This window comes from Actinomycetota bacterium, from assembly GCA_018334075.1.
Lineage (GTDB): Bacteria > Actinomycetota > Coriobacteriia > Anaerosomatales > UBA912 > JAGXSC01.
Map to the genome: position 1 here is coordinate 1 of JAGXSC010000053.1, position 57,671 is coordinate 57,671.

At 59.4% G+C, this 57,671-nt stretch carries 54 protein-coding genes, 1 pseudogene and 1 riboswitch (1 of these 56 running past the window's edge); of the genes and pseudogenes, 12 read left to right on the forward strand and 43 right to left on the reverse strand.

The genetic code is table 11. The annotated features are described in order from the left end of the window. From ccsA to KGZ89_06905, 5 genes are all read right to left on the reverse strand, one after another. Positions 1 to 1,351 (reverse strand): cytochrome c biogenesis protein CcsA (gene ccsA / locus KGZ89_06885; protein MBS3974571.1); only part of this gene is annotated, 1,351 nt, incomplete at its 3' end. Between the two features lie 100 nt (positions 1,352 to 1,451). Beyond that, a complete protein-coding gene (locus tag KGZ89_06890; GenBank protein ID MBS3974572.1) occupies positions 1,452 to 2,126 on the reverse strand; it encodes a cytochrome c maturation protein CcmE in 675 nt (224 codons plus the stop codon). A gap of 181 nt (positions 2,127 to 2,307) precedes the next feature. Further along, the gene (locus KGZ89_06895; GenBank protein ID MBS3974573.1) at positions 2,308 to 3,219 is read right to left on the reverse strand and encodes a quinate 5-dehydrogenase; all 912 of its coding nucleotides are present in this window, start codon (positions 3,217 to 3,219) and stop codon (positions 2,308 to 2,310) included. Further along, the gene (locus KGZ89_06900) at positions 3,204 to 3,818 is read right to left on the reverse strand and encodes a transcriptional regulator (protein ID MBS3974574.1); all 615 of its coding nucleotides are present in this window, start codon (positions 3,816 to 3,818) and stop codon (positions 3,204 to 3,206) included. The genes KGZ89_06895 and KGZ89_06900 overlap by 16 nt, the downstream gene beginning before the upstream one ends. After that, positions 3,815 to 4,618 carry a type III pantothenate kinase gene (locus KGZ89_06905; GenBank protein ID MBS3974575.1) on the reverse strand — a complete coding sequence of 268 codons (804 nt, stop codon included), beginning with the start codon at positions 4,616 to 4,618 and terminating at the stop codon, positions 3,815 to 3,817. The genes KGZ89_06900 and KGZ89_06905 overlap by 4 nt, the downstream gene beginning before the upstream one ends. A 131-nt stretch (positions 4,619 to 4,749) precedes the next feature. Between KGZ89_06905 and KGZ89_06910 the strand changes: the two genes are divergently transcribed. Together KGZ89_06910 and KGZ89_06915 are read left to right on the forward strand one after the other, a co-directional pair. Next, a complete protein-coding gene (locus KGZ89_06910) occupies positions 4,750 to 5,457 on the forward strand; it encodes a response regulator transcription factor (GenBank protein ID MBS3974576.1) in 708 nt (235 codons plus the stop codon). A gap of 50 nt (positions 5,458 to 5,507) precedes the next feature. After that, on the forward strand, positions 5,508 to 6,899 hold the full coding sequence (locus KGZ89_06915; GenBank protein MBS3974577.1) for a HAMP domain-containing protein: 1,392 nt from the start codon (positions 5,508 to 5,510) through the stop codon (positions 6,897 to 6,899). On the opposite strand, the gene KGZ89_06920 is transcribed toward KGZ89_06915, so the two are convergent. The 26 genes from KGZ89_06920 to KGZ89_07045 form a co-directional block, all read right to left on the reverse strand. Beyond that, on the reverse strand, positions 6,889 to 9,372 hold the full coding sequence (locus KGZ89_06920) for an AAA family ATPase (GenBank protein ID MBS3974578.1): 2,484 nt from the start codon (positions 9,370 to 9,372) through the stop codon (positions 6,889 to 6,891). The genes KGZ89_06915 and KGZ89_06920 overlap by 11 nt on opposite strands. Then, a complete protein-coding gene (locus KGZ89_06925; GenBank protein MBS3974579.1) occupies positions 9,369 to 10,619 on the reverse strand; it encodes a DNA repair exonuclease in 1,251 nt (416 codons plus the stop codon). Before KGZ89_06925 ends, KGZ89_06920 begins: the two co-directional genes overlap by 4 nt. 83 nt (positions 10,620 to 10,702) lie before the next feature. Further along, entirely contained in the window at positions 10,703 to 11,284 is a 582-nt protein-coding gene (locus tag KGZ89_06930; protein ID MBS3974580.1) for a biotin transporter BioY, read from the reverse strand. Positions 11,285 to 11,349: 65 nt separating this feature from the next. Beyond that, positions 11,350 to 12,321 carry a biotin--[acetyl-CoA-carboxylase] ligase gene (locus tag KGZ89_06935; GenBank protein ID MBS3974581.1) on the reverse strand — a complete coding sequence of 324 codons (972 nt, stop codon included), beginning with the start codon at positions 12,319 to 12,321 and terminating at the stop codon, positions 11,350 to 11,352. Beyond that, positions 12,318 to 13,058 (reverse strand): DedA family protein, encoded by a 741-nt coding sequence (locus tag KGZ89_06940; GenBank protein ID MBS3974582.1) that lies wholly within the window; start codon positions 13,056 to 13,058, stop codon positions 12,318 to 12,320. The genes KGZ89_06935 and KGZ89_06940 overlap by 4 nt, the downstream gene beginning before the upstream one ends. 1 nt (position 13,059) lies before the next feature. Continuing rightward, a complete protein-coding gene (nadC, locus tag KGZ89_06945; protein MBS3974583.1) occupies positions 13,060 to 13,989 on the reverse strand; it encodes a carboxylating nicotinate-nucleotide diphosphorylase in 930 nt (309 codons plus the stop codon). Next, complete coding sequence (gene nadB, locus KGZ89_06950; protein ID MBS3974584.1) at positions 13,986 to 15,698, reverse strand: L-aspartate oxidase; 1,713 nt, start codon at positions 15,696 to 15,698, stop codon at positions 13,986 to 13,988. The genes nadC and nadB overlap by 4 nt, the downstream gene beginning before the upstream one ends. Before the next feature lie 46 nt (positions 15,699 to 15,744). Beyond that, positions 15,745 to 16,659, reverse strand: coding sequence for a quinolinate synthase NadA (gene nadA, locus KGZ89_06955; protein MBS3974585.1), 915 nt, complete (start codon positions 16,657 to 16,659; stop codon positions 15,745 to 15,747). Then, positions 16,656 to 17,531: a pantoate--beta-alanine ligase gene (panC, locus tag KGZ89_06960; GenBank protein MBS3974586.1), complete on the reverse strand. Its 876-nt coding sequence runs from the start codon at positions 17,529 to 17,531 to the stop codon at positions 16,656 to 16,658. Before panC ends, nadA begins: the two co-directional genes overlap by 4 nt. A 67-nt stretch (positions 17,532 to 17,598) precedes the next feature. Beyond that, the gene (gene panB / locus KGZ89_06965; GenBank protein ID MBS3974587.1) at positions 17,599 to 18,462 is read right to left on the reverse strand and encodes a 3-methyl-2-oxobutanoate hydroxymethyltransferase; all 864 of its coding nucleotides are present in this window, start codon (positions 18,460 to 18,462) and stop codon (positions 17,599 to 17,601) included. An 88-nt stretch (positions 18,463 to 18,550) separates the two neighbouring features. Further along, on the reverse strand, positions 18,551 to 19,405 hold the full coding sequence (gene folK, locus KGZ89_06970) for a 2-amino-4-hydroxy-6-hydroxymethyldihydropteridine diphosphokinase (GenBank protein ID MBS3974588.1): 855 nt from the start codon (positions 19,403 to 19,405) through the stop codon (positions 18,551 to 18,553). 5 nt (positions 19,406 to 19,410) lie between these two features. Further along, a complete protein-coding gene (gene folP / locus KGZ89_06975; GenBank protein MBS3974589.1) occupies positions 19,411 to 20,250 on the reverse strand; it encodes a dihydropteroate synthase in 840 nt (279 codons plus the stop codon). A 27-nt stretch (positions 20,251 to 20,277) separates the two neighbouring features. Further along, the gene (gene folE, locus KGZ89_06980; GenBank protein MBS3974590.1) at positions 20,278 to 20,841 is read right to left on the reverse strand and encodes a GTP cyclohydrolase I FolE; all 564 of its coding nucleotides are present in this window, start codon (positions 20,839 to 20,841) and stop codon (positions 20,278 to 20,280) included. Further along, on the reverse strand, positions 20,838 to 22,823 hold the full coding sequence (gene ftsH / locus KGZ89_06985; GenBank protein MBS3974591.1) for an ATP-dependent zinc metalloprotease FtsH: 1,986 nt from the start codon (positions 22,821 to 22,823) through the stop codon (positions 20,838 to 20,840). Before ftsH ends, folE begins: the two co-directional genes overlap by 4 nt. A 47-nt stretch (positions 22,824 to 22,870) precedes the next feature. Beyond that, positions 22,871 to 23,410, reverse strand: coding sequence for a hypoxanthine phosphoribosyltransferase (gene hpt / locus KGZ89_06990; GenBank protein MBS3974592.1), 540 nt, complete (start codon positions 23,408 to 23,410; stop codon positions 22,871 to 22,873). A 45-nt stretch (positions 23,411 to 23,455) separates the two neighbouring features. Further along, complete coding sequence (gene tilS, locus KGZ89_06995; GenBank protein MBS3974593.1) at positions 23,456 to 24,862, reverse strand: tRNA lysidine(34) synthetase TilS; 1,407 nt, start codon at positions 24,860 to 24,862, stop codon at positions 23,456 to 23,458. A 57-nt stretch (positions 24,863 to 24,919) separates the two neighbouring features. Beyond that, on the reverse strand, positions 24,920 to 25,375 hold the full coding sequence (locus KGZ89_07000) for a C_GCAxxG_C_C family protein (GenBank protein ID MBS3974594.1): 456 nt from the start codon (positions 25,373 to 25,375) through the stop codon (positions 24,920 to 24,922). A gap of 87 nt (positions 25,376 to 25,462) precedes the next feature. Next, the gene (locus KGZ89_07005; GenBank protein MBS3974595.1) at positions 25,463 to 25,741 is read right to left on the reverse strand and encodes a hypothetical protein; all 279 of its coding nucleotides are present in this window, start codon (positions 25,739 to 25,741) and stop codon (positions 25,463 to 25,465) included. A 192-nt stretch (positions 25,742 to 25,933) separates the two neighbouring features. Beyond that, complete coding sequence (locus KGZ89_07010) at positions 25,934 to 26,140, reverse strand: hypothetical protein (protein ID MBS3974596.1); 207 nt, start codon at positions 26,138 to 26,140, stop codon at positions 25,934 to 25,936. Continuing rightward, entirely contained in the window at positions 26,133 to 26,708 is a 576-nt protein-coding gene (locus KGZ89_07015; GenBank protein MBS3974597.1) for a hypothetical protein, read from the reverse strand. Before KGZ89_07015 ends, KGZ89_07010 begins: the two co-directional genes overlap by 8 nt. Positions 26,709 to 26,728: 20 nt before the next feature. Further along, on the reverse strand, positions 26,729 to 27,256 hold the full coding sequence (locus tag KGZ89_07020; protein ID MBS3974598.1) for a hypothetical protein: 528 nt from the start codon (positions 27,254 to 27,256) through the stop codon (positions 26,729 to 26,731). Further along, positions 27,253 to 33,789, reverse strand: coding sequence for an RHS repeat-associated core domain-containing protein (locus tag KGZ89_07025; GenBank protein MBS3974599.1), 6,537 nt, complete (start codon positions 33,787 to 33,789; stop codon positions 27,253 to 27,255). The genes KGZ89_07020 and KGZ89_07025 overlap by 4 nt, the downstream gene beginning before the upstream one ends. Before the next feature lie 64 nt (positions 33,790 to 33,853). After that, positions 33,854 to 34,567 carry an ABC transporter permease gene (locus KGZ89_07030; GenBank protein MBS3974600.1) on the reverse strand — a complete coding sequence of 238 codons (714 nt, stop codon included), beginning with the start codon at positions 34,565 to 34,567 and terminating at the stop codon, positions 33,854 to 33,856. After that, on the reverse strand, positions 34,560 to 35,504 hold the full coding sequence (locus KGZ89_07035) for an ABC transporter ATP-binding protein (protein MBS3974601.1): 945 nt from the start codon (positions 35,502 to 35,504) through the stop codon (positions 34,560 to 34,562). The genes KGZ89_07030 and KGZ89_07035 overlap by 8 nt, the downstream gene beginning before the upstream one ends. After that, positions 35,501 to 36,721 carry an ABC transporter permease gene (locus KGZ89_07040; GenBank protein ID MBS3974602.1) on the reverse strand — a complete coding sequence of 407 codons (1,221 nt, stop codon included), beginning with the start codon at positions 36,719 to 36,721 and terminating at the stop codon, positions 35,501 to 35,503. Before KGZ89_07040 ends, KGZ89_07035 begins: the two co-directional genes overlap by 4 nt. Then, the gene (locus KGZ89_07045; GenBank protein ID MBS3974603.1) at positions 36,711 to 37,688 is read right to left on the reverse strand and encodes an ABC transporter substrate-binding protein; all 978 of its coding nucleotides are present in this window, start codon (positions 37,686 to 37,688) and stop codon (positions 36,711 to 36,713) included. Before KGZ89_07045 ends, KGZ89_07040 begins: the two co-directional genes overlap by 11 nt. Positions 37,689 to 37,935: 247 nt before the next feature. Between KGZ89_07045 and mqnE the strand changes: the two genes are divergently transcribed. From mqnE to KGZ89_07070, 5 genes are read left to right on the forward strand one after another with little or no spacing between them, the layout of a single operon-like run. After that, positions 37,936 to 39,054 carry an aminofutalosine synthase MqnE gene (gene mqnE / locus KGZ89_07050; GenBank protein ID MBS3974604.1) on the forward strand — a complete coding sequence of 373 codons (1,119 nt, stop codon included), beginning with the start codon at positions 37,936 to 37,938 and terminating at the stop codon, positions 39,052 to 39,054. A 12-nt stretch (positions 39,055 to 39,066) separates the two neighbouring features. Further along, a complete protein-coding gene (locus KGZ89_07055; GenBank protein MBS3974605.1) occupies positions 39,067 to 39,897 on the forward strand; it encodes a menaquinone biosynthesis protein in 831 nt (276 codons plus the stop codon). Continuing rightward, positions 39,894 to 41,018 (forward strand): dehypoxanthine futalosine cyclase, encoded by a 1,125-nt coding sequence (gene mqnC / locus KGZ89_07060; GenBank protein ID MBS3974606.1) that lies wholly within the window; start codon positions 39,894 to 39,896, stop codon positions 41,016 to 41,018. The genes KGZ89_07055 and mqnC overlap by 4 nt, the downstream gene beginning before the upstream one ends. Next, positions 41,018 to 41,902: an MTAP family purine nucleoside phosphorylase gene (locus KGZ89_07065; GenBank protein MBS3974607.1), complete on the forward strand. Its 885-nt coding sequence runs from the start codon at positions 41,018 to 41,020 to the stop codon at positions 41,900 to 41,902. The genes mqnC and KGZ89_07065 overlap by 1 nt, the downstream gene beginning before the upstream one ends. Further along, a complete protein-coding gene (locus KGZ89_07070) occupies positions 41,899 to 43,203 on the forward strand; it encodes an amidohydrolase family protein (protein MBS3974608.1) in 1,305 nt (434 codons plus the stop codon). The genes KGZ89_07065 and KGZ89_07070 overlap by 4 nt, the downstream gene beginning before the upstream one ends. Positions 43,204 to 43,208: 5 nt before the next feature. On the opposite strand, the gene KGZ89_07075 is transcribed toward KGZ89_07070, so the two are convergent. The 5 genes from KGZ89_07075 to KGZ89_07095 all read right to left on the reverse strand — a co-directional run bounded on the left by KGZ89_07075 (position 43,209) and on the right by KGZ89_07095 (position 48,200). Next, positions 43,209 to 43,913, reverse strand: a complete 705-nt coding sequence (locus KGZ89_07075; GenBank protein ID MBS3974609.1) for an ABC transporter ATP-binding protein — start codon at positions 43,911 to 43,913, stop codon at positions 43,209 to 43,211. A 5-nt stretch (positions 43,914 to 43,918) separates the two neighbouring features. Continuing rightward, positions 43,919 to 44,701: an ABC transporter ATP-binding protein gene (locus KGZ89_07080; protein ID MBS3974610.1), complete on the reverse strand. Its 783-nt coding sequence runs from the start codon at positions 44,699 to 44,701 to the stop codon at positions 43,919 to 43,921. Between the two features lie 32 nt (positions 44,702 to 44,733). Then, positions 44,734 to 45,924 carry an ABC transporter ATP-binding protein gene (locus tag KGZ89_07085; GenBank protein MBS3974611.1) on the reverse strand — a complete coding sequence of 397 codons (1,191 nt, stop codon included), beginning with the start codon at positions 45,922 to 45,924 and terminating at the stop codon, positions 44,734 to 44,736. Between the two features lie 3 nt (positions 45,925 to 45,927). After that, positions 45,928 to 46,848 (reverse strand): branched-chain amino acid ABC transporter permease, encoded by a 921-nt coding sequence (locus KGZ89_07090; GenBank protein MBS3974612.1) that lies wholly within the window; start codon positions 46,846 to 46,848, stop codon positions 45,928 to 45,930. 143 nt (positions 46,849 to 46,991) lie between these two features. Further along, positions 46,992 to 48,200, reverse strand: coding sequence for a branched-chain amino acid ABC transporter substrate-binding protein (locus KGZ89_07095; protein MBS3974613.1), 1,209 nt, complete (start codon positions 48,198 to 48,200; stop codon positions 46,992 to 46,994). Positions 48,201 to 48,517: 317 nt separating this feature from the next. Between KGZ89_07095 and KGZ89_07100 the strand changes: the two genes are divergently transcribed. Together KGZ89_07100 and KGZ89_07105 are read left to right on the forward strand one after the other, a co-directional pair. Further along, on the forward strand, positions 48,518 to 49,000 hold the full coding sequence (locus tag KGZ89_07100; protein ID MBS3974614.1) for an NfeD family protein: 483 nt from the start codon (positions 48,518 to 48,520) through the stop codon (positions 48,998 to 49,000). Then, positions 48,997 to 49,941 carry an SPFH/Band 7/PHB domain protein gene (locus KGZ89_07105; GenBank protein MBS3974615.1) on the forward strand — a complete coding sequence of 315 codons (945 nt, stop codon included), beginning with the start codon at positions 48,997 to 48,999 and terminating at the stop codon, positions 49,939 to 49,941. Before KGZ89_07100 ends, KGZ89_07105 begins: the two co-directional genes overlap by 4 nt. Before the next feature lie 30 nt (positions 49,942 to 49,971). On the opposite strand, the gene KGZ89_07110 is transcribed toward KGZ89_07105, so the two are convergent. The 3 genes and pseudogenes from KGZ89_07110 to KGZ89_07120 all read right to left on the reverse strand — a co-directional run bounded on the left by KGZ89_07110 (position 49,972) and on the right by KGZ89_07120 (position 50,873). Next, on the reverse strand, positions 49,972 to 50,292 hold the full coding sequence (locus KGZ89_07110; protein ID MBS3974616.1) for a Rieske 2Fe-2S domain-containing protein: 321 nt from the start codon (positions 50,290 to 50,292) through the stop codon (positions 49,972 to 49,974). Positions 50,293 to 50,310: 18 nt separating this feature from the next. Then, positions 50,311 to 50,601, reverse strand: a pseudogene (locus KGZ89_07115) (ferredoxin:thioredoxin reductase). 26 nt (positions 50,602 to 50,627) lie between these two features. Beyond that, complete coding sequence (locus tag KGZ89_07120; GenBank protein ID MBS3974617.1) at positions 50,628 to 50,873, reverse strand: glutaredoxin family protein; 246 nt, start codon at positions 50,871 to 50,873, stop codon at positions 50,628 to 50,630. A gap of 171 nt (positions 50,874 to 51,044) precedes the next feature. Between KGZ89_07120 and KGZ89_07125 the strand changes: the two genes are divergently transcribed. From KGZ89_07125 to KGZ89_07135, 3 genes are read left to right on the forward strand one after another with little or no spacing between them, the layout of a single operon-like run. Then, positions 51,045 to 52,751, forward strand: coding sequence for an ammonia-forming cytochrome c nitrite reductase subunit c552 (locus tag KGZ89_07125; GenBank protein MBS3974618.1), 1,707 nt, complete (start codon positions 51,045 to 51,047; stop codon positions 52,749 to 52,751). Positions 52,752 to 52,757: 6 nt separating this feature from the next. After that, entirely contained in the window at positions 52,758 to 53,537 is a 780-nt protein-coding gene (locus KGZ89_07130) for an MBL fold metallo-hydrolase (GenBank protein ID MBS3974619.1), read from the forward strand. Then, complete coding sequence (locus KGZ89_07135; protein MBS3974620.1) at positions 53,534 to 53,968, forward strand: DUF1284 domain-containing protein; 435 nt, start codon at positions 53,534 to 53,536, stop codon at positions 53,966 to 53,968. The genes KGZ89_07130 and KGZ89_07135 overlap by 4 nt, the downstream gene beginning before the upstream one ends. Here the strand turns inward: KGZ89_07135 and KGZ89_07140 are convergent. The 4 genes from KGZ89_07140 to KGZ89_07155 all read right to left on the reverse strand — a co-directional run. Further along, complete coding sequence (locus tag KGZ89_07140; GenBank protein MBS3974621.1) at positions 53,906 to 55,174, reverse strand: ABC transporter ATP-binding protein; 1,269 nt, start codon at positions 55,172 to 55,174, stop codon at positions 53,906 to 53,908. The genes KGZ89_07135 and KGZ89_07140 overlap by 63 nt on opposite strands. Further along, positions 55,175 to 56,161: an iron ABC transporter permease gene (locus tag KGZ89_07145; protein MBS3974622.1), complete on the reverse strand. Its 987-nt coding sequence runs from the start codon at positions 56,159 to 56,161 to the stop codon at positions 55,175 to 55,177. A 100-nt stretch (positions 56,162 to 56,261) separates the two neighbouring features. Next, positions 56,262 to 57,218, reverse strand: a complete 957-nt coding sequence (locus tag KGZ89_07150) for a cobalamin-binding protein (protein ID MBS3974623.1) — start codon at positions 57,216 to 57,218, stop codon at positions 56,262 to 56,264. Positions 57,219 to 57,353: 135 nt separating this feature from the next. Further along, positions 57,354 to 57,527: riboswitch (cobalamin riboswitch) on the reverse strand. Between the two features lie 53 nt (positions 57,528 to 57,580). Then, positions 57,581 to 57,671, reverse strand: the final stretch of a protein-coding gene (locus KGZ89_07155) for a hypothetical protein (protein MBS3974624.1). The gene runs 485 nt beyond the window's last position; 91 of the gene's 576 nt are visible here — the last part of the coding sequence; the start codon falls outside the window, past its right edge — the gene reads right to left on this strand; it ends in the stop codon at positions 57,581 to 57,583.

Genomic DNA, 57,671 nt, shown 5'->3' on the forward strand with positions numbered 1-57,671 from the left:
AGATAGCCATCAACGGAACGCTGAGGACCGCCGCGCTGATCGCAGGCCACCTGAAGTGCTTCCAGAAAGTCGCGGTGTCCGTTTTGAGCCAGGAAAGATAGGGACACACCGCCATCAGCAGCACGAAAATGATACCGAATGGATGAGCCAGGGCATCAAAGGTATCGCGACCGTAAACTCTGCCGCCGAAAGCGGGAGACAACGTCATTGCCGCGATCACGATCGATGACAAAATCATGATGACGTTCGTAAAGTAGAACGATGCCTCTTTCGAGGTTAGCGATTCGAATTGATCGACGTTTCTAAACTCGGCGTCGCGATACCAAAGACCAATAGCTGCCAGCACAATAGGCAATACCATCATGAATCCAAACAGCCACGCCGAGAGAAGATCTTCTTGGAACGCATGTACGGATTGAATTATTCCGGAGCGTACGATAAATGTGCCAAGGATACACGCAGCGAATGTCACCGCCGCCATCATCACCGACCACCATTTGAAGCCTTCCCGCTTCCGATACACCGTGAAAGCATGAAGCAAGGCGATACCCGTAAGCTGTGGAATCAAGGATGCGTTTTCCACCGGATCCCAGGCCCAGTAGCCTCCCCAGCCCAGCACGACGTATGCCCAGATGGCACCGATTCCGTTACCAAGGGCAAGAAAGAGCCACGCAAATACGGTGATCCTGTCGGAACGAAGAACCCATTCCTTGGATCCGTCATTGACAAAAAGCGCAGCCATGGCAAAGGCGAAAGGCACCGTAAACCCTGCGTAGCCAATAAAAAGCGTGGGGGGATGCAGAATCATCGCCCAGTGCTGCAACAGTGGGTTCATGGCGGTAGTGGTTAGAAGTTCGCCACCAGGTCCAAACCACTCTGGTGGGGAGACCTTGAACGGATCATGGCCCTCGGTGAAGAGCTTGGCCAGGAAGATGCCTTGCACGACATTGATTATCGCTATTGCGATGTTGGAGAGCTGATCGGTGTATGGGAAGCGCTTCCATGCAACGTATGCCCCGAAGAGCGTGATCAACCACATCCAAAACATGAAAGAGCCTTCGCGGCCAGCCCATATCGCAGAGAGTTGAAATAGCCAGCGCAAGGGCGAGACATCGGTGGGATGATGTTGCGCCACATACATGAAGGTAAAGTCTTCTCGAAGGAAAGCCGCAACGACGATTCCGCATGCAACGGTCGCCGCGCCGGTAGCAATGAAAGTCGCATAATACCCGAGATTGGTAGCTCCTTCACCTTCCTTGGGCCCCAAAGAACGCCCCCAGAAAAGGGCTACGATAGACACTACGGTGGACACAAGCGCAAGGCCCATAAACAAGCTTCCAACTGTAGTCATATACTTACTGACGCTCCCTTCAATTGGGCACGGCGAATTACCTAGGCTCCGGTAACTCCATTACAATCGGGGCAAACAAGTTAGACCTGAAGAAAAAATATTACTGCTGCTCGGCCTCGGAAAGAGAGACAGTTACAGCGACAAACGCTCCATTTTCATCCATCTCTCCACCAAAAACCACCTGGGACCCCGAGTCCATTCCGCTGGGAAGTGCACCTTGATAGATGATCGGAACCTGGCTTCCTCCGCTATTGGTATTTTGGACCTTGAAACGGAACTCCTCGGTTACGGGCTTTATGCTGCCAGCGACCACGAATCCGGTGACCATCCTATAGCCGCCTCCGGTGCTGGCCAACAGGTCGTCAACACTAATGGCGCCTTCGATAGACTCGTAGCGCGAAGGACATTGGGTGACCATCGTGTCAGAGGTAATTTTGGTGCTGCCATCATCGAGAGTGCCGGTAATGATTGCAACTACCCCATCACCAAAAGTTGCCGGAACATTCCCCACATACTCAACTCGGATTTGTGGGCCATCAGTAGCCCCCTCATTGCGAATATCGAAGATCATCGGATCGGTCCTACGGTTCCAGGAACCTTCTATCACGGTACCCGTAACCCTGACCCTATCCCCGGAAAACTCGGTTTTACCAGCGACTTCGCTGACGGTTCTCGAATACGCCCCATCCGGTCCGGCTCCTACCAGAATCGCCGCAACGGCGAAAACGACAATGACGCTGATTCCTATGAGGCGATTACGGGCTCGTTTGTTCACTTCCGCGACTCCTTTCAGCAACTCGTCGTCGCACTTTTTGCGAAGACAACCAGAGAGCCTCGGCCAGTATAAACAGCCAGAAGCACGCACCTAGTTTTAGAGCTACCTGCCTGAACGGTGATATGATAACACCGAATACGTCAGGTAACAATTCCAAAAACTCATAACATGCATTAGCAATTTATGGGCCGAGCCAGGAGAGATCGGGCTTAAATCCAAAAGTCCCCAGGAGCTCCAGGTATTCTTCCTCTGCAAGCTCTCCGGAAGCACCTGCATAGGCCACCATAACCGCCTCGAGGACGTTGGCCCCGAAAGTCCTGCCCTCGAACCGTGGTGTAGTGGCGACCAGCAACTCCACTCCTCGGCTGGCGCAAAGCTCCACATCTGCAGGAGTAGTGGTGTTGGTGATCACCCACTTGCCTCGCATATCCCGAGGCATGAACTTCCTGACGTACTGCCAATCCCCGGCGATGATGTCCGCCCACTGGTAGAGCCGCTCGACCGAGGGCTCGCTTTTAGGTGCCCTCTCCTGCTCTCCGCCTGTGGGATAGAGCCAGGAAAACGGCATCTGCGCTGCAATCGGAGCCAATATTTTTATCGACATCACGAGCGAGGACCAGCGTTTGATCGGAACAGGTACTCCCAGCGCATATATAAGGTCGCCGAAGATCATCTGACATCCTTCGTCACGGAGGGCCTCGGCCAAACCCCATCGATCGACCGCCGAAGTCACAAGGACCTTCTTGTCTCGAAACTCAAGGCCGTGCTCATCGCGCAGGTAGCGGATAACGCCTGCTTCGATCGCGCCTTTCAGGCCGCTGCCATCGACAATCGGAGTCGAGCCGGCCGCCGCTCCAAGCTTTCTGGCCTCCCGGAAGTAGTATCTCTTGCCAGCCGCTTTGAGGTACATGTCGATTCCGCCCATGCCAAAGGCGGAAACCTTCCCGTCGTACTCGGAGAAGATCGCGGCTGCCCGCTCCAAAGAGCCGTCTGTGCCCATTCGGCCTATCTTGAAGCGCTCGCCCGCAAGGTCGATCTCCACACTATGGTCGCGCTTCGCCGAGCCGATCGATACACTCAGGACTTCCTTGATTCAGACCACCTCTCAGCCATCTTTGCCGCCTCCATCAGTGCGGCGCTGACACTCCCTGCACGCGGTTTGCGAGCACGAGCTGACAGCACATCGTCGATCACTCGCTCCAGCTCGCCGAGATCGACCTCCACGTCTGAGCGAAGCGGTGTCGAGCCAAGGGGAATACCGATAACCTCGGCGCCAAGAACGCGCTTCATAAGCTCGATGCGCCAATCGCTGGCCAGCAGGAGCACCACATCGAACTCTCTTAGCGCAGCAAGCGTCTCGAGAAGGCGGTTGAACACGTCGTATCCCGCCTCTGTCTCGATGTTCTCCCTCTGTTCCTGGGAGAACACGAGCACCATGTCCAGCCCCTTGCGCTCACCTAGCTCTTCGACGCACGAGGGATTGGCGACCGGAAAGCCCACAAGCGCGACTTTGGGCCCACGCCGGATCTCGCCCAAAGACTCCAGGAAGGAGATAAAGGTGCGCTGCACGCCAAAAGATCGTGCCACCTCCTCCTGAGTTGCGCCAGCCTCCCTCTCCGCAAGGATCTTTTCGATAGCGGTGATGAGCTTCTCGCGACTCAGGACTTTGTCGCCCACGCGAAAGAACTTCACGATTCGGCCCCAGTGTTGCGTGCATATATCAAGATAAGCCCCTTCAGGGTCAGATCGGCATCAACGTGAGTTATCGTCTCGCATATATCGGCCATCTTCTCGGCCAGTCCTCCGGTGGCCAACACCGGCGTTTGCGTGCCAAGCTCTTCCCAGATTCGGCGGACAAGCCCGTCTATCATCACCGCTTCGCCCAAGACTAGGCCTGCCTGAACACTGGCGCGAGTATTGGTTCCAATGACACGCGAAGGAGCCTCGAGATCCACCACTGACAGGCGTGCGGCCTTGCTGAACAGGGCCTCGGCGCTCGTCTCCACCCCAGGCGCGATAGCTCCGCCGAGATAAGCACCGGTTCCATCGATCACATCAAGGGTAGTTGCGGTTCCAAAATCGACGATTACCGCAGGCCCTCCAAACTCCGCGAATGCTGCGACGCTATTGGCGATGCGGTCGGCTCCAACCTCATGCGGGTTGTCATATCGAACAGACATGCCCGTTTTTAGGCCAGGCCCTACTGTCATCGGCGCCATTCCGGTAGCGGTTATCGCCAGCTCCTGGTAAACGGCCGTAAGCCGAGGAACGACACTGGCGAGCACGCAGGCATCGACGTCGCTCCAGCCTCTTCCTCCCGCTTGGAGCAGCATTCCCAACTTCACGCGCAACTCATCGGCGGTCAGAAGCGAGTTCGTGGATACTCTCCAGCAGGAGTCCAGCGCATACCCGACGCCGGGATCAGCTGCGGGTGTTGCCGAAAAAAGCCCGAACACTGTTTGGGTGTTCCCAACATCGATAGCTAGGATCATCTATCTTCCCTCTCAAAAGACGGGCAGAGCAAAGGCCTCAGCAGCCCAGGCGCCTTGCGGATAAGTCTCGACACTTGTTCAATGTTATCATCAGCAAAGGCAACAGGCGCCTATTGGATGGAGATTTTGGGATGACAGCAAGTGAGCCCCTTCCCAGAGTACTTGTCGTCGATGACGAGCAAGCGATTCTCGACTTTATATCCTACAACCTGCAAAAGGAGGGCTACGAGGTCGTCACCGCTACCGACGGTGACACCGCAGTCACTCTCGCCGAGAACTCTCCCTTCGACCTGGTTATCCTCGATATCATGCTCCCGGGCATCGACGGCTATGAGGTCTGCCGAAGGATTCGGTCGCGCTGCGATGTACCGCTGCTCTTTTTGTCCGCTCGAGACACCGAGCTCGACAAGGTTGTAGGCCTGGAGATCGGCGGAGATGACTATCTTGCAAAACCCTTCGGTATCCGCGAGTTACAGGCACGGGTGCGAGCGCTTTTACGCCGCTCCAGCCGCAACGCTCAAGAGAGCGAGGTATCTGCAGGGAAGCTTGTGGCCTCGGAGATCCTGCTGGACGAAGGAACTCACAGTGCCTATCACGGTGAAACACCCATCGAATTGACCCCGCGCGAATTCGAGTTGCTCGCCGCATTGATGCGCCGTCCGGGAATCGTGCTTAGCCGGGAACATCTCCTCAAGCAAGCGTGGAAGTGGGAGTACATTGTCGAGACAAAAACCGTCGACACACACATTAAGCGCTTGAGGGACAAGCTGGAATCAGCGGGAATCGATCCGTCTGTCATAGAAACAGTAAGGGGTTACGGCTACCGGATACAGCCCTGACCCCTAAAGCTGCCGAGGAAAACACCTTGCGTACTTCGATAAGAACACGAATGTTGCTGTCACTTCTGACTGTGGCTTTGCTCTCCGCGGGACCTCTTTCATGGTACTTCCTGAATGAGCTGCAAGCTTATGGCGTGCGCAAGCTTGAAGAGAGACTTAAAAGTGAAGCCGGGCTGGTAGCGGCGATGACGGCCTCGATCGGAATTGAGGAGCACCAGGATCTCTCGGAGGCGTTGCGCGAATCAGCACTTGAGGTCAACTCGAGCCTTATCGTGCTCGACAGCGACGGCAACCTCGTCGCGAGCTCCTTCGATGCGAGCGAGGCCCGCATAAACTACTCGCAGCGCCCCGAGGTCCGCATGGCGCTCGAGGGAGAGCGGGGTCAGCGGATGACTAGCGCTCCGGACGGACGACTGGAGCTTTTCAACGCGATCCCCATCATCCGCGATGGCGGAGTAGAGGGCGTCGCTTATGTCTCGGCGCGCACCTTCTCGATCGCAACACTCCTGCAAGACTACCTTGGCACTCTTGTGCTCCTGGCAATCGTGTTCGCGATAGCCACTTTGCTGCTCGCGGAAACTCTCGCGCGCTGGCTATCTGGGCCTCTGCGGAAACTCGAGGTCGGCGCCGAGGCTTTTGCGGCGGGTGACCTTGGAGTCCGGGTGCGGCCCGAGGGCCCACGCGAAACCAGAGCCGCCGGCGAGGCTTTCAACACGATGGCCGACCAGGTGGGCAGCATCGTCGCCGAACTGGTCAAGGAGGAGCGGCGAAAATCGCAGTTTGTTTCGGATGTCAGTCACGAACTGAAAAGTCCACTGACGGCAATTCGTGGCACGGCCGAAACTCTACTCGAAAATGACATCCCGGAGTCCGACAGACGGCGATTTCTCGCCACGATCGTAAGGGAGTCAAAGCGTCTAGCTCGGCTTGCAGAAGACCTGCTGGCGCTACAGCGCATAGAGGGTGCCACCGGCGAGTTGCCCATGCGAAGAGTCAACCTGCTTGAGGTCGCGCAAGGCGCAATCGAAGGCCTCGCGCACAACGCCGCAGAGCGGCAGGTAACGATATCGCTGAGCGGAAACCCGCCCGCGGTTCTCGGCGATCCCGATCGTCTGCAGCAGGTGATAACCAACATCGTCGATAACGCTGTGCGACACACGCCTGCCGGAGGGAGGGTGACTCTGGAGCTCGGTCGCGACGAAACTCACACGCTGGTTTCCGTCTCCGATGAAGGCCCTGGCATTCCGGAAGAGTCCCTGCCCTACATATTCGACCGCTTCTATCGCGCTCAGACGAGCCGGGACCGCGCTACCGGAGGCGCCGGTTTGGGGCTCGCCATCGCCCGCTCCATCATCGTGCGTCATGCAGGAGAGATTACCGCGACCAACATAGAAGGCCGCGGAGCCCGGTTCACCTTCAGGTTGCCGTCACTCAAAGATTGATCCGAGTGGTAGACGGATGGATCTGCTCAAACAGTTCGGCGGTGTCGGGATGACAGGTAAAGAGTATGACCTGCCTTTTCGACGAGAGCTCCGAGATCGCCTTAGCTGTGCGCTCTCTTCGCACCGGATCGGCGTTCACCAGAATGTCGTCCATCAGAACCGGTAGCCCTTCACCTATGCCGTACAACGTCTCTACCAGTGCAAAACGCAGCGCTAGGTAGAGCTGCTGAACCGTTCCGGTCGAAAGCTCGGATGAAGGAATCGCCTCCGTTTGCTGATCGAAGACCATAAACCCTCCCTCGTCGGGAGCGGCTATGCCGGAATACTTGCCGGCGGTGATCCTGGTGAATATCTCGCCAGCTTTGCGAATCACCTCGGGCTGACGCGCTTGCCGATGGTGATCCTGGGCGCACGCGATCAGGCGAGCCGCAATCGCTGAGGCCGCATAGCTGTCGACAAGCTCGGCTCTTCGCTCTTGCGCCTCGGCGAGCCGCAATCGCCTCTCTGCCATCGTGGAATCCTGCGTCGCCAAATCAAGTACTTGAGTCAGTGCCGTGTGCTCCTGGTGCAATGTGTCGTAATCCTCGTTTGCCTTGCGCAAAACTTCGCCGGCGCTCTCGGCCAGCGAACTCAACTGCCACTCCTCATCCGTCGCGACATCGCAACTAGCCAGCACGTCTTCGATCTCCGAAGCGCTATTCTCCCGCTTTCGCTTTGCGCTTTCGATAAGGCCTTTTAGACGATCCGCATCGCGAGCGGCGGCCTCACGGGCCCGTGCAGCCACCATGGTCTCATTGAGCTTTTTGCGAAGCGCCTCCGCGTGCATGGGCACATCCTGGAGCTCTGAATCGCTTAGCCCGGGTGCGAGATCCCCACCTGCGGCACTCAGCCGCCCTTTATACTGCTGGCACCACTCTTCATCCCTGGCTCTGGCGTTTAGCACCTTGTCGCTGTCGAGGCACACATCTCGCCACTGCTTTATCGCCGAGGCGACGGTAGACACAGCCGCCGGATCCTCGCCTGAGAACGCCAGCCCCCGGGCGCCAAGCCACGTTCTCCACTCACCCCGAACATCACTGAGCCTCTCGACGTGTGCTTCGGCCTTCTTCCGAGCGGTCATAGCCTGCGCCTCGAGATTGCCTGCCGAGAGGTCGCTAGTCACTGCGGCCCCGCTTCCCCGAGCAAGCCAGAGGTGCAAGCCGACACCAAGTGCAGCCAGCGCAAATCCGGCTACGGCGAGAAGGACCTCGCCGAGGAGGGCACCGGCGAGAAGGAGCAGCAACCCCACGCCAAACAAAATGGCTGCTGGGAGCCTTTGAGGCGAAGTCATCTCAGCGGCAACAGCAGGTGGAGGCGTAAAGCACCTGAGCGCCATCTCCGCCTCATCGGCATCCCTGGAGCTCAGATCACAAGCGGCCTGAAATCCAGCGAGCTGCTCGCGCCACTTCTCGATTCCCGCCATCGTCTCCGGACCTATGTCCGCTTCGGAAGCCTGAGCTGAATCTAGAGCGACGTCAGACAAGATGCGCTCGGCTTTTGCGGATAGCGCTGCGAGCTCCTGATCGTGAGCGCCAATAGCGGCAAGCCTCTGGCGAAAGCCTGAGAGCTCGGCGATGACCGGCTCCAGCTGGGAAGCGCGCTCTAAAACTCTCTGGTCCACAGTGACTTGCTGCAGCTGTGCAAGCTTCTCGGCATACTCGGACTCATACCCCTCCATCTCTTCAGCTATCTCAACCAGGCGCCTTTTCCCGTTCTCGAAGCGTTCGATCGCCAGGGCGTACTGATGGGACGCTGAGCGCGCTTTCTCGCGCGTCTCTAGCGCCTCACCCAGCCTGACGCCCAGCTCATCGAGGCGTTGCCGCTCGGAGGCGAAATCGGCTGCGGCTGCCTCAAGCTGGGCAAGCTCGCCGCTTAGCTCCTTGATCTCTGCCTTGAGCTTGTTGTACTGAGTCTTCAAGGTGGCAGTCGCTTTTTCGAACTCCTTTTTGACATCCGCAGGACTTACCGCTGAGCCGGTTTGCGCTGCATAAAGCCGAGAGAGCACGCCATCCCCGGACATGCGGCCGTCCTCGATCTGGGCGAGCTCCGAGAGTCCGAAGCCAAACACCACCCTGTACGTCCCTTCAATCACGCCCTTTGTCAGGCAACCCAGAAGATCCGGATACTCCGAGCCCTCCAGGGTGGTAACTTTGACCGCCCCGCCGTGTGCTCCCTCGATTCGCTCGATAGACCACTCGCCATTATCGTCGGTAAAAACAAGACGCCCGAGGCGTTTTCCCGCCAAAGATAGGTAGGGCGACTCGGCCTTCCGCTTGCCGACATACCCAAAGAGCGCCTGCCGGACGAAGTTGACGATCGTGGTCTTGCCGGCCTCATTCGGTCCGACCACGACGTTGAGCCCTTCCGAGAAATCCCCGAACGATGAGTGCTGCAACCGGCCGAATCGCGTGACCTCGACGCGCTTGAGTCTCATCTGTCATCCTCCGTCATGAATCGACCTACCGCCAGGTTGCGGGCCCGCTGAACCAGCTCCTCGGCGTCGCTGTCAAAGCATTTGAGAGCCTTGTCGAGATCTTCGAGCGCTTCATCGAGGAGCTTTCGCGCCGTCGCCGGAGTCAGCATCTCATCTGCGATTCGGATCATGTCCCCGGTGAAATCTTCGGCATCCCGAAGAAAATCTATATCCAGCTCAGGCTCGATCTGGTTGTACGCCCTCTGAATCCACACCCATGGTGAGCGCTGTAGCTGCTCTTCCCGAAGCTCCTCAACGAGTTCGTCCAGCGCAAAGCCCCTGGAAACGTGCTGGTAGACCTCACTTCGACCTTTAAGGTACACGCGCAAGATGACAGGAAGACCGTTTGCCTCCCGACTTTTATCTTCGCACGCGTCCCTGATCGCGGAGGTGAGGCCTTCAATATCAGATACGCCGAGAACATCGATGTCCGCGCGCTCCCAGCGCACCGAGGCTGTTTCGACGAACCTCTCGGAGAGCACCTTGCCCCTGTCCATCGTCACGATCCAGCACCCGTGCGCTCCCGTCTCCTTCGGATTCAGCCCTTGGGGGCTCCCGCAATAACGAATGCGTGGATTCTCGGCGAGATCGGCCGGCTTGTGAATGTGACCGAGCGCCCAGTAGTCCATCCGCGCAGCCCGAAGGTCATCGAGCGAGCACGGCGCATATGGCTCGTAATCCATCTGGCCGCCTACGTTCGCGTGCAATACGCCAATCGCGGTCTCATCGGCGTCGTTGCGTGAAAACCTCTTCGCCAGATTCTCCGTCACCGCCGCCGTGCGATAGCCTTGGCCGTAGAGCGCGCAGAGAACTCGGCCTTCGGTATCCCGATGCTCGATGCGCTCAACCGTGGCGCAATCAAAGTAGCGGACGTTGTCCGGCATCTTGAGACCCGCCGAGAACCCGTCGGCGGGATCGTGGTTACCGTGGACCAGATACACCTGGATGCCCGCACTGTCGAGTCGCTCCATCACTGAACGGAAGCGAAACTGGGCTCTCACGCTCTTGTCTCGGCTGTTATAGACATCTCCCGAGAGAAGCACAAACGCTACGCGGCTCTCAATGGCGATAGTAGCTATCTTGTCGAAAGCCTCGTATGTGGCGCGCACCAAGGTCTCGCGCACTCTGTCGTCTCTGGCGCTTATGCCGGCAAAGGGCGCGTCAAGGTGCACATCTCCGGCGTGTACGAAGGTAAACGGTCGGCCCATTGCTTGTCCCTCTCGGATATCGGTTGCTGATCTACTTCAGCAATCATAACCAGAGGGTCTGACATGGCAAGCGATAAGGGTGTTTACGCCTGGGAGTTGACCACTGCCACGCCTGCTCGACGCAGTGAAGCGGCCACGCCCACGGCAACAACGGCTTTAGCGGCATCGAGCGCGATGAATGGCGCGACTCCCGCCACGAAAGCTGCAGATGGAGAGAGGCCCAGCACCATCATGAGCTGAAACCAGCCCAGCAGGTAAATCACTACGATGCCGACGGCGCACCCTATTGCATCCGCTGCCAGCTGACCGATTTTCGAGACAAGAGCGCGGCAGATAAGCGAGACCAGGAGCGCGGCGGCGGCAAACCCGAAAAGATAGCCGCCGGTCGGGCCCAACAAAACCCCCATGCCGGAAGCGAAGTTCGCGAACACCGGAACGCCGGCCGCGCCAAGCAGCAGATAGGCTCCTATCGCCGCAAGCGCGGGAACGGGCCTTAGGAGCAGTCCGGCAAGCAGGACCGCGAATACCTGGAGGGTTATGGGCACTGTACCTAGCGGAATCGTAATCCATGCCGAGGCGGCTATCATCGCGGCGAACAGGCCGATTACGGTTATCTCCCTGACGCTGAAGTAGCTACGACCTCTCTTTGCTGTGCCCTCACGCATGCTGTGCCTCCGTTTGTAAACTCGCTATTAGAATGCGGTTTACAATACCAGACCTGCATGCAGTGTCAACGAGCGCCTTTCAGCGTGACGTCGCCCGCCGAGAGGGCCACCTTTTTCCCGGAGTAGTCCTCGACAAGCAGGCGTCCCGTGTGGTCGATTCCACGGGCCCTCCCCGAACTGCAGATGGCGCCCGCAATATCTCGAACGACCACCTCCTCGCCTGTAAGTGTCGACAGGCTCTCATACTCGGCACGTAAAGCCTCGAAACCGTCCCTCTCGAAGTGGATGTACGCCGAGGCCACCCCATCCAAAATGGCTGCCGCAACTGCAGGAAGCAAAAGCCGATCCTGCTTGCCAACCGCCTCCGACAAGTAAGCGGCCCCCTCAAGGCGGCCAGAGCCCGGCCTGACATTCACGCCTACGCCCGCGACTATCCACTCTACCTGGTCCACCTCGGCGGAAACCTCTACCAGTATGCCGGCAACCTTGCGCGAGCCGATCACGAGGTCGTTTGGCCACTTGAGCTTCGCATCTGCGCCCAGGCGCCTGAGTCCCCTGGCGACACCAACTGAGATGACCAGCGCAATCGGAGCCAGATCGGCGAGCGCGATCTGTGGCCTTAGCACCGCCGAGAGATACACGCCTCCTTCGGGGGACTCCCAGTTTCGCCCAAAGCGCCCACGCCCCTTCTGCTGGTGCGAAGCGAGAACAACCGTGCCGGAAGGGCAGCCCTTTGCCGCGAGCTTTCGAGCGTCATCGTTGGTCGAGCCGGTCGAAGCGCCGCCTTCAAAACGAACCCACAGCGGCTCACTGACCAAAGCGGCGACCTCTGCCGGCAGCGGAATATCCGGGGCCATTGACATTGAGTATCCCGAACCCGTGAATGCGGATACCTCATACCCGAGCGCTCTTAGCGCCTTGATGTGCTTGGCCACCGCCGCCCGGCTGATTCCCAGTCGCGAGGCAAGAAACTCTCCTGAAACCACGGTTCCTCGGGCCTCTCGAAGAGCCTCCAAGATCAACTGTCGGCTGCTCATGAATCATCTTTCTTTTCCGAGGCAGCAGAGTGTGGTACCGCATCGTCATCCTGGTGAGCGTGCTCGTCCTTTTCATGAAGGTACTCCTCGAGCACCTCTTCCCTTCGGTGAGCGAAATAGCGTCTGCGCCCCAGGACAAGAAGAACCGCCAAGCTGGTAAAGATGATCAATCCGAGTACACCGAAACCGCGCGCCACATTAAGCGCCCAGTCGAAGTTCTCGCCGACAAAAACGCCGATTGCGACCATCAATGAAGTCTGGGCTATCGCGGAGAGCAACGTCCACCCCTGGAAGTGGAGAATGGGCATCCTGCTTGCCCCCGCAATGACAGGAACGAAGTGCTTGAGCCCTGTGGCAAACCGCGAAAAGAAGAGCGCCCGGGGACCATAGATGTTGAAGTACGCCTCGGCTTGCGCGATACGCTCTTCTGTAAAGTGGAAGCGGTGGCCATGCTTCGTCAGCGCGGGGCGCCCGCCCTTCCTCCCAAATAGATACGATATGTTGCAGCCGATCATTGTTCCAATCACGGAAAGCGTCCATACCAGCCAAAGAGAGAGCGTGCTGCGCTCGGGCGAGGCCATAAACGCCGCAGAGATCACGACCGTATCTCCCGGCGTAAACGTACCTATCAGAAAAACGTTCTCAAAGATGGTGAAGAATACGACCAGGTGATAGCCCCAGGTGTCCAGAAGACCCAAGGCCCAGTCAACGATAGGAATTCCCGTAATAGCGTTCATGTCATCGCGCCAATTCGTCGAGTCCAAAATCGATAGGCGCAGCAAGCGTCAAGGCGCTTGAAGACACCCTATCAACACCGGTTGCGCGCAATCGCGCCAGGCGATCGAAGGTGATCGACCCGCTGGCCTCTGTGAGTACCGGCAGACCTGTTTTCCTGGAAACCTCACGCACAGCAGCCACAGCGGCCGCGAGAGTTTCGTCATCCATGTTATCCAACAGCACCATATCAGCCCCTGAAAGTGCAGCTTCTACCGCTTGTTCGACTGTGTCGGCCTCGACCTCTAGCTTCAGATCAAAAGCGGCCGAGCGAAGAGCGACAACCGTCTTGGTAATGCTACCCAAAAAGGTCAGGTGATTATCTTTGACGAGCGCCATATCGTACAAGCCATACCGATGATTGCTCGCACCACCTATCGCAACCGCATATTTGGACATTACTCGCAAACCCGGTGCCGTTTTACGCGTATCGACCACAATAAGGTCCTTACCAGCCTCAATCTGCCAACGGTGAGCCTCAGTCGCGATCCCTGAAAGCATCATTAGCGCATTGAGCGCACTGCGCTCGCCGGCGAGCACGACCCGTGCGTTTCCCGTCACCTCGGCGATCCGGGCGCCCTGTGTCACAGATGCGCCTTCATCGACGAGGGCCTCGATCTCGACAGCACCTGCAAGCCCCGCCGCCGAGGAGAGCATCGACCAAGCACGCCGGACAACAGGTAAGCCGCATACAACCCCTTCCTCGCGGGCGACGATATGCCCTGTAAACCGCGCATCGTGCGGAACGATGGCGGCGGAAGTGACATCCCTGCCGAGAAGATCCGGCACGCCGCCTGGGACTCGCAGGGCCGAACTAGCGACGCCCAGATCCTCCGAGAGGGACGCGACGACCAGCGCATCGATCGCTTCGGCGAGCATGCTCTCCATCCTCATCGGCTGTCGTCCCCCGCAGGCTCGAAGCACGGAGGGCTACCGTGCCGCCATACGGTGTGGCCGAGCCACTTTGTGTCTTCTCGGCATGGAAAATCGTCGCGATAGTGCGCGCCTCTACTCTCTTCACGCATAGCCGCAGCGCGCGAGATCAACATCCCTACTGTAAGGAGGTTTCGCGCCTCCAGGAGATCTGTCGAGTCCGCCGAGGAAATCCAGCCTGGCGGCACGGAGCTTCTGTTCGCACCCGAACGGCAGAACAGGCCTTCCAGCGAGCGGGTGAGACGAGCGATCTCGTCAAGCGCTGCCGCAAGAGAGTCCGCCGAACGCGTGACCCCTACATGCCTTGACATCGTCTCTTGCAACTTGTCTCGCAGCTCCTTTGGCTGGAGTTGCTCCGCATGGCTCGTGGCAGATGATCCACTCGGCGGCTTGTGGCCGGTGAACCGCACATCCGGCTCAGAGGCGCGCCTGACATCGCCGGACACCTCCGGCGCGATTGTGGGCTCGCCATCTTCCAGCAAAGCGCGTGCTATCCTTCTGGAGAACACAAGCCCTTCGAGCAGCGAGTTGCTGGCCAGGCGATTCGCTCCATGCAATCCGCTTGCGGCGACCTCGCCGGTCGCGTAAAGCCCGGGAAGCGAAGTGCGTCCGTCGATATCGACTTTGGCCCCTCCGATCATGTAGTGCGCGGTCGGAGCCACAGGGACCAGATCACGGGAGATGTCGTACCCTGCCTCCAGGCACCTCTCCCAGATCGTCGGAAATCGCTGCTTGAGATAGTCGCCGCCGAGATGGCGTGCGTCGAGCCAGACATTCGGCCGCTCGCAGCGCGCCATCACCCTCTCGATCTCTCTGCTAACGACATCGCGCGGAGCAAGCTCCGCCAGAGGGTGCGCCTGGGGCATGAAGCGATTCTCCGAGCAGTCCAGAAGATAAGCGCCTTCGCCGCGCAAGGCCTCGGTGATCAGGAACTTTGGGTTTGACGCATGGTCGAGCACGGTTGGATGAAACTGCACAAACTCCATGTCCGATATCTCGACACCCGCTCGCCATGCCGCGGCTACGCCATCGCCGGTTGCAATCGTCGGGTTGGTGGTCATGCGATATACCTGCCCGCATCCTCCGGTCGCCAGAACAACCGCATCCGCGAAAAACGCCTCCGTGCGTCCACCGCGCATGTCGCGGACGAGCGCTCCTGTGCAGCGGCCTTTGTCGACAAGCATGTCCACAAGAAAACGCTCCTCAAGAAGCTCGACGCTCGGCAGACCCCGCACGTGGCGAGAGAGGGCGTCTTGCACCGCTGCGCCGGTCGCGTCGCCGGAGTGCAGGATTCTCGGAAGGGAGTGTCCTCCTTCAAGCGCCAGACTGACCCGACCGTTCACATCAAGGTCGAAGGCTACGCCCAGCGACTGCAGCTCCGCCAACGCCTCCGCGGCCTCTTCCACGACCGCGCGGACGACCCTTTCGTCGTTGATGCCTTGCCCAACCACAAGCGTGTCGGCAAGGTGCAGCTCAACAGAGTCGGCCTCCCCGACCGCGCCGGCGATCCCTCCCTGCGCATGCCACGTGCTCGTCTCTTCCAGTCGCGCCTTAGTGACCAGCGTGACCTTACGCTTCTCGGCAAGTGCCGAGGCTGCGGTCAAACCCGCGATACCGCTACCGATGACAAGCACGTCGACGCGGCGAATTGCCAGCCGCTCTGTGTCCAGCCGCTCTACATCGCGCCTGCCCGGCACAAGAGGGTGTCCGGAGCCGTCAGCCAATGGCGATCATGCGCTCCACCGCGCTCAAAGCTCGCAGGCGAACATCGGCGTCGACCTCGATCGGATATTGCGTCAGCGCAAGGGAATCGCGCACCTTGGCAAGGGTGGTCACCTTCATGTTCGGGCACAGCATCGCCGGCTGAATATGGTAAAAGCGCTTTCCTGGCGCAGCCTTGGCAAGAGCGTGCAATAGCCCTTCCTCGGTCACCACGATAAACGCCTTCGAGCTGCTCGAAGCGGCATGGGCTATCATCTGACTGGTGGAAAGCACGGCATCGGCTATCTCCACAACTTCCGGGCGACACTCGGGATGCACCAGCACCTCGGCTTCCGGATGAGCCTCTATCGCCGAGCGAACCTCTTCGGGCGAGACGTCTTCGTGTATCGGGCAATACCCTTCCCAAGGGATGACCTCGACTTCCGGAAGCGCCCGAGCCACCCAGGAAGCGAGATTTCGATCCGGGCCGAAGAGCACCTTGGGTGCCGCCAGTGAGCGAACCACAGAAACAGCGTTGGCGCTGGTGACACAGACGTCGGAGAGAGCCTTGACCGCCGCTGTCGAGTTCACGTAAGTGACCACCGGCACTCCGGGGTTGGCCTCACGCCAACTTGCGAGCTCATCGGCGGTCATCATGTCGGCCATCGGGCATCCGGCCGATGGCTCGGGTAGCAGCACCGTCTTGTCTGGCGAGAGAATCTTCGCTGTCTCGGCCATGAAGTGCACGCCCGCAAAAACGATGATCCTTGCCGAGGTGGCCGCGGCCTGGCGCGACAGCCCAAGCGAGTCACCGACATAATCCGCCACATCCTGGACGTCAGAGCGCTGGTAGTTGTGCGCCAGGATTACCGCGTCGCGCTCCTCGGCACGCCGACGTATCTCTGCCGAGATTGACGGATGCCCTCTCATCTGGGTCCCCGTGGCGGTATGATCGGCGCAGTGTCTATCAGCCGCACTTGTGCCACACGTCCCGCCACCAGGACGCGGACAGGGCGGTCCACCGCAGTCAACTCCTCGAGCGTATACGGATCGACTATGACCGCGTAGTCCATCTCGATTCCCGGGCGGGAATCAAATTCGGCGGTCATAATCGCTTTCAGGGCAGCGACTGAGGTTTCCCCGGCTGACACGGCCGCCTCGGCTGCGCTGATCGCGGCATACAGCGCAAGCGCGTCCTTACGAGCACTCGCATCCAGCCTGGAGTTGCGCGATGAAAGCGCTAGCCCGTCTCGGTCGCGCACCACTGGGCAGCTCACTATTTTTGTGGGAATGTCCAAATCGCGTGCCACACGCTCGACTATCCTTAGTTGCTGGAAGTCTTTTTCGCCGAAGAACGCCAGGTCCGGCCTTATAACGCCGAAAAGCTTGGTCACGACCGTTGCCACACCGATGAAGTGAGAAGGGCGTGAGCTTCCCTCCCACACTGTCGCAAGCGCACCGGGATCGACCTTGACAGCGGTATCCAGCGAGACGCTGACATCACCGTACATGCCTTCGGTGGTCGGCGCGAACAGCAGATCCACTCCCTCGGCACGCAGCAACTCCGCATCGCCTGCCAGATCACGCGGGTAGGCGTCGAAATCCTCATGCGGGCCGAATTGAGCGGGATTGACAAATATCGATACCGCGACGTAACTGGCGCGCTTGGCAGCCGCGCGAACCAGGGATAGATGCCCTTCGTGCAGCGCGCCCATCGTCGGCACAAGGGCTATCGTCCTGCTTTCTCGGCGGGCATCTGCGATAGCCTGCCTGGCCTCTTCTTTCGATACGACCTGCTCCACGCGTAAACCTTTCTGTCGATCCTGCGAGGTGTCGTCTGCGCCAGATTCGGGATCCTAGCCCGAGCGCCTACGCTCGCTTCAACTCGGCGAGCACCTCGGGGTCAAGTTGCGTCGAGTGCTCCTTGCCAGGAAACGCGTGATCGCGCACCTCGCCGGTGAACGTTCTCAACGCATGGGTGATAGTGGCACTGAGGTTGACGTACTGCTTGGCATGCCGAGGAGGACTCTGCCCGCCAAGACCCAAGATATCGTGGAACACCTGAACCTGTCCGTCACAGCCGGCACCAGCGCCGATACCGATCGTCGGGATAGCCAGCTTCTGGCTTACGATCGCCGAGAGCTGCTCCGGAATACACTCGAGCACAATGGCAAACGCGCCGGCATCCTGCAGCGCGAGGCAATCCTCGACAAGCTTTAGCGCACTTTCGATGTCTTTGCCTTGAACCCTGTAGCCGCCAAGTTGATGGACGGATTGCGGAGTCAGGCCGACATGCCCCATCACCGGAATACCGGCTTCCGTCAACCTGCGAACGGTCCCGGCAACGGCAAGGCCGCCTTCGATCTTGACCGCCTGCGCGCCGCCTTCGGCCATCATCCGGCCGGCGTTACGCATAGCCTCTTCTGGGGTGACCTGGTACGACATGAAAGGCATATCCGCCACAACAAGCGCCCGAGAGGCGCCTTTTCTGACAGCTTTCGTATGGTGCAGCATCTCCTCAACGGTGACAGGCAACGTCGAGTCGCGCCCAAGCACAACCATCCCTAACGAGTCACCGACTAGCACGATGTCCGCCCCTGCCTCCTCGACCATTCTCGCCGAGGGTGCATCGTATGCGGTGATCACCACAATGGGGAGACCGGCGCGTTTCATCTCGCGCAAGGACAGAGTGCTAACCGGTTTCTTTGGATCAGGCACAGATGTATCGCTCATAGTGACAACGCTCCTTCCCGGATTACACCGTCTCAGTCCCCCGGCGGAAGATCCAAGCGGTCCCGGCACAGTTAGGAAGCGAAGTATATCACTCGCTTGAAGAGTCCGTCTCACTCCAATCTACTGGCGCCGCCGCCAAAGCAGCCAACAGGTCACGAGCCTCCTGAGCTTTGGAAAGTGGCACTTTAAGCTGGAACCGGCGAGAGAACCCATAGGGATCACTGCCCAGCCCGGGCGCGAACGGCTCCCAGGCCCAAGGTATCCCCTCCTGCGACAGGACAAGCTCGGCGAACGAGCCTTCGATCTGACCGGACATTCCCACCTGTCCCGACATGCCCCCAAGCGGAACCGCCCCCGACTGAAGCAGGAAGGAAGGATCCGAGCCGAACTCCATCACTGTCTCCCATGGCTCTTTCTCCGCCGAGAGTCTGGGCGGTCGCGCGAACCCGGGTACTTCCCCCAGCTTCGCGATGACAGAGCCTGCGCTTACCCGCTCGCGGTCAATAGGAGCGCCATCTGGCCATCTGATCTTCGGATCGACTTCGAGCAGGGGCGTTATCACAAAATCCCTCTCGGCCATTTTGGGATGCGGCACCGTGAGATGCTCGTCGGCCAATTGCACGTCTTCCGCCAAAAGTATGTCGATATCGATTGCGCGAGGCGCGTTTCGCTCCCTGGCAGGCTCTCGGCCCATACTGTGCTCTATGCGCTCCAAAGCGGTCAGCAGGCGATCGAGATCGAGCGAGGTCTCGATGATCGCGACAGCGTTTACGAACGCAGGATCTTCAGGATCAGGCCACGCTTCGCTCTCATACGCCGAGGAAACCGCGATCACCTTGGTGCCTTCGAGCCCTTCCACCCTTCGCAGGGCGTCAACCAAGGCTGCAAGCCTGTCCCCGGACGCATCACCCAGGTTGCTTCCGAGCCCAAGATGGACACGCATCTAAATCACCCTTCCGCGAGCGCCTGCGCGACTCGAACAGCCTGCACGGTCTCGGCCACGTCATGCACACGAAGCACCGCCACGCCGTTTAGAGCGCCCCAAACCGCAGCCGCAATGCTGCCGCCAAGGCGATCTTTCGGCACCTCGGCTTGGCTGCCGGCGATATCGGCGATAAACCGCTTTCTGGACGCTCCGAGCATGACCGGGTAGCTCATCTCCGCAAATCTGTCGAGGGAGCGCATCAACTTCAAATTATGCTCAACAGTCTTACCAAAACCTATACCCGGATCGACACATATGGATTCCGGGTCGACCCCCTCGGCCACAAGAGCCAGCGCTCGCGCCGAAAGAAACTCAAGCACCTCGGCTACAACGTCCTCGTAGAATGGCGCGACCTGCATGGTGGCGGGCTCGCCAAGCATGTGCACGATCACGATCCCGGCTCCTGACGCCGAGGCAACCGAGGCCATCGCGGAGTCGCTAAATCCACTTACGTCGTTGATGATGTGGGCTCCCGCCTCAATGCAGGCGGCGGCCACCGAAGCATGCCGGGTATCGATCGAAACCGGAAACGTCCCCTCGGCGGCAAGCACCGAAACCACAGGCAAGACACGTGCGATCTCGTCGGCCGGCGAGATCGAAGCCGCGCCGGGCCTGGTAGATTCTCCGCCCACATCGATGATGTCGGCTCCGGCGTCAAGCAGGTGCTGGGCGTGTGCCAGGGCGCTATCAACGCAGGCGGTGCTTCCACCGTCAAAGAACGAGTCAGGGGTGACGTTGACTATCCCCATGACCAACGGACGATCCAAAATCAGGTCGATGCCACCACAACGCCAGATTCGCATGGCGCTAAACTCCCCTCCACTTTTGGTCTATCTTCCGGTGATAAGCGACATCGCCTCGGCGCGAGTCGCGGTGTTGCTCTGTAGCAATCCCCTTACCGCACTTGTCGTTGTAATCGCTCCAGGTTTGTTCACCCCACGCATCGACATGCAAAGATGCTCCGCTTCGATGACAACTATCGCTCCTGCGGGATCGAGGCACTCCACCAGTGTGTCGACGATCTGCGATGTGAGGCGCTCTTGCACCTGGGGCCGTCGCGCGAACGAATCTACCAGACGCGCGAGCTTGGAGAGGCCACATATCCGGCCGCTTTTCCCAGGGATGTACGCTACATGTGCACGCCCAAAAAATGGCGTCAGGTGATGCTCGCACATCGAATACAGGGGGATATCGCGAACGAGGACCATCTCCTGATGGCCCTCGTCAAACATAATCCGCAGATGCTCGGCCGGATTGTCGAAAAGCCCGCTGAAAACCTCAGCGTACATCTCGGCAACCCTGCGAGGTGTCTGCGCCAAGCCCTCCCGGTCAGGATCCTCTCCTATCCCTTCGAGAATCAGCCGGACGCCCTGCTCGATCTTGCCTTGGTTCATGAGCCACCCTTGGCCGTATCAGCTATGGGGATCAGCGGTTTTGCCGCTTCCAAAGGCTCCTCGGTGCTTTCCACCGCCGCCGCGACTTCCTCAGAGGGCTCTTCCTGGTCTTTATCGGCCTTTTGCGCCGCTTCCTCCTTCAGGAACTCCTCCCAGCGATCTTCGAGCAACGCCTGCAGCTCTTCCTTATCAACGGTCTCGCGCTCGATGAGCACCTTGGCGAGAAGGTCGAGTTGCTCGCGACGCTCGGCCAGGATCGTTCTCGCCTTGTCGTAAGCCTGATCGATAAGCGCCCGTATCTCCTTGTCTATCTCATAGGCGATCTCGGGGCTGTAATCGGCGTTCGCGGAGAAATCCCTGCCGAGAAAGACCTCGTGGGTCGCATCGCCAAAGGTCTGCGGCCCGAGCTTCTCGGACATGCCGAATCTGGTCACCATCTGCTTTGCGATCTTTGTCGCGCGCTCAATGTCGTTGCTCGCGCCAGTCGTGATATCGCCGATTGCAAGCGCCTCCGCGACTCGGCCGCCGAGCATCATGGCAATCTGGTCGAGCATCTGACTGCGGGAGTTTAGGAACCTGTCCTCCTGTGGCAGCGCCAGCGTATAGCCGAGCGCCTGACCTCTCGCGATGATCGATATCTTGTGGATCGGATCGGTGTTGGGAAGCACATGGCCGACGAGAGCGTGTCCCGCCTCATGGTAGGCGATGATGCGCTTCTCCTCATCGGAGATCAGGCGGCTTTTGCGCTCGGGACCGGCTATCACTCGCTCGATTGCCTCATCTAGCTCGACCATGCTGATCTTCTTCTTGCCATACCGAGCGGCGAGCAGGGCTGACTCGTTTACGAGGTTGGCGAGGTCTGCTCCAGTGAAGCCAGGCGTCCTGCGCGCAAGGACCCCGAGATCGATATCCTCGTCCATTGGTTTCCCTTGAGCATAAATCTCCAGGATCGCCCTGCGTCCTTTGAGATCGGGTCGATCCACGACGATCTGCCTGTCAAATCGGCCTGGCCGAAGAAGCGCTGGATCGAGGATGTCCGGGCGGTTGGTGGCCGCAATGAGGATGATGTTGTCCTTGATATCAAAGCCGTCCATCTCCACAAGCAGCTGGTTTAGCGTCTGCTCCCGTTCGTCATGGCCGCCACCGAGCCCAGCGCCACGCTGACGGCCGACGGCGTCGATCTCGTCCATGAAGATTATGCAGGGGCTAGACGCCTTGGCCTGCTCGAACAGGTCGCGCACCCTGCTGGCGCCGACTCCAACGAACATCTCGACGAAATCCGAACCCGATATTGAGAAAAACGGCACAGCCGCCTCACCAGCCACGGCGCGGGCAAGCAACGTCTTTCCTGTTCCCGGCGGGCCGACGAGCAGTACGCCTTTGGGAATCTTCGCGCCGAGGGCCTGGAACTTCCCGGGGTTTGCGAGAAACTCCTTGATCTCGTGCAGTTCTTCGATCGCCTCATCTACTCCGGCAACGTCTTTGAAGGTGATCCTCGGCTGGTCGCGCGTCATCCGCTTGGCCTTGGCCTTGCCGAAGTTCATGACCTTGGAGTTGCCGCCCTGCATCTGCGAGAGCAAAAAGATGAGCAATCCGGCAAAGAGCAGGATCGGCAGAAAGTTGAGTGCGATCGTTCCCCATGGGATCGGGGATTCAGGATCCACTCTGTACTCGACGTCCGGGTGTGCGGCCATCAGCTCATTGAGGCTGTCAGCGCCCACGTAGGTCGAGGTATAGTCCACAAGCGCGTTTCTGCCTTCTCGCCTCTCGGCAGGTGAAGGCCAGAACTGGCCCGTGACGAGCGACTCGGCGACTTTAAAGTCAGCGCTGATCACGCGACCATCCTTGACGGCCTGAACGAACTCGGTGGTCGAGATTTCGGTAGGCGTGACCTGCTCCCGAGCAAACGACCCCGCAAAGACATAGACCAGGCCTACCAGTAACAGCAAATATAGAAGAATCGTACGTACATTCTTGTTCACGATCTAACTACTCCCGTCTGAAATGATCAAAGAAAAACAACCGCCATCTAGTTCGCGTACACCTCGGGTTTCAGCACACCGATGTACGGAAGATTCCGGTACCTCTCTCCGTAATCGAGCCCGTACCCCACGACGAACTCATCGGGGATCTCAAAGCCTACGTACTTACAGTTGATAGGTACCCTTCTTTTGCCCTTTTTATCCAGCAAAGTCACAACTTCAAGAGACGAGGGATTGCGTGACGCGAGATTTTTGAGCAGATACTTCAGGGTCAAGCCTGTGTCCAAGACATCTTCGACAACAAGCACATGTCTGCCCTCGATGCTCTCGTCCAGGTCTTTGATGATCCGGACGACTCCCGAAGACTGCGTTGAGGAGCCATAGCTGGACACAGCCATGAAATCAACCTCGACCGGAAGCGAGATGGCCCGCGCCAGGTCGGCCACGAAAAGCGCAGCCCCACGCAGAACTGCGACGAGCAGCACCTGCTTATCGGCGTACTCCTCCGAGATAGACTCCCCCATCTCGGCGATGCGCTGCCTAATCTGCTCTTCGGTCAGTACTACGCGATCAATATCCTGGTGCATCCGCGCTCCTCATCCTTACTATCGATCTTCATCCGCCATATGCGGTCACTCACCCGGTTCCCAAGTGAGCCGAACCGGATTACGAGTTTCCGGAGTCACCTTGTAATCCTCGCTCATCCGAACACCGGCCAACCACACAATACAATCTCCGTCTCGTACCACAGGAATCCTCGGTCGCAGACGGGCGGGTACTTTTTCATCTATCAACATGTCCGAAAGCTTCCTGGTTCCGCTCATCCCAAGGGGACGCATCCTGTCTCCCGGCCTAACGCAGGTGACTGACAGGGATTCAGAAACAGCTCCGCCGTCTATCACCACCGAACACGCACTCCCGGAAAGATCGCCATGAGCAGCGCGACTGGCACGAAGTCTACCTGCGATGCCGAGATCGGCGGTACCAGGTATTGGGAGCAAAGAGGGTGCCAGCGTCTGAAGGTCCTCTCCCGTATGCAAGACAGTAATTGTACCGTACCGCGTCTCGACGCGCAGTCCTCCCGGTAAATCGCGAGCGAAATATCCGCCCCGGTCGTCTCCGCAAGCCTCGGCAAGAGCTTCGACGTGGTCGAACTCCACTCGCGAAGCCTGCGGGAAGTGGGCCTTCAGGACCTCGCGAATCACCCGGCGGCGCATGGGCTGCGAAAGCCGCGCCAGCCCGGCCCGGTCGAGGGTGAGTGCGGCGCCGTTCTTCCCGGCGATCTCGCGCGCGTGCTCCCTGGCCACCTCGGCCAGCAGGTCGTTTTCCGCCGAGAGAACCTCCACCGAGCGCAAGACGGCCTCGTCAAAGCGCGGATTGATCTGCCGCATCATCGGCACGACCTCGTGGCGGATGCGCGCGCGCAACCGGGTGGTGTCCAGATTGCTCGCGTCTTCGCGCCAGGGCTGAGCGAGCGAGGAGAGATGGGTGCGAACCAGCTCGCGTGAGCACTCGGCAAGCGGGCGGATGATCCGGCCTCGGCGAGGACGCAGCGAAGACAACCCCCCTGACCCCGCGCCGGTGATGACGCGCATCAGGTAAGTCTCGACCCGGTCATCCCTGGTGTGCCCGGTCGCGATGCACCCGCTCTCCATCGGGATACCCGCACTTGCGCAGCGCGAGTCGAGCTCCTCTGCCGCAAGGCGATATCGCACCTCGCGGCCGGCGTCCTCGAGATTCTGGCCCGCCGAGGCGGCGAGTGCGGCGACATCGACTCGAGCGACTTCCAGCTCGACGCCCAGGCGAGCGCAAAGGTCCCTGACGAAGCTCTCGTCGGCGTCTGACTCGGCTCCCCGCAGCATATGGTTGATGTGAATCGCCGAGAGACGCAGGCCCTGGCCCAGTTGCCCTGTCGCGAACAGATGGAGCAGCGCGACCGAATCCGCGCCGCCCGAAACCATGACCACCACAGCCGCACCGGGAGGCACAAGGTCATAGCGCTCACAGGTCGCTCGCGCAATGTCGGAAAGCTCTGTCATGTGTACAGATTACATCCGGTGAGAAGAGTGCGCGAGTTCGCGGGAGGAAAAACGCGGTCAGATCCAGCCGCGCTCCTCGGCGATGCGAACCACCATCGCGGCCGTCTGGCCGGTAAGAGCGGCGCAATAGGCGTGGCGCTCCTCGCCATCCATGCCGCCGAAAGGAGCGATAAGGCTGCCGCAGGCCGTGGCCCGGTTGAGCTCCTGGAACTCGCGACGCACCTGCTCTGTGGCGGCGGTCGACTCCTCCCAGGCGCCGTCCAGCTGAGTGCGTCCCGCCAGCAATCCCACCGCCATGATCGCGCCGACAAGGGCGCCGCACGTGGTGCCGTCGCCTGCGATGCCGCCCCAAAATCCGCTTCCGAGCGACATGATCTCCGAGGGAAGGCGGTTGCCGGCGGCGTCATTTACCACCGTCAGCACCGCTTCGCAGCAAAACATCCCATCGTCATAGAGCGCTTCTGCGCTCCTGGCGGCTTCGGTGGCCTTCGATGAGGATGTGAGCATCGGCATATTTCCCTCGCTTGAGCAAAGTAATATATGAATCGTTTATACCATATATCACTCAAAGTGCAAGTCCCCGGCGAGGCCGCAACGGCGCTATCTCCATCTGTAGTCCCAGTTCTCGGCTTCCACATTGACTTCTATTCCATCAATAACGACTACCGTATCGCTCTTCCAGGTGATGCGCGGCACTCCATGCGGAGATGGCTCGTTCAGGTAGATGTTCCTGGGCTTCGAGCCCAAATCCAGCCCGACGACCTCTGCTCTCACCACGGTGCGCCCAGCTGCGCCGGGATCTATGAAGTAGGCTCTGACCAACCGGTCCCCTGAGGGAGAGGAGGACTCGATTACCAGTTCGCCTGCTGGCAGAAGCATCAGGGTACCCATGCGAAGGTACAAGGTACCCGCCCAGAACAATGAAGCACAGAAAGACTACAGCGATCCACCACTTTTTCATCCGTGTCTCCCGCCTCCTCACGACCAGAGCACCCATACTCGCAGGATCATACCTTAGCACCTCATCGCCGCGATACGCTTCCTTGGTCTCACGCTCGAGAGCCGAGGCGATCACCCCTCTCTTTTGCTCCCGCTGCGCATGATTACGATGAGCGCCGCCACTCCAGTCGCAAGCGTCGCCGACGCTGTTGTCCAAATCAGGTCAGATGCGGTAATACGGACGCTTTCATGAAGGGGGTCCGTGAGAATACCAAGTCCTTCCGCGATGACGATTGAAATGCTGATGATGCCTCCCGTGCCGTCCCCGGGCCTACTCACTCTTCGACAGCTGCAACAGCTCCACGAGGTGCTCGCTCAGTTCACCTTCAGGGACCTCGGGCATCCAGGGTCCCTGGTCGCCGCGCAGCACACTTATCCAGAGATGCTCTCCTGCCGGACCTGACCTGTGTTCGTTGAAAGACCAGTATCCTTCCTGTTCAACGATAACAGTGACGATCTCCGGGGTATCGCGCACGAGCCGTGCGCCCTCCCGTTCGAGGTCCCTCTCAGCACGCTTGCGGCTAAGCTCCTCGGTGATCACCTGAATGAGCAAGAGAGTCTCGTGCTCTCGCTCGGGTTCCGAAAGTGCGATGTCGCTGTGGATGCCATTCATCTCCTCGAGCGTCCCCCGTCCGTGCCTGATGATATCACCCTCCCAGCCATCCGGAACCACAATCGTCCATGAATCAGACAGGCGCACACTGTCGCCGGGCCCCACCGCTGTGATGCGAGTCATCCCGCAGCCGGATAGCGCGACAACGGCGAGCAGGGCGACCAGAAGGCCGCCAACGCTGCGACCCAAGGCGCCTGCGGTCGGCGGCTGCACTGGCCAACTGCCTTTGATCATCGTACCCTCCCTAGCCACCGTTACTCGCGCAAGAACCTCACTATCGCTTCCTCGGCCGAGTCTTCATCGCTCTCAAGGGCCGGACGGTAAACGGTAACCACCACGGCACCCCCCTCAACTTCCTTTATGACCCTGGCCAGGGCATTCACCTCCAGATCATCCTGCGGGGCCTGAAAGATACCCCACTCCCACGAGTCAGGAAGCATGGCGGGCGCAGGCTTGACAGCCACCTCAGAGCGCAATGCGGGAAGCGCCCTGCTCGCCACTTGAGATGGCAGCACAAGCGCTCTCAGAACCAAGTCGAGGGCTTCATTTGAGCGGTAAACATCAAAGCGCCGATATGGCTCATCAACCGTCCACGCCTCGTAACCCTCGGGAATCGACAGTTCGACGCCTTCTGCAACCATAAGCACGTCCGGACCGACTGTGGGATCCTCGTTCATGAAAATCCCCAAATAGACGTATGCGAATGCAAATGCGAGCAACGCAGCAAAAAACGTCAATCCGCCAATTATCGCCAGCTTTCGTGTCAGGCGCAGTCGCCTCATGCCCATCTCCTAATCTGTCCGAGCCGAATACCGAACATTGCGATTCGTGCCATTCGGGCCGCATCGCCTAAGTACCGGCGCTTAAACCAACTATAATCGGGATGTGGATGGTTGCTGAAATACTCTAGAAGCCCCATTTCCTCACCCATGGTCGACACGTAGATGTGTCGTGCTTCGAGCCACCTGGCCGGCATAGTTGTTCTCATCTCATTGTAAACAATGGCCCGGGCGGTCCGAAAGAACCACCGCGCGTTTTCCAGGTACCACGTTCCTCTTGCAATAGCAGGAATAAAGTTCAGCACCGGTACACGAAGGATCCATTCGGGACTGGGACGCTCCCTGACCACCGCTCTCCAGAGGCTCTGAATCCGCTGACTCACCAACCCCGTCGGATCCACCTTGCCCACCGGGTCGCCTGCGCAGTACTGGTACGCGCTCTCCTCGCCGTCGGCACGGGCGGGGTCTTTCGAAAGGAAGCGCATCGTGGCCGGGTCGTAGTGGCGCTGCGAGAGGTAGTAGGTCTGCGAGTGGGCGTCGTATACGTAGCCCGCGTAGCGAAGCGGCTGGCGGGCGGCGATCGCGGTGGCCAGGGCGGTGGTGACAGAGGAGTTGGCGACACCGTTTGCGGTGTGCGAGATCACAGCGCCGTAAGGATCGTAGGTGTAGCGGGCGAATACAGCGCCTGCCACGGTCGCGAGCGCGACGACATCGCCCCTGTCGTTCGTCGCGATATGGAAGGTCGTGGGCGTGGCTGTGCCGCTGGTGTGCACCGCCGCGTACGGGCGGTTCTGCTCGTCGTAAAGGTAGGCTATCCTCCACGCCGAGGCGCCTTGCGTGGCGGCAAGCGAGAGCAGCGTGATGCCGTCGTAGGCGTAAGTCGTAGTAGTCGTCCGGGAGCCTTCTGTAAGCACCGTCTGCGTGCGCTGGCCGGCCGCGTCGTAGGTGTAGGTTGCGGCAGAAGAGCCCCTTCTCCAGGTGACAAGGCGGCTCGCATCATCCCAGCCAAAAGAGGTCGTGACCCCGCCTGAAGTCGATGAGGTGCGTCTGCCAAGGGCGTCGTTTGCATAGGTCGTTTCGACACTTCCCCTGGTCGAGCGCCTGAGGCGGTCGTCGGTCGCGGCGGGACTGGCGGTATCGGTTACCGAAAACGTTGACGTCACACCGCCCGACACGGCCCTTGTAAGGTTGCCGCGCTCATCGAAGGTGTAATCCCACGCGGCAGAGCCAAGCCTTGCGCTTGCAAGCCTGCCGGAACCGGTGTAGGTGTAGGCGGATCTCACGGAAGACGCTCCTGTGACTGTGACACTCTCTTCGATCTTGCGGCCGGTATCGGCGTCGTAGGTGTAGACGGCATCGATGCCCGGCGCGGTCTGCTCGATGAGCTTGCCGGCCGCATCGTATCTCGCGCTTCCCGGCCGTCCCGCAACCCTCCAGTTCAACCGGCGGCCCTCATTGTCGCGCGCGGTTACCGTCGCTTCGAGCGAAACTCCTGTTCCGCGGACGGTCCGCGTGCTCTCATGACCGAGCTGGTCATAAAGGATCGTGGTGGTAAGACCCAGGTGCTCAACGGTTGCGGTGGAAACCCTTCTGGTGCCTCCCGCGTAAGCGAACGTGCTCCTCACACCCGCAGGTGACTGCGTGGTCGCAACCGAGCGGGAAAGTCCATCGTAGGCTGTCTCGATGCGCCTGATCTGCGACCCGTCTCTGCCCCTGTGCGTTTCGGATGCGACTCTGCCAAACGCGTCGTATCCGGTTTGCACCGTGCGGTCGGCAGGATCGGTGACGGCTACCGTGCGGCCAAGCCCGTCGTAAACGCTCCTCGTCGTCCTCCCGGCGCCATTGGGGGGGATGATGCTCTCGGAAGTGACAAGTCCGCGCCTGTCGAACGTGCGCCTCTTTTGGATTCCGTCAAAGTCGGTCTCGGCGAGCACCCAGGAAAGCGCGTTATACACCGTGGTGGATGGCTTGCCGAGCTCCGCGCTTATCTGACGGCCGAGCAAGTCGTAGGTGAAACTCGTCACGGCCGCCTCTTTTGTACCGGCAGCTTTCACGCTCTCGATCAGGCGGCCCGCAAGATCGTAGACGAACGTGTCGGTGACAGTGATATCGCCTTCAGTCGGCCGAGTCTCGGAGATGCGATTACCGCTTGCATCATAAGCATATACGACCCGCTGTCCGTCCGCACTCTCGGTGCTCAGCACGCGACCGGAAGCAGAGTAAGTGGTCACCTCTGCCGTCCCGGTTGTATTGCCCGGGGCCATGACATGCGTCACGCGACCAAGCGCGTCATACACCGTGCGAGTCGCTCTCGACAGATCGGCGCCGTGTGCAGAAAGCGGAACAACAGGTGACCACTCGGCCACAATATTTCCGGCAGCGTTGTGCCAGCGGGTCGTCACGCCCTCAATCGTGTGGGTGGTTGAGCGGGCGCGGCCAAGCGTATCGAGATTGTGCATAATCGAAAAGGCGACAGCCCCGTCAAGGAAATAGTCTTCGCGTGTGACGTTGCCAAGCGCGTCGTAGGTGTATCCGACTCTATCGACAACCTGCCCTCCAGCCTGGCGGCCTGACGTGATTACCCTGCCAAGCGCATCGTGTGTATTGGTTGTCGCGGTACCGGAAGCGTTTCTTGATAGCGCGAGGTGTCCTGCGAGCGTGTACGTGTTCGTCTCGGTCACAAAACCTTCGGCATCAGTGCGGCTGACGAGGTTGCCAAACGCGTCGTAGGAGCTTCTTTCCGTAAGCGTTACCGGGGTGGTGGCGTCAAAAGACAGCATGACTCCGGGTCGGCTCACCTGCAAGGGCTCGCCGTTTGGCGCAAAACCTGCGTCCCCAAAGCGGGTAGTGACCGTTTCGGTGCTGCTGATGGCGCGCGTCTCACTCACGGTGCGGCCAAAAGCGTCATACGTCCACTCAGTACGAGCGCGCTCGCCACTGTTGAGATCCCGCTCCTCACTCAAGACGTTACCAGACGCATCGTAGTTACGGCTCGTCCTTGCTCCTGACGGCGAAATCTCCTCGACCACCCGGTCGAGCGCGCCTGCGATAGTGCCGTAAACGTAGGTTGTACTCGCACCTTCCTCATCAGTCTGGGTGATCATGTTACCCCGCGTATCGTACAACCACGTGCGAGAGTGGCCCGCAGGGTCGACCTCGCGGGTGATATCGCCGCTTCTCGTGTAGATGAAGGTCCGCCAGCGCACCGCATCCCCAACGGCATGCGGGTTGGAGCGACGGGCGGTTGTGCCTGTGGGGTTCCACTCGAAAGTCTCGCGTATCTCTCCGGCCAGGGCGAGAGCATCGGTCCGCACACTGCCGTATTTCACTGTAGTCGCAACACGGCCCTGCCCCCACTCGATCGCGCCTGCAGGCGCGTTGCCCTGACTCCAGGAAACTGGACGCGGCCTGGCATCGAAACCCCATGTTGCGGCAGGGATCTCGCTTATGGATACGCGGCTCAAGTAGTATGTGCCGGGCTCGATTGTGCCTGTATAGCTGTAATTTACCGTGCGAACATCAGACGTGCCCGGAAAGTAGGTTACCGTGTTGGTGGCGCTCAGCGCCGAAGTTGCGGTAGCCGAATAGGCGACCGTGCGCGTGCCGTCAGGAGTCGCGTAAACGGCTCCCGTGATCCGGCCGCCAGCAAAACTCACGACGATACTCTGGCTGTTTGGCGACACGATATCAAGCCGGTCCGGAACAGGGCGGTGGTAATAAACTGTGTTGCCGTTGGTATCGCGCTCCTCTACAAGCCTTCCTGCTGCGTCAAACAGCAACGAGCCGCCGCCTCTGAACCGCAGCCGCCAACCCAGATCGGCGGAAAGATTGACAAACTCGCGGGTCAGTTCAGCGCGATAGCCCTCCGGCGCATGCCAAAGACCATCCCGAAGCAAGAAGCGGTAGGCGTCACCTTCCTCATCGAGGTATGTAGCGACGTTTCCGCTCTGCTCGATTGTCTGCTCGAAGTTGAATCGCCAACCCGGTCCGAACAATCCCTGGTTTGGCCGGGCCGAATCATAAACGCGGCTCAAACGGGCATCGGGCCCATGTGAGGCAATAGAAAGATCGGTGACGTGCGTCCTCATGCTTTCGGTGTTTAGCACCGCCTCTACCCTGTGCTCCGCGAACTGACCGATCTCTGCAGTGGTGTTATGCACGGCAGGGTTCAGCACTGCGGTTCGGCTATCGAGCGCGACTATAGTAGCCGGTGTCGCAGTGGTAGACGCCGACCCATGCACATTGTATGGCACCACCTTGAAAGCGTATGCCGGCACATCATCCATCTCAGTGCCAGCGGTCCTGGCGTAAAGCGGGCGCGGATCATCCCGCAGATCAAGCCCCGTTCCGGAAAGGAACGGATTTGCCGTCAGGCTGTCTGGCATCGACGCGATCGCGGTGTCAGCGGGAAAAAGTCCCCTGCCCGCACTCGTCCACGAGGTCTCAGTGATATCTGCCATCTGGCGGTACACATTGCCGTCAAAAAGGTATACACGGTAGCCGGTCGCCCCTGTAACAGGCGCCCATGAAAGAGTGACTGCGCCTCGGCCAGTGTTTGCCGAGTCGTTTCGCGCGTCGCTTACACCATCGCCGTTCGTATCAGCCTCTGCGAACCACCCTGAAGTGGCGGTCGTCTGCACCGAGACGCGCTGGATCACAGCAGGCGGCGCTACGAGCCTGAACGTACTGTTCGACCAGGCGCTCCAGACTCGAGACGTCCCCCCTTTGGGGGAGCTCGCCGCACGGACTCGTACATGATACGTCGTCCCAGTCTGCCACCCGCCGCTTGGCGCCGGCATCGCACACGAAGTAGCCGTGGTTCCCGAGGCCGTAGCCACCGGCGCCCCGCCTTGAGTAAGCGAAACAGCAACCTCGTATTGAACCTGCGGGTTACCGAGCGCCTCTGAGTACTGCCATGAAACAGATGGAACCTCACTAACATCACCGCCGGCAGGAGAAGTGATGCTTACCTGTGGAATCGGCGCATACTCAACCACGAACCGAGGACGTTGCTCAACGCTCATATGATCGGAGGAGCTAAACGCCATGTGCCCGCCGATAGTCGCCTGCAGGCGTATCGTGCACTGATCCCCCGGGGTAGCTTGAGCCTGCCAGAGAGCGAATGCCTCGGTGACGTCCCACTGATGCCAACCAACTGACATGGGCACCCATTGACTGCCAGATACCGGCGCGATTTGGGTTTCGAGCGGCAGATAAGAGTTCCACGTCATGCTTGCAATACTAATAGCTGGAGTCGCGCGCATCACGCGCACGGAGCCCGGTGAGGCCACCTGGTTGCAGAAAAGGTTGAGCCTGGCGTCGACAACCACGTAATCTCGAGACCTCCAGACTGCAAGATTATCAAGAAGGTTTCTGCCTATCTGCATGAAGCCGTACTCTCCCCAGTGCGAAGCAGGGTTGCCATTGTTGACCCACACATTAATCCAGCCCGAGAAGTTGGTGTTCTCGTTTCCCGGCCTGCTCGACACATACGTGTCGTTTGGCGGACCAACATGCGAGATCGTCGGGTCGACGTAGACCGGATAGACGCGCTCGGGATCGTCAAGCCAGGCGCGGTCGATCACGACGTCGAGCTGCCAGCGCCCCTCCTGCCCCGAGAGCTCGTAGTGTACGGCGTCACTGTACACAGGTCCCAGGGTCGTCTCTGTTGAATCCCACATGAAAGGAGCGGGTATCCAAAGCTGCGGCTCGCCCCCTGAAGTTGAGCGCAAAGTGATCGATCCGTCATCTTCGAGGTGAGGAGTCAATCCTTCCAGCCTAAGATCGAAGCCATAAATATTCGAAGCTCCGGCAGACGGGAGAACGATCGTCTCTTTCAGGCCGTAAGGGCGTGACTCGAAGTGAAGCGCGGCATCTGAAAAAGCGTCCTCGTAGGTACGCTCCCTTGCCGATTTGGCCCTGGCAGGGATGTTGCCTCTTCCGGGTTCTGCCGCTCCCGGCTTATTTCGCGCGGCAGGGCGAAGTGCCACACTCGCACCATCCATTTCAAAGCGCACCCAGTTCCCACGAAGATCACGAGGCAACTCGAGGCGGAACCGGTTGGCCTTGTTGACTGAGACCTGGCGACCGCCGACAGCCTCATCTACAAGTGCGGTATCGATACGCTTGAACGACTTGGACTGTGCATCGCGATAGTGAATGGGATTTGCGAAGTATTCGGCGCGAATGGTTCCATCTGAAAGGAGAAGCTGGCGCCCGTTCTCACTGCGCTTTTCGACAAGCTCTTGCACGACATCGGGTGCCCTGTCACCGGATTCTTGCGAACTCACCGGCCCGGTAGGTACAAGTGACGTGCTTCCCGGCACAGCGTATGTGGCGCGCGGAGTTCCGATCACCGGACCCAGCAGCAAAACAAACGCAGCGCCCCGGACAGAATCCGGCCAAAGCGTCTCTGGAACAGCTTCATCTCTTGCCCCTCCCTCTCCCGCTTCTTCTGGAAGCGAGCTCATGCCGACCCGGAAATCCCAATCCCCTGCCGACGCATTCTCCCACCACCGAAATGCAACATACTGCAATATACGCCTGGCATTTGCGTGTGCAAGAAAAAGTTTGCGTGCGGTTACACACCAGCCGCATCACTCAAACAGAGCGGTCGATCATCAGCGCCAGAACCACAGTCGGCAGCGCTCCGGCGACAATCAGCGCGTTGTTGAATTGCGCTATGCCCGCGAATATCGACACCCCGAATCCTCCCGCGCCGACAATCGCCCCCATCGCGGCCGCGCTCACGTTGATTATCATCATGTTCTTCACCCCGCCGAGAATTATCGGGGCGGCCAGCGGCAACTGCACCCGAAGCAGGCGCTGAGCGCCGGTCATCCCCATCCCGACAGCGGCATCCACCACAGGTGCCGGTACCGCCCGCACGCCGGCGACCACTGAGAGCATCACCGGCAGCACGCTGTAGACCACAAGAGCGATGACCACAGTCTCGGCGCCATACCCGATCCAGGGCACCATCAGCGCGATCATGGCGAGCGACGGCACCGCCTGCCCAAAGCCAGCCAGGTTGGCGAGAACATCCTCGAAGTGCCGTCCGAAACCGCTTAGCAACAGCACGCCAAGCAGGCCGCCGGCAACTATCGCGAGCCCGCTCGACACAGCCATGATCGCAATGTGGTCGCCAAACATCTCCAGCATCGTCTCCCGCGGATGGATCACAGGGTTCTCTCCCGGAAACATCCACCTGAGAACCGCTTCGAAACCGGCGGTATCAAAAAGCATCCAGGCAAGAAACAGCGCCATCACCGTCAGCGAGCGCCAATTCCGGCGAAATCCGGTCGCCTCACTCATCGCGACCCCTGATCGAGGCCACAAGCGCCGAGAAGGTGAGCACCCCTGCATGCGCTCCGGCAGCGTCCCTGACAGCCACCCGGTCCTGCCCGCTGCCAAGCATGACCGAGATAACCTCTTTCGGGGTCATATCGGCGGTCACCACAGGAAGCCCGTCAGCCGCGCCGGGCTCCACGGCCACATCCGTGATCGAGAAGCGCGAAAGCACCTTCAGCGAAAACTCCTCGCCAAAGAACCTGGACACGAATTCGTCCGCCGGCCTTTGCCAAAGCGCCTCGGGCGTGTCGTATTGCACCAGCCGGCCGTCACGCATCAGAGCGATACGGTCTGCCAGGACAAGGGCCTCCTCGACATCGTGAGTCACGAACACCACCGTCTTGCCGAGAATCTCCTGCAATCGCCGAAACTCCTGCTGCAGACGCGCGCGCATGAGCGGATCCAGGGCGCCGAAAGGCTCGTCCATCAGCAGCACGGGCGGATCAGCCGCCAGCGCGCGAGCGACGCCGACGCGCTGCGCCTGGCCGCCGGAGAGCTCGTGAGGCCTTTTCCGCTCAAAAGCCGCAGGCTCAAGCCCGACAAGTTCAAGAAGCTCCGCCACTCTGGCCGAAACACGTTTGGGACTCCAGCCGAGCAACAAAGGCACCGTCGCAATGTTGCGGGCAACGGTCATGTGGGGGAATAGCCCGACGCTTTGGATGCCATATCCGATGTGGCGCCTCAGTTCATCGGCATTCCGGTGCCGCACGTCCATGCCGTCGATCAGGACTTCCCCTTCGTCGATTTCGATCATGCGGTTGATGGCGCGAAGAGTCGTGGTTTTACCGCATCCGCTAGGACCCAGGATGACGGCAAGCTCACCGCTTTTCACATGCAGCGTCAGCTTGTCGACCGCGGTGTTGCCTCCATACCTTTTGGTGACGCCTCTTAGCTCGATCATGATTTCAGACCGTTTTTCTGGAGGGCCAAAGACCCCCCGGTCCTGTCAAGAATCGCGATAAGGAACCTCAGCGTCACGTCGAGTGTAAGGCCGAGCCCGACGATCGCTATGATGCCTAGCACCACCAGGTCCTCGGCGGTTTGCTCCAGGCCGTAAAAGACGATGCGGCCCAGGCCCCCTCCGCCTACCAGAGCCGCCAGGATCGCGCCTGCCGCGGTCTGCACCAGCGCGATGCGGATGCCAGCCATGACAACCGGCGCGGCCAACGGCAGCTCGATCGAGAGCAGTCTTCGGCGTGAATCCATGCCCATTCCACGCGCGGCGTCGGTGACCCCTTTGTCAAGCGCCCGGATAGCCGCATAGGTGTTTCGGGTTATCGGGTACAGCGCGTACATGACGAGCACCAGAAAAACTGGGGCCCACCCTATGCCGGACACGCCGATCGCCCTCGCAAGAGCGCTGTTCTCGGCAAGCCACCCCATCGACGGCATTATCAGGCCGACAAAAGCCAGCGCGGGCATCACCTGGGCGACATTGAGGACTCCAAATATGGCCGCCTCGGCGCGAGCGCGCTTGGCCGCCCAGACGCCGAGCGCCACTCCAGCCAGCAATGCGACACCGGTAGTCCCGAGGGTGTAGGCGACATGTTGCTGGAAGTTCTCCCAAAACGCCCGCTCGAAACGAGTGTATTCGATCATGATCGAAAGGCTGCCCAAAGCGCCTGCCGCTGCCAGGGCGATAACCGCCGAGGGGGCCAGGAGCGAGATTCCGGCCCTGAGCCATCTTTGGGTGATGTGCAGAACCGAAGAACGCAACACCAGGTAGACCGCGAAAACATACAGCCAGAACGACACCCCGAGCGATGTGCGCGCCAAATCCCCGGCGGCCGCGATGTGGCTTCCCGCCGATTGTGACGCCAGGAGAAGCGAGACCGGGACTATCGACGCCGCCAGCAAAGCCGCAGCGAGCGCGGTTGCCCTGCCTGAGTGCGGGAAGGCCGTCGGCAATGCGAGAAGCAGCGCCAGCGCGATCCACACGCCAAGAAGAATCCAGCCCGCGTCGCCAAAAGCTTCCAGCGCCGAGACACTCAGGCCACTCTGAACCCGGTTGGGCCGGTGCTCGAGAAAGACGCCGAGAACCGTCGCGAGGGCCCCGATCGAGGCCCCGGCGAAAGCTACCGGCTCAAATCCCTGTAACCGCGTCCGTTCACTGGCCAATAAAGCCATTCTCCCTCAAGTACTCATTGGCGACAGTGGCCGCATCCTCACCACCAAGAGCGACTCGCCGATTGAGCTGCTGCAATATCTCCAGGCTCAAGCTCTCGAACACAGGAGCCAGGATGCTCTCGATCTGCGGATACGCCTCCATGATCTCGTTGCTGGCCACAGGTGTCGGCAGGTAGACAGGCGGCACACCCTTGGTATCCGTCAGGACCACAAGGCCGAAATCCTCGAGTTGCCCGTCGGTACCGTAGGTCAAAGAGAAGTTCACCCCGTCCGTGCCCTCCTCCAGCGCCTTCAGCATCTCGGCGGTTACTCCGTGCGAAAGGCCGATGAGCTGGTCCGGCCGCATCTCAAAGCCGTACGCCTCCTCGAATCCGGCCAGACCTGTCGAGCTGTCCATCCACTCCCTGGCCCCGATGAGCTTGGCCTGCCCGCCGCCGTTGATGAACTCGGCGAAGTCCTCCATCGTGACAAGGCCGTTTGCCTCGGCGAATTCACGTGTGGTGGCTATCAGCTCGGTATTGTTCGCGTTGGCGGGAGTAAGCCACCGCAGGTTGTGGACCTCCCGGTCGAGCTCTCTGATGCGCGCAAGCCCCGCGTCGGCGTCGCTCCAAAGGTCCTTGCCCTCCTCGCCGTCGTGGTAAAACTGCCCCGAGCCGGTGTAATCCACCTGAAGGTCGATTTCACCCTCGAGCAGCGCCTTGCGCACGACATCGGGAGTTCCAAGCCGTGTGTTGTCGAGCGTCTGGATGCCGTTGGCCTCGAGCATCTGGATTATCATGCTGCCGAGCAAAGCGCCCTCGGAATCGAGGAACGTGCCTACCCTGACTGGCGGCCCTTCAACCGGCTGCACCGGGGCCTCGCCGTCAGCGGCGCCCTGCTCCTCTCGAGCACATCCAGCAACACCGATTGAAAGTACTACCAGCAAAAAAACGAGCAAAAGCGAAACTTTCTTGCGCATTCCTACCCCTTTCCGCCACCAGATGGCTTTTCGCCTCCGGACGCCGAAGACATTCAATTTACATGAATGCGAGTATAAGCTCCAATTATCAAACACTCAAGCAGTGCATTCCCGCGCCGCGCTTTCGGCGCCACTTAGATCGAACGATTAACATTTGCGACCAGGATAGCTAGAGTATATCTGTCTTTATACACGGTACCCATTGGCATCGCGTTTATGCCGAGAATATGAACCGCAAGGAGATTACATGGCATCCTTTCACATAAGCGACCCGTCACTCACGCCCATCGCGTCCAAGGTAATCGCCGGCGAACGGCTCTCCCTTGAAGACGGAGTCGCGCTTTACGCATCGAATGACCTGCTCGGCATAGGACAGATGGCCGATCACGTACGGCGCAAGATAAACGGCGACAAAGTCTATTTCATGGTCAACCGCCACATAAACCCGACGAACATCTGCCGGAACCGGTGCAAGTTCTGCGCATTCGCACGAGACGCCGGCGAGCCCGGCGCGTACGAGATGACGCTGGATGCTGTCGTCAAGGCCGCCGAGGAGGGCGCGTCGGAAGGCGCGTACGAGGTGCATATCGTAAGCGGACTGCACCCCGAGTGGAGCTACGATTTTTACGTCGACATGGTGCGCAGGGTGCGGGCCGCGGTTCCTCGGCATGTAATCGTCCAGGCTTTCACCGCGGTCGAGATCGAGCATATGGCGATCATCAGCGGAAAAAGCACGCTTGAAGTGCTAAAAGAGCTCAAGGCCGCCGGGCTTGACGCGCTTCCAGGAGGCGGCGCCGAGATATTCAGCGAACGCACCCGGGCGAGCGCATGGGAGAAGAAAACCCCGGGCGAGGTGTGGCTGCGCATACATGGTGAAGCCCACTCGGCAGGTATCGCGACAAACTGCACCATGCTCTACGGCCACATCGAGACGCACGAAGAGCGCGTGGATCACCTCATACGCTTGCGGGAGCAGCAAGACAAGAGCGGCGGATTCCTCGCGTTCATCCCCCTGGCGTTCCATCCCGCGAACACCCAGCTCGAAGAGTTGCCCGGCACGACAGGATTCGATGACCTGAAAACGCTGGCCATCGCGCGGCTCATGCTCGACAACATCCCGCATATCAAGGCCTTCTGGATCATGGTCGGCCTGAAGGTGGCGCAGTTGTCGACCGCGTTTGGCGTGGACGACATCGATGGCACCGTCGTGGAGGAGAAGATCACCCACATGGCGGGCGCCACAACTCCGGAAAAGCTCACAAAAAGCCAGCTCATCTCGATGATCCGGGAAACCGGACACACCCCTGTCGAGCGGGACACGCTGTACAATGTCGTAGCGGTGCATGACAATCCCGCGCGGACGTAGAGGAATCACGGTATGAGGCGTCCCCGGCTCGGCCACATCCGGTTCATCAACTGCATGCCGCTTTATTACGGCATGGAGAAACGCGAGGCCCTGCTCGACATCGATCTTGTCGAAGCGAACCCCGCGGAGCTCGCCCGGGAGCTTCTCGCCGGTGCCCTGGACATCGCGCCGATACCGGCCATCGAGTACGCTCGCCATGCCGGCGAGTTCGTGCTGCTCCCAGATATCGCGATCTCCTCATGCGGCGAAGTCCAGTCGATCCTGCTGCTCTCCAAGGCGCCCGCCGAGGAGCTCTCCGGCCGCACGGTCGCTCTCGCTGACACTTCACGCACCTCGCAGGTGCTGACGCGCGTGCTGCTCGAGCGACGCTTCGGTGTCACCTGCACGTACGCCGAGATGCCGCCGGACCCGGCTGCGATGCTTTGCGAGTGCGACGCCGCGCTGCTCATCGGCGACGAAGCGCTGAAGGCTTACTGGAGCCCCCCCGATGGCGTGCGCGTTTACGACCTCGGCGAGGAGTGGACGGCCTGGACCGGCCTGCCGATGGTGTATGCGGTCTGGGCGGTCCGCCGCTCCTTCGCCGAGCAAAACGCCGAGGCCGCCGCGGCGGTCGCCTCGGCGCTGAATGACTCCCTCGCCTGGTGCAGGCGCCACCTCGATGAGATATCCGGGCACGCGGCGATGCGCGAGCAGCTCGACGCCGGGAGGCTGCGAAGCTACTTCGACGCGCTTCACTTCCGCTTCGAGCCGAATTACCGGGAAGGACTTGTGCGCTACCTGTCCGAGGCTGTCGCCATCGGCCAGCTGGAGAGGGTCCCCGTCATCGAGGTTCTCGGCGAATGAGGACTTCCGCTGACTCCGGATTGCCGGCCATCGCACTAGCCGCCGCGCGAGGGCAGCATCGCCTTACCTCGCAGCAAGCGCTCGACCTGCTGGAACACGCCGACATCCTCCTTCTGGGAGCAGCGGCGACCGCGATGCGCGACCGGCTGCACCCCAAGCGCGAAGTCACCTTCATTGTGGATCGCAACGTCAACTACACCAACGTTTGCGTCAGCAAATGCAGGTTTTGCGCTTTCTACTGCGGTGTCGACGACGCGTCCGCATACATACTTCCCGCCGAGAAGCTGTACGCCAAGGTCGAGGAAACGATCGCCCTGGGCGGAACGGCCATCCTGCTTCAGGGAGGGCTTCACCCGGATCTTGGGATCGAGTGGTACGAGCAGATGCTTGCCGATCTCAAGGCACGCTACGCAATCCATGTGCACGGCTTTGGTCCGCCCGAGATCGCGCATATCGCGGCGGTATCGGGTATTGCGACTCACGAGGTCCTGCGTCGACTGCGGGATTCCGGCCTCGACTCGCTGCCTGGAGGAGGAGCGGAGATCCTTGTCGACCGAGTCCGCTCTCTGGTGTCTCCGGGCAAGGCCACCGCCACCGAATGGCTGAATGTCATGCGGGAAGCACACGATCTCGGTCTTTCCACGACCGCAACCATGATGTTCGGAGGCTTGGAGACGACCGAGGAACGCATCGAGCACATGGCGCGCATCCGTGAGGTGCAAGACGAGGCCGTTGCCGCGGGACGCATCGGCTTTCGGGCGTTCATCCCGTGGAGCTTCCAACCCGGAAACACCGAACTGGCGAGCGAGGCAAAGGCCTGCGGAGGTCACATCTCTGCCGCCAGCGGCTGGGACTACCTGCGCGCACTCGCGGTATCACGGCTTTTTCTTGATAATGTAACCAACGTCCAGGCATCATGGGTGACACAAGGGGCCAAGATCGGCCAGGTCGCGCTATTTTTTGGAGCGAACGACATGGGCTCGACTATGATCGAGGAAAATGTTGTCGCCTCGGCAGGCACGCGATTCATGCTCGCCCGCGAAGAGCTGGTGCGCCTGATCGAGAACGCGGGATTTACGCCTGTGCAACGTGACACCCTTTATAGAGAGGTCTTGCGCTGATGGAACGAATTGCCGAGGTACCCCTGGCCGAATTCGGCATCTGCGGTGGATCAGGCTCGCTTAGCTTCGACTTTCCCGCAGCCCTGGCGGACGAAAGGGTAACCGTTATCGACGACGATCTGACCTTCGAGACGCCGTTCGGGAACTCTCCCACCTTCACTTACTTCGAGGTAGACGGGCTTTTCGGATCCCGACGCGCCCTCGCGGTCAAAATGCACGGATGGCGACGCGGGGTGACGCGCGCTGCCGCATCGCTTCAGACTTTCTGGGTCTTTCACGAGGCGGGCGTGAAAAAGGTGCTCGCCGATGGCGGTGTGGGCTCCCTCAATCACCTGCTGGATCCCCGCGATATCGTCATTCCAAACGACTTCATAGACCTGACCATGAAGCAGGACATCTATATCCGAGGCGATCATCTTCTCATAATGCGCGATCCGATCTGCCCTGCCCTTGCCGCCCGCCTTTACAAGGGGGCCTATTCCGCGTTCGACCGAGTTTTCCCGCGAGGGATCTACCTGGTGACCGACGGTCCCCGGTTCGAGTCCGTCGCCGAGACAAAGTACATGCGCGATATGGGCGGAGATGTCGTGGGGCAATCGCTCTCTCCGGAAGTCTTCCTCGCTCGCGATATCGGCGCCTGTTTCGCGGGCATCTACATCGTGGTGAACTACGGCGAGGGCGTGGTCCGCGCCTGGGAGCACGACGAGCTCAAGGCCGTTTTCTTCGAGGAATCGGCGACCATCGCCGCGATTGTGGTGGACACCGTCGCCGAGACCGACCTCGCATCGCCATGCGGTTGCGGCGAACTACGAAAGCCCTCGCTTCTGAGCATCCCGGACGAGCGGCCGGAACACGAGCGGCCAGGCCTCAAGGACCCGGCGTGAGCACTCTCGTCACAGGCAAGTGGGTGCTTCCAATCGCCTCGGAGCCCATCCGCAACGGCGCGGTCCTAATCGACGGCGTGCGCATCGCAGAAGTCGGCCTCGCCGAAGAGCTGCTGGCGCGCCACCCCGAAGCCAAACGCTACGAGTTCGAGGACGCCACTGTCCTGCCCGGACTGGTGAACGCACACACGCACCTCGCAATGACATGCCTGAAAGGGCTTATCCCTCCGCAACCCTTCCCCGAGTGGCTAAGCAAGGTCCCAAAAGCGTTCGGCGCGCTGACCGAGGACGACATTGTCGCCTCCATCTCGCTCGGCGCAATCCACTCGCTTTGCGCCGGAACCACTGTTGTTGGTGACATCGCCTACGGACCGGAGTCTCTGGCGATCTGCGCTGATATGGGGCTTGGCGGCACCTTCTTCTGGGAAGTCTTTGGCATCACCGCCGATATGCTCGAATCCAGACTCGCCGAGATGGAGTTCCCGCTTGAGATCGCTCGCAATTTCGAGGGTCGCTTCGAGGCCGGCATCTCGCCTCACTCGCCCTACACCTCCGGACCCGATCTCATCAAAGCCGCCCACACCCTGGCAATCGCCGAGAAAAGCGAGTACGCCATCCACGTCGCCGAGTCGCCGGCAGAAACCGAGCTGCTTGCGAGCGGAAAAGGGGCCCTGGCGCCTGTCGCCGACCAGTTCGTGCCCAATTTCAGGCCACCTGGAACAACGACTGTCGGCTACCTCGATCGGCTCGGCGCGCTCGACGGCGCTGCCGCGATCCACTGCGTGAACGTCACCTCGGCCGACACAGCAGCGCTTGCCGCGAAAGCTCGTGGTGTCGTCTTGTGCCCGCGCTCCAACGCCTACCTGCACACCGGCATAGCTCCCGCACGTAAGCTGCACAAAGCCGGTGTCACGCTGGCGCTTGGCACAGACTCCCTGGGCAGCAATTATGATCTTGACCTTTTTGAGGAGGCAAGGGCGCTGGCGTCGATCGCCCCGAACATCAGCGCACAAGATATCGTCGGGATGATCACTTACGGTGGCGCGAAGGTGCTAGGGCTTTCCGACCGATTCGGCGTGCTCTCCCCCGGAATGCAGGCTGATCTGGCGATTTTCCGTGTAGATGGCGACGACCCTTACGATTCGCTGCTGGCGAAAGCGGGGCTGGATGCCATCGAAGCCGTTATGAGCGCAGGCATTTGGCGAGTCATGCAGGGCAAATCCTTGCTCGCGCCCACGCAGATCGCGCAGCGATCAAACCTGGCATCGAAGCGCGCGGCGGCGGCCCTGATGCTCTCCTGACGCCGCTAATGCTCTCCTAGATAGGTCTTCCTGACCTGTTCGTTATGTAGCAGTTCATCGCCGGGTCCTTCCAAAACAACCTTGCCCGTTTCAAGGACGTAACCGCGATGCGCGACAGTGAGCGCCTTGGCCGCATTTTGCTCGACTAGTAGTATGGTTTTGCCTTCTTCGTTGAGCTTTTTGATCGTCTCAAAGATCAGGTCCACGATCACAGGCGCCAAGCCCATCGAAGGCTCATCGAGCATTAGCAGGCGAGGACGAGCCATCAGGCCCCTTCCCATCGCCAGCATCTGCTGCTCGCCTCCGGAAAGTGTGCCGCCCTTTTGCGTCCGGCGCTCTTTCAGCCGAGGAAACAGATCGAAAACGTGGTCCATATCATCTTGTATCTCATTGTCCTTGCGCAGGTAAGCGCCCATTTCGAGATTCTCCAGCACGGTCATGCCCGCAAAGATTCTCCGGCCCTCAGGCACCTGCACGACATTCATCGCGGCAACAAGGTGCGCGGGAACGCCAACTATCGACTTACCCTCAAAAACAATGTCCCCCTGCCGAGGAACCAACTGTCCCGAAATCGTCTTCAGTGTGGTCGACTTTCCAGCGCCGTTGGCGCCGATAAGCGTAACTATCTCGCCTTCTTCCACATGAATGGTTATGCCCTTGAGAGCCTCAATCTGACCGTAATATGTATGAATAGCATCGACCTTTAGCACTGATCTTACCCTTCCGCCAGAAGTGCCTCGGCGCCTGAGCCCAGGTACGCCTCGATAACCTTGGGATTGCGCTGAATCTCCGCAGGAAGCCCCTCGGCGATCTTCTCGCCGAAGTCAAGAACCACAATCCGGTCGGCTACGCCCATGACGACCTTCATATCATGCTCTATCAGCAGAACCGTCACGCCACTCGAGCGGATCCTGCGCACAAGGCTCATGAGCTCGATGGACTCCTGCGGATTCATGCCCGCCGCAGGCTCATCGAGGAGAAGGAGCTTGGGGTCGGTGGCTAGCGCCCGCGCGATCTCGAGACGACGCTGGTCGCCGTAGGGCAGGTTCTTCGCCAACTCATTTACTTTGTCCAGCAGTCCGATAAAGCTCAGCCATTTCAGGGCCTCATCGATGGTGTTTTGCTCCTCGCGCTTGAAGCCTGGAGTCCTCAGCACCGCCCGCAGGGGCCCGGAGTTTGTCCGTACATGCCGACCGACCATGACATTTTCAAGGGCCGTCATGTTGGCAAAGAGGCGGATGTTCTGAAAGGTGCGCGCTATCCCGCGCTTGCATATTCCATGCGGCTTCGCCCCGACGAGCGACCTGCCATCAAAAGTCAGTGCGCCCGAAGTAGGGCGGTATATACCCGTCAACATATTGAAGACAGTCGTTTTGCCGGCGCCGTTCGGGCCGATCAAAGCGAGTATCTCGCCTGGCTCGATCTGAAAACTCACTTCGTTGACGGCTTTCAAGCCGCCGAACTCCATGGTTAGCTTGTCCACACTGAGAAGCGTCATAAAGACTCAGCGCCTTCCTCTAGCATCCATCGTCATGCCCGCCCATCCTTATCGGGCCCAGCCACTTTATCTCCGTCCCAGAGCTTTTCGTTCTTCTCTACCAAAGCTCTAGTGTCATCGGCGTGAAGCTCCATCGCGCGGCGCTTCGAGGGAAATATCCCTTCGGGCCTGAACATCATCATGATTATCAAAGCCATCGCAAAAAGGAGGAACCTATACTGACTGGCAAGGTTGGCCTGCTCAATGGTGAGAAACGCCGAGAAAAACGGCGACTGGGCCGCCCACCGAATGATCTCCGGCAACCCAACGATTATGACCGCTCCGAACGCCGCGCCACGAATCGACCCCATTCCGCCCAGCACGACCATACAAACTACCAGTATCGACTCCATAAAGTTGAATGACTCGGGAGAGATGAAGCCGACCCAATACGCGAACGTGATACCTCCGACTCCGCCCCAAAGCGCGCCAAGCGCAAACGCCCAAAGCTTGGTGGTCTGAATGTTCACGCCTACAGAAGCAGCGGCGATCTCGTCTTCGCGCATTGCAACCCACGCACGACCCAACCTCGAATCATCCAGTCGCCTGATCACAAAGATGGCCAGCACACACAGAAGCGCAATAACGTAGTACCACCATAGGTCGCTTGAGAAGCGAAAATCGCCGATGCTCAGCGCCTGGACCATCTCGGCCTGACCGGCCGGAGCGGCAACCGAATCACCGGGACCAGGCAAGCCTTTCGGGCCACGGGTAAGTCCAAAGATGTTGTTGTTCAAGGTGATTCTGACGGACTCGCCAAAGCCCAAGGTAACAATCGCAAGGTAGTCACCGCGCAGCCTCAGTACCGGAAACCCGATCAGCACACCGGCAAAGGCAGCTCCAAAAGCTGCTAATGGAAGTAAGACCCAGTAGCCCATCTGTGCGATCGCGTCGGGCAGCAAAAAGCCCATGAGCATACCGACGTAAGCTCCTACCGCATAAAACGCGATATAACCGAGATCGAGCAGTCCAGCGTAACCGACGGTAATATTCAGGCCCAGGGCCAATACAACGTATATGCCCATGAGCGCGAATATCCGGACGAAGAAGTAGTTCTGCACGGACTGGAAGTACAACGGCAGGGCGATAGCCGCAACCGCTAGGATCACCAACCAAATAAGCTTCTTTTTGTCGACCTTACCGCCGTTGACTCGTGGACGAATATCGGCTGTTTGCTCTGCCATGGCCTACACCTTCTCCACTGAAGACTGGCCGAGCAGTCCGCCCGGTCGGAAAGTAAGTACGAGGATCAGTGCGCCGAAAACTATGACGTCCCTGTAAGCGGAGCTGACGTAGCCGGACGCCATCGCTTCCAGGATTCCGATGAGAAACCCTCCGAGCATCGCTCCCCTCAAGTTACCGATCCCGCCGACCACAGCGGCGGTGAAGGACTTAATGCCGGGGATGAACCCCATATCGAACTTGATGGAGCCGTAGTACAGGCCCGAGAAGATTCCCGCGGCGGCGCCTAGCGCAGGTCCTATGAAAAACGCTGCTGCGATAACGCGATTGATATCTATCCCCATGAGTCCAGCGGCATCACGATCCTGGGAGGTCGCACGCATCGCCTTTCCCATCTTTGTTTTCGATACAAACGTGTCAAGGAAGAAGAGAAGCAGTATCGACGTGCCGACTATGATCAGCTGCAGGTACGTGATTGTTACACCGCCAAACTCCAGCCCCCCTGACGGAATCTTGTCGTTCGGGAAGGGCAGTGAACGTGCGGTGATCCACAAAAGCACCGCCTGCTGAAGAAATATCGAAACACCGATGGCAGAGATCAAAGCTGCGAGTCGCGGTGCGTGACGAAGCGGACGATAAGCAATCCGCTCAATGAGCACGCCGAGTATACCTATCGATACACCCGCGATCAGAAAAGTCAGAAGAAAGAGTACGATAATGCCCATACCGGAACCGGTAAGCGCATCAAACTGAGCGAGAAAGTTGAACGTGAAGAGGCCTACAAACGCTCCGCCCATGAACATCTCGGCATGCGCGAAGTTTATCATCAACATAATTCCGTAGACGAGAGTGTACCCTAGCGCGATAAGCGCGTACATTCCTCCGAGGGTGATTCCATTTACTAGCTGCTGGCCGAATATATCAATCGCCACTGGTTGTCCGCCTGTCTGAATCTACAGCACAAAGTAACTTCATCATGGATTGGGCGTGGGTTCCCGCAAAGACCCGGGCTAGCGGAACCTGTCCACTGCCCGGGTCCCTTGGTTTCACAAGGTTGCGTTAGTGCGGGTTACTCGTATGCGACCCACTCGCCATTCCTCACGGTGTAAAGCGTGATGGCTTTATTGGTGGTGTCGCCGTTCTCATCAAACGCGATAGCACCGGTGATGCCCTCAAGGTTGGTAGCAGCAACAGCCTCGATGATGGCAGCCTTGCCCTCTGCCGAGGTCAGCTGGTCAACACCAAGGTCAGCGGCAACTACCTTCAGGGCCTCAAGGATCACGAAGGCTGCGTCGTACGCATAGGTGTCGTATGCCTGAATATCCTCGTTGGGAAACTCAGCGGCAAACTTCTCCTTGAACTCCGTGCCCTGGGGCTGCTGGGCCAAAGGAAGACCTACTGAAGTCGCAAAGTTGCCTTCAGAGGAGTCACCAGCCAGCGCGATGTAGTCGGGGCTATAAATTCCGTCACCGGAGAAGAAGCCACCCTCGAAGCCAGCCTCGGCGGCTTGCCGCGCAAACAGGGCACCGGCGGTGTAGATTCCACCGTAGTAGATGAAATCAGGGTTCGCCGCACGGATTCGGGTGACGAGCGCGTTGAAGTCAGTGTCGCGGTCACCGGTCTTTTGCCTGCCGAGGATCTCGCCGCCGCCTGCCTCGAAGTTCTTCACAAACTCGTCGGCAAGTCCTTCGCCATAAGGAGTCGAGTCGTCAACAACAAACGCGGTGTTCCAGCCTATACGGGTCAGCGCGGCCTCTGCGGCATAGGCTCCCTGTACGGGGTCGGTGGTGCAGACGCGGAACACATTTCCGTACTTTTGATCAAGAGTCAGTGCGGGGTTTGTCGAAGCCGGAGATATCTGTACGATACCAGCTCTTCCATAAACGTCCGAGGTGGGAATAGAAACACCTGAGTTTAGGTGCCCGACCACTCCGATGACATCAGGATCGCTGACAAGCTGATTGGCGACGTTCATTCCGACCTTCGGGTCACCTTGATCGTCAACCACAAATGCCTCTACCTGAATACCAAGCTCTTGAGCCTCTGGCGACGCATTGAAATCATCGATCGCCAATTGAGCTCCACGCTGGATGCCCTGACCAAGCGCTACGGCGCCCTGAGTCAAGGGAGCGCCAATACCAAGCTTAACCGTTACAACCTCTTCCCCAGCGCCTCCGCCGGGTTGCGCCGCGGTACCACACCCTGCGGTAGCCAGCGCAGCTACGAGCAGTGAAGCGGTGACCAGAGAAAGCAATTTCCTGCTTTTGCCCACTTTCATCCTTTCCTCCCTAGCTCCATTTGCAATTTTCCTGATTCCGTTTGTCACATCAGCGGTATCGTCATACCGCTTCCGCACATCCGGCACCAGACTTTCGGAGAATACCAGATACGCCGCTATTTCGACAACGAAATATTCCACTTTTCGCAATTTTCATACCATCTCTGGCCATCGAGCTCCTTCGGCCATCGAGTTCCTTTTGCGCTATTACAGCCTTTCCCGGCATCTTTTTATCTGCTTGCGGCAGATCGTCAGCCCGGATGGGGTAGAATCACAGCAGCTTTGAAATGCCCCCCGATGGAAGTGAGGAGCCGTTGTTGACTCTGTGGTTCTGGATATGGCTTTTACTTGCGGCCATGCTGCTAATCGGCGAAATATTCACCGCTGGATTTTTCATGCTTCCTTTTGGCATCGGCGCCGCCGTAGCCGCATTATTGGCATTTCTGGGAGTCGCCTTGGTGTGGCAGTGGCTAGCTTTTATCGGTGTTTCTGCGGCGTGTTTCATCTTTCTCAAAAATTTCGCTAACCGAATAACCGCCGAGCAGCCGATCAAAACCGGAGTGGATCGGCTGGTTGGAATGACCGGTGTCGTCACCGAGGAAATCTTGCCCCACAGCTCCTCGGGCAAGGTGCTGGTGGACCGGGAGACCTGGCGAGCTGAAGCCTCCGACGCCAAAGTGATTTCTGTTGGAGCCCGCGTGCATGTTGAGCGCGTCGGTGGCACGCACCTAGTGGTCAAGGTAGTAGAGCAAGTAGATTCAGAAGTTAATCACCAGTCATCAGAAACGGAGGCATCATGAATATAGAGTTCGCGTTAGGCTTGGTATTCATACCGATAGCCATTGTGTTCGTGGTGTACATGTCCGCCGCCATAAAGATCGTGCGGCCTTATGAAAAGGGCATCAAGGAGAGGTTCGGCCGCTACCAGAGCACGTTCGATGCTGGCCTCCACTTCATCCTGCCCTTTGTCGACAAGCTAACCAAGGTCGACATGCGTGAAAACGTAGTCGAGGTGCCACCGCAGGAAGTCATAACCAAAGACAACGTCGTCGTAACGGTTGATGCGGTCGTATATTACGAGGCCACCGATCCCATCAAGCTCATGTATAACGTCGCGAACTTCTACATCGCCGCCACAAAGCTGGCCCAAACCAACCTGCGAAACGTGATCGGCGAGATGCAACTCGATGAATCACTTACCAGCCGAGAGAAGATTAATGCGGCTCTTCGCCAAATCCTTGACGACGCCACGGATAAATGGGGTGTTCGCGTGGTACGCGTGGAGCTGCAACGCATTGAGCCACCTGCCGATGTGACCGAAGCGATGCACCGCCAAATGAAAGCTGAGCGCACCCGAAGGGCGCTCATCCTTGAGGCGGACGGTGACAAACAGGCCGCGATCACGCGCGCGGAGGGCTTCAAGCAATCAAAGATCCTTGAGGCCGAAGGAGAGGCTCAGTCGATTAGGGAAGTCTCAGAAGCAGAGAGATTCCAGAAGATCGCGCTGGCCGAAGGAGAGGCTCAGGCAATCCTCAGCGTCTTCAAGGCGATCCACGAGGGAGACCCCACCAACGACCTCATCGCGGTGCGCTACTTAGAATCACTCAAGGCGATCGCCGCGGGGCCAGCAAACAAGGTGTTCCTCCCAATGGAGGTAAGCGGCATCATGGGTTCGATAGGCGGCATCGCCGAGCTGTTCAAAAACGACACGAAAGCAGCGGGAGAAGAAACGACTCCCTAGCTTCAGCGTTATGCGCCCCGAAGCCGACAACTACATACGAACATATACGATGCCGTCGCGAACCAAAGTCTCGAAGGTCTGGACGTCGGCTCCAGGATGGTCAGTCACACCCGTCCGGACGTCGTAGCGCCTGCCGTGCCAGGGGCACATGACGTAATAGCCGTCCATAAATCCCTCGGCGAGAGGGGCAAACGCATGACGGCAGACATTTGAGAGCGCGAAATACTCCTCGCCGACCCTTGCAACCGCAATGCTGCGCTTACCCACCTTCACGTGACGTATCTGCCCGTCCGGGAGATCGGCAACGCGAAAAACAGGTACATCGACGGGGCCTTCGGCACGCTCGACCACACCAAGGAGCTCGGCGCCATCCTCGACATCAGAGAGAATGAACAGACCACACCAGCACTTGCGGATAGCGGCAAACTCATCCCTGAAAAACGGGATGCACGGGCAAACGATCTTCAGGTCTTCCTTCGGATTACCCGTCTGGATGCGGCATGGGCAATAGATGTCGCCATCGCGTTCCAGGATCTCAAGCTCGCTTTGCAACACCTCATCGACAAAGTCGGTCTCGGTATTGAATTTGTATCCGAGGCGCTCTGCGAAGGGGGCCATGTAGTCCTTGAGATCTTGCACCGTTGTGTCCGGCCCGAACATGCGCCGCTTTGGTCTCGGCGACTCTGTCATGCTCCCAGCAACTCCTTGATTCGCTTCTTGTCAAAACCGACGATCACTTCATCGTCGATTATGACAACCGGGAATGATGTGCCTCCGGATATCCTTTTCACCTCATCGATCGCCTGCTCCTTTGCTTCGCCCTCGAGCAAATCGACCTCGGTAAGCTGGTAATCTATACCGCTTTCTTCAAGCATCTTCTTGGTCATTCGACAGTACGGGCATGTCGTCAAAGCGTATAGAGCCACTTTCATGAAAGCTCCTCCTTTTTGGCTTGAGGGTAAACAAGGTCATCGAGAATGCCACCATCAAAACATCCATGCACTATTCAACAGGATACCCATACCTAAAATGGTATCCTATATTGAGAAAGCGGACACAACACTTGTGGGAGCCTTGGTATTCAGGGCGGAGAGGAGGTAGGCATGAAGACCGCGCGCGTCATCAAATGCGCAGTCCTGCTTACTTTGTTTGGGATGATGATGATACTAAGCGGCTGCGTGGACCCGGTGTACGAGAGCTCGGAAGCGGCGGCGGGCAGGCAGGCCTGCGGGGGTGCGGAGTGCCATGACGTGAAAGTCGAGCGGATCGCCCAAGGCGCTCACTACACCTTGGGCTGCCAGGGCTGTCATGAAGGCACCGGCGAGGAGCACGCGAACGATCCGGAAAACGTCAACGCGAACATAGATTTCAGGGTCTCTTCGTGCGCTGAATGTCATCAGGCGATAGCCGCGACCTACCTGTACGACGACAACCTCAAGGTGGGCCCATTCGGCGGATCACAGCGTGAGCCCCGGGAAGCAAAAGTAAAGACATTCCCGCGCTACAACGAAATCGTAGCCGGACATGGTTTCACCCTAGATTATGACGAGGAGGGCGCGCACAAGTACGCTCTCGAAGACCACTACAAGACTCTGAGGGGCAAGTCCGAGGTGTGCCTGCAGTGCAAGTCGACCGAAATCTCATGGGCCTGGATCAGGGACCGCGAACTGAAGGTCTCCGAGGATACCACCGTCACCCTGTATCACACAGAGACGCCGGTCGCCCCAGCAAGATCGCTGGTCGTGCCGGAAGGGACAACGGTGCGCTTCTCCACGGACTTCGAAACCTACGAGGTTGAGTCGAAAGCCACCCTGCCGGACGGTACTGTCTACTCCTCTCCTCCAGGGCCGAGTGACGACGCAACGGCAACCTTCAACTGGATTTGGGCGGCAGCGATGGCAGCAACTTCGGACACCATGCCCTACGGTGTAAGTTGCGCTCAGTGTCACGATCCCCACACGACGGAGCCGCAGCTGCTACGCGCCGCGCTGGTAGAGGCCGTAGAGGATGGGTCGGTCGATGGCGAGGGAGGCGTCAACCCCTACGCCTCCGAGATTGTGACTGACGTCGCCGAGGCGTCTCTGACCGATCGCCGCGTACTCCAGTGCGCGCAGTGCCATGTCGAGTATGCGGGCGGGCGAAGCGCGGTGGACGGAGTCGTTCGCGACGTCTTCAGTTGGTCGAAGGCCGCCGATCTTCATCAGTACTATAGTGAGCAGTTCGACTACCAGCAGGATTGGCGACACGCTATCATCGGCGAGCCGCTCATAAAAAGCCAGCATCCGGAGGTGGAGCTGTACTGGAACAGCACCCACTACACCGCGGGCGTCGCGTGCATGAACTGTCACATGCCGCAAGTTCGCACCAAGGAAGGCGATGTCGTCAGGAGCCATTGGTTCACGAGTCCGTACAAATACCAAAACGAGAGGGTCTTCAACCAGTTTGCTACCCAAACCGGATTGGATACCGGCTTTGCCGACCGGCCGTGCCAAAGGTGCCATCTTGATAGAACCGCACGTGGAATAGAGATGCAACGCGAAGTCTACGACAGGCAGAAGATAGTACAGAATCTGGTAGCGGATTCCGCAGCCAGGCTTGGTGAAGTCCGAAAGGCCGGCGACAGGGCGGATGCGGCCAAGGCTGAGCAAGCACTGGAAGCTCACCGCAAGGCTCATGTATTGTGGGAGAATCTCATAATCAGCGAAAATTCGATGGGATTCCACAACTACGAGGAAGTGATGAGCTCGATGGATACGGCCGAACAATACGCGCGTGAGGCGATCTCACTGGCGAACGAAGCGCTTCCATAGGTGCCAATGAGAACAGCCTTCCTAGGCTCAGGATCTTCGGGCAACGCGACAGCTGTTGAAAGCGAAGGACAGGTAATACTGGTCGACGCAGGGTTCTCCGCTCGTGAGACCCTGCGTCGCCTTGGCTTGGCTGGTATGCGCCCAGAAGATGTCCGCGCAGTTCTTGTCACCCACGAGCACACCGACCACATCGGCGGAGTTCAGATCCTGGCCAAGCGGCTAGGGATCCCGGTTTACGCAACCGCTGGGACCGGCGAAACGGCAGGCATGCACGAGTGGGACGTCGATTTTCGGCGAGTCGACACGAGTGAGAGCTTCGCTGTAGGGTCTCTCACGATCCAAGCTTTCGCGCTTTCGCACGATGCGGCCGAGCCTGTGGGCTACCGCATAGAAAGCTGTAGCGGAGAGTCTTTGGGGCTTGTAACCGATACCGGTGTCATGCCCTCCTCGGCGATAGAGGTCCTAAGTGGGTGCACGATACTGGCCATCGAATGCAACCACGACGAGAAGATGCTGCAAACCGGCCCGTATCCATGGTTCCTGAAAAGGCGCATTGCCTCGGATCAAGGCCACCTCTCCAACATCGCGGCGTTTCAAGTGATTGAGCGCCTCGCCAGCGATCGGCTCGAAGCAGTTGTGGCACTTCATCTGTCGCGCCAAAACAACCATGCGGGAATTGTTCGCGACGGCCTTGAGACGCAGTTGCGACAGCTCGGCCTAGCGTGCCAAACAAAGATCATCGCGCAGGATGCAGGTTGCGTCGTGCCCCTCGGGGAGTGTGCATGAGCGTCCCTGCGCTTCGCGGCCACCACCTAATCTGCCTGCATTTTTTCGCCGGCGAAGGTTACTCGGCCGGATTCATCGCCAACCTGCAAAGCGTTCTGGAGCGTCTGCGCCATACCCCCTTGCGCCTTGTGGAAGGCCCCGACGACGTATGCGCCGCTTGCCCCTCCCTTCGAGACGGCGCCTGTGTTTCGGAGTCTGGCGGAGAAGAGCACATCAGGAGCCTGGACTCACTTGCGAACGAGCTTCTTGGCGTAGAGCCTGGAGGGCTACTTGATTTTGCGCAAATCAGGACTCGGCTGCCGGCGATACTCGATCGATGGCAAGCGTCAGCGTGCAGTACATGCGAGTTCCAGACCCTCTGCGCCGCGCTAATCGACAATCTGCTCCACGGCGGCAAGGACGTCGGTAAAGGCGGCACTTTTTGCCCCTGATCGCATCGCCGCGCTCGCCAATGCGATTGCGGCACCGTCGCAGTAGTCCCGGGAGGAGTCGAATCCGTTCACGAAGACAATCGGCGCCTTTGCCTCGATCGCCGCGCGAAGATTGCCGAGATTCCCTATCCCAAAAGGAACTTCGGCGATAAGGACTACATCGCTTTGCGCCGCCATATCACGCGCTTTTGCCTCCACATCCGAAGTAACCTCGCCGAAAGGCTCGAGCAGCACATGCTCGATGCCTAGCGCTTCTGCGACCGCCTGATCGAAGTCGCCCTGATTCAGGGGCGCCGCGACCACCTCGTACCCCGCCAACACCAGTTGCCGCATGAGTGGTGCGGCGGCGCCTGAACCGCCGACCACAAATATGCGATGACCTCGCGACTTCAGGCCGTTCATCTCTCTTGTCACGGGCACCACAGTGACCGACCCCATCAGGGCATCGGGCACAATTACCGCGCGAACGCCGAAGACTTCCCTCACCAAGGCGGCCGTCAGCACTTCGGAAGGCGCGCCTGTGGTGTGAAGGCCACCATCATGGACCACGGCCAACCTGTCGCAATAGCGCGCAGCCAGATCGAGATCGTGGAAGATGGCCAGCACCGCCATACCGCCGTCCGCAAGCCCGCGAACCAGATCGAGAACCTGAAGCGCGTGATTGAGGTCGAGCTGGCTGACCGGCTCGTCGAGCAGCAAAACCGATGGCTCCTGCGCCAACGCCTGAGCGAGCGTCAAGCGCTGGATGTCTCCTCCGGAAAGCGTGTCGACTCGCTCCTTCGCCAGGCGCCTGGTATCCGTCCTGTCCATCACGCTGGATACGATGGCCTCATCGTGCTCGGAAAGTCGCTGCACCAAGCCGAGGTTCGGATGACGGCCCATCGCGACGAACTCCTCGGCGGTAAAAGAGAGGTTCGTGACGGGTAGTTGCGGCAGAACGCCGACGATTCGTGCCCGGTCGCGATAGGACATCTCCGGGATCGGTTTGCCGAGAATTCGCACATCTCCGGTGAGGACATCGGATTCGCCGAAGATCGCTCGAAGCAGCGTGGACTTGCCGGCGCCGTTGGGGCCGATCACTCCGACCAGTTCGCCGCCGTCGACTTCAAGGGTGACGCCATTGAGCACGACGCGTCGGCCATAGCCGAGGGAAACGTCGGCAAAAGTGATTGCGGCTTGATGCGCGGTTTGTTGCTGCGCTTCCATCTAAAGTCGCCTTCCTTTGACCAGCAGCCAGAGAAAGAACGGCCCGCCCGCAAGCGCCGTGACAATACCGACCGGAATCTCCACCGGTGCCAGCACGATGCGCGCCAGCAGGTCCGCGACCACCATGACAATCGCTCCCGCCAGCACAGAGGCCGGAACCAACAGGCGATGATCGGGGCCGAGCACGAGCCGCACCGCGTGGGGCGTCATCAGGCCGACGAATCCGATCAGCCCCGAGACCGCTACCGCACCCGCCGTGAGAAACGACGCCGAGGCAAGGACGAGACGCTTGAAACGCTCAACATCCACGCCGAGATGCGCCGCCCGCTCATCACCGAGCAGCATGACATTGAGGGCACGAGAGTGTGTCATCGGCAGAAGCAGGCCGAAGCCAAGCATAAGTGCCAGCATGCCCACATACTCCCACGACGCGCCAGCCAGTCCCCCCATCATCCAAAATACGAGTGTCGCCATGGATTCACGGGAAAACACCATGATAAACGAGGTCAGAGCGGCCAGAGTAAACGAAATAGCGACCCCGGCCAGCAGCAGTGAGGTGACCTCCAGGCGGCCTCGCAAGGACGCCAGCCGCACGACCAGCATGATAGTGAGGATAGCGCCCGTGAAAGCCCCGGTGGGAACGCCCAGGTACCGAAGGCCGGTTTCCCCCGCGGTGAGCGTGATCACAATCATGGCGCCCAGTCCGGCCCCGCTTGAGACGCCGAGAATATACGGATCCGCCAGCGGATTGCGGAAAAGCGCCTGGTACATGACGCCCGCCGTAGCGAGACTCGCCCCGACCAGCATAGCCAGCAGCGTGCGAGGTAGCCTGATGTCGATGATCACATTATCTGAAATCGGTCCCTCGGCTCCTGAAAGCGCCCGCGCAATCGCGGCGATCACATCACCGGCGGGGATGCTGACCGCCCCCAGTCCGACTCCGGCCAGTAGCGCGCCGAGCAACGTGACCGCCAGAGTAGCCAGCACAACAGGAGCGCGCGCTCGCCTCGAGGCGGGTCGGCTCTCTGTCTCAGATGTATTTCTGGCGGTCACTGTTACGCGCAATCAGCTTCAGACTCGAACACTACTAAAACGCCGTCGGGTGAAGGCTTTCGGCGATCTGCCTTACTCCCTGAACGACCCTGGGCCCTGGGCGCGATACGAGATTGTCCTCGAGTACGTAAACGCGATCATTCTTTACCGCCGAAAGACCGGCGAAACCCTGGCGCTGCTCGAGATCCGCAGGATCGCTCATCGAGCCTTTCGTCGCCAGGTATGCGACCGGATCATCAGTCACGAGTTGCTCGATCGAGTAACCTACGTAACCTTCCTGTGTCACTACATTCTCTCCGCCGGCGGCATTGATCAGGTCGTTTATCAGAGTCCCGGTGCCAGCCGTAAAGAGCGGATTTTGCGCGACTTCAATAAAGACCCTGACTCGCTCCCTGTCGGCCACCGCAGCGGAAATCTCATCAAGCTCGGCCTGCATGCCAGCGATAACCTCTTCCGCAGTATCCGGTGTGGCTGTAGCTTGCCCAACGATGCGAATCGCGGTAAGAAGATCCTCGAGCGATTTAGGATCAATTGCAAGCACCGCTGCACCTGTGCCTTCAAGCTGCTCGACAACATCCTCCTGAACGCCGGTTGTCATAAGAATCAAGTCAGGATTGGCGGCGGTGATGGCCTCTATATTCGGCTGTATGAAGTCACCGATCTTGTCAATCTCGCCAACCTGAGCAGGATAATCGCAAAATGTGGTCACGCCAATGAGCCGGTCGATAAGCCCCAGCGCATACACGATTTCGGTGTTGGAGGGAGCCAGGGACACTATCCGGCGAGGCTCGCTCTCGATCACGACCTCTCTTCCCGCATCGTCTTCCAGGGTTATCGGAAACGTGACGCCGGCCTCAGCCGGAGCGTCTGGCTGCTGTGTCGCCGAATCTGCGCCTCTGGCTCCGCAGCCGGTCAGCGCGACCAGTAAAACGATCGACAGAGCAATGGCCGCCAGAAGGCGTGCCGTACCGCGTTTGGTGCCGTACAACATGAAACACTCCTTTCTTTCATGCGACTTCAAGCACAAAGACCCGCCTGAAAAGGCGGGTCTTCGAGAAAAGTCCTGGTCTGGCGGCTGGTGTCCGTTACAGACACAGCACCGCGATCAAGCCTCATAACCTCGAAGGCCGCATCGCAATCACCGGGCAGGTCTCCTGACTTCACGGCTTACGCATCACATGCGCGTACCGATTCACAGTGGCGGGTCCGTGCCGGAATCTCACCGGCTTCCCTATTCTCCTACCTGAGTATCCAAGCGCGGGCTGGATAGTTGGCAGGCACCCAATGATGCTTATTCGATTGTGACATCATCAAGATACACGACCCTGAACCAAGTAGCCAGAGTCGCCTCACTCAGAATATCGCGCGAATGTCATCGAGGGTCGCAACTGCGTTTTCGACCATGTAATCTTCCACGTTGAAGTAAAACCTGGGCGCCAGGTCA

Coding starts and splice junctions, on each gene's coding strand:
- KGZ89_06905 (MBS3974575.1), bottom strand. CDS start 4,618: ATGATCCTAGCTATCGATGTTGGGAACACCCAAACAGTGTTCGGGCTT.
- KGZ89_06910 (MBS3974576.1), top strand. CDS start 4,750: ATGACAGCAAGTGAGCCCCTTCCCAGAGTACTTGTCGTCGATGACGAG.
- KGZ89_06915 (MBS3974577.1), top strand. CDS start 5,508: ATGTTGCTGTCACTTCTGACTGTGGCTTTGCTCTCCGCGGGACCTCTT.
- KGZ89_06920 (MBS3974578.1), bottom strand. CDS start 9,372: ATGAGACTCAAGCGCGTCGAGGTCACGCGATTCGGCCGGTTGCAGCAC.
- KGZ89_06925 (MBS3974579.1), bottom strand. CDS start 10,619: ATGGGCCGACCGTTTACCTTCGTACACGCCGGAGATGTGCACCTTGAC.
- KGZ89_06930 (MBS3974580.1), bottom strand. CDS start 11,284: ATGCGTGAGGGCACAGCAAAGAGAGGTCGTAGCTACTTCAGCGTCAGG.
- KGZ89_06935 (MBS3974581.1), bottom strand. CDS start 12,321: ATGAGCAGCCGACAGTTGATCTTGGAGGCTCTTCGAGAGGCCCGAGGA.
- KGZ89_06940 (MBS3974582.1), bottom strand. CDS start 13,058: ATGAACGCTATTACGGGAATTCCTATCGTTGACTGGGCCTTGGGTCTT.
- nadC (MBS3974583.1), bottom strand. CDS start 13,989: ATGAGGATGGAGAGCATGCTCGCCGAAGCGATCGATGCGCTGGTCGTC.
- nadA (MBS3974585.1), bottom strand. CDS start 16,659: ATGAGAGGGCATCCGTCAATCTCGGCAGAGATACGTCGGCGTGCCGAG.
- panB (MBS3974587.1), bottom strand. CDS start 18,462: ATGAGCGATACATCTGTGCCTGATCCAAAGAAACCGGTTAGCACTCTG.
- folK (MBS3974588.1), bottom strand. CDS start 19,405: ATGCGTGTCCATCTTGGGCTCGGAAGCAACCTGGGTGATGCGTCCGGG.
- folP (MBS3974589.1), bottom strand. CDS start 20,250: ATGCGAATCTGGCGTTGTGGTGGCATCGACCTGATTTTGGATCGTCCG.
- folE (MBS3974590.1), bottom strand. CDS start 20,841: ATGAACCAAGGCAAGATCGAGCAGGGCGTCCGGCTGATTCTCGAAGGG.
- hpt (MBS3974592.1), bottom strand. CDS start 23,410: ATGCACCAGGATATTGATCGCGTAGTACTGACCGAAGAGCAGATTAGG.
- tilS (MBS3974593.1), bottom strand. CDS start 24,862: ATGACAGAGCTTTCCGACATTGCGCGAGCGACCTGTGAGCGCTATGAC.
- KGZ89_07000 (MBS3974594.1), bottom strand. CDS start 25,375: ATGCCGATGCTCACATCCTCATCGAAGGCCACCGAAGCCGCCAGGAGC.
- KGZ89_07005 (MBS3974595.1), bottom strand. CDS start 25,741: ATGCTTCTGCCAGCAGGCGAACTGGTAATCGAGTCCTCCTCTCCCTCA.
- KGZ89_07015 (MBS3974597.1), bottom strand. CDS start 26,708: ATGATCAAAGGCAGTTGGCCAGTGCAGCCGCCGACCGCAGGCGCCTTG.
- KGZ89_07020 (MBS3974598.1), bottom strand. CDS start 27,256: ATGAGGCGACTGCGCCTGACACGAAAGCTGGCGATAATTGGCGGATTG.
- KGZ89_07030 (MBS3974600.1), bottom strand. CDS start 34,567: ATGAGTGAGGCGACCGGATTTCGCCGGAATTGGCGCTCGCTGACGGTG.
- KGZ89_07035 (MBS3974601.1), bottom strand. CDS start 35,504: ATGATCGAGCTAAGAGGCGTCACCAAAAGGTATGGAGGCAACACCGCG.
- KGZ89_07045 (MBS3974603.1), bottom strand. CDS start 37,688: ATGCGCAAGAAAGTTTCGCTTTTGCTCGTTTTTTTGCTGGTAGTACTT.
- mqnE (MBS3974604.1), top strand. CDS start 37,936: ATGGCATCCTTTCACATAAGCGACCCGTCACTCACGCCCATCGCGTCC.
- KGZ89_07055 (MBS3974605.1), top strand. CDS start 39,067: ATGAGGCGTCCCCGGCTCGGCCACATCCGGTTCATCAACTGCATGCCG.
- mqnC (MBS3974606.1), top strand. CDS start 39,894: ATGAGGACTTCCGCTGACTCCGGATTGCCGGCCATCGCACTAGCCGCC.
- KGZ89_07065 (MBS3974607.1), top strand. CDS start 41,018: ATGGAACGAATTGCCGAGGTACCCCTGGCCGAATTCGGCATCTGCGGT.
- KGZ89_07080 (MBS3974610.1), bottom strand. CDS start 44,701: ATGACGCTTCTCAGTGTGGACAAGCTAACCATGGAGTTCGGCGGCTTG.
- KGZ89_07085 (MBS3974611.1), bottom strand. CDS start 45,924: ATGGCAGAGCAAACAGCCGATATTCGTCCACGAGTCAACGGCGGTAAG.
- KGZ89_07095 (MBS3974613.1), bottom strand. CDS start 48,200: ATGAAAGTGGGCAAAAGCAGGAAATTGCTTTCTCTGGTCACCGCTTCA.
- KGZ89_07105 (MBS3974615.1), top strand. CDS start 48,997: ATGAATATAGAGTTCGCGTTAGGCTTGGTATTCATACCGATAGCCATT.
- KGZ89_07120 (MBS3974617.1), bottom strand. CDS start 50,873: ATGAAAGTGGCTCTATACGCTTTGACGACATGCCCGTACTGTCGAATG.
- KGZ89_07125 (MBS3974618.1), top strand. CDS start 51,045: ATGAAGACCGCGCGCGTCATCAAATGCGCAGTCCTGCTTACTTTGTTT.
- KGZ89_07130 (MBS3974619.1), top strand. CDS start 52,758: ATGAGAACAGCCTTCCTAGGCTCAGGATCTTCGGGCAACGCGACAGCT.
- KGZ89_07135 (MBS3974620.1), top strand. CDS start 53,534: ATGAGCGTCCCTGCGCTTCGCGGCCACCACCTAATCTGCCTGCATTTT.
- KGZ89_07140 (MBS3974621.1), bottom strand. CDS start 55,174: ATGGAAGCGCAGCAACAAACCGCGCATCAAGCCGCAATCACTTTTGCC.
- KGZ89_07150 (MBS3974623.1), bottom strand. CDS start 57,218: ATGTTGTACGGCACCAAACGCGGTACGGCACGCCTTCTGGCGGCCATT.